The organism is Paenibacillus chartarius (assembly GCF_042432825.1).
GTDB lineage: Bacteria > Bacillota > Bacilli > Paenibacillales > NBRC-103111 > Gordoniibacillus > Gordoniibacillus chartarius.
In genome coordinates, this window is sequence record NZ_JBHLWN010000102.1 from 1 (window position 1) to 57,671 (window position 57,671).

Consider the following 57,671-nt stretch of genomic DNA (forward strand, 5'->3'; position numbering starts at 1 on the left):
ATATATCAAACAAATGTTCGCATGTGAAGGATTTGCTGAGGCAACTTGATATTCAAATAATTTTATTCCCGCCGCCATCCGCTTCGTAAACGTAAGATTGTTCCTCCGCTTCTTCCTCCGTGAACACGATCCGAATGTCCGGAACGGCTGCCAGCAGCGCTTTATCGTCCTGAACGGGCTGTTGGGTTAGCGCAATGATGAGGTCGGGAGCGTGCTCCTGCTTCAGCTTGTCTACCGCAGCTTTAGCAGCCTCAATAACGCCGGTCTGCTTCACCGCGCCGTCCTGTGTCGTCGTCTCCATCGCGCTGGTTAAGCCGATGACGCCAATGCGGATTCCCTGTTTGTCAAACACGCGGTAAGGCGCCACATGTCCGAAGGGCAAGCCGTCCTGACCGGTCAAATTGCTCGTAATCCAATTGAACCGAGCCGCTTGAATCAGCTCCAAGGTATTCGCCGTTCCGGCATCGAAATCATGCTGACCAAAGTTCGCAATGTCGATGGGCATTTTATTGAAGGCTTCAACCATCGGAAACCCTTTGAACACACCGCCGAACAGCGTGCCGCCGCCGAGGTCGCCGCCGAAAGCGACGATTTTATCGCCAGCGACGCTGTCGATCAACGTCTTGATCCGTGCGACGCCACCGCGAGTTCCCAGCTTGTCGACGACTGGAACGATTTCATGCCCGTCATTAAAATAAAGAATAGAAACGCTCCCATTTTCCTGAGTTTCCGCATGCACAAGAAGACTGCCGGGAGTTACGGAAACAATCATTGCGGTTGCAAGGACAAAGGGGACTGCTTTGTTGAACATCGCTCTGTACCATCCTGTTCTAGTGGAATAAGTAGACAAGCGCATCATAAACCACTTCTATTTTCCGTATATCAGTCTTATTTAAAGAATTTATTAAGATTAAAAAATGTCCATAACAAACAGAAAAATAACCATGTTCGATTCCGTCTTGTTATGGTATATGTTGGAGACAGCTGCGAAGATCGGATTGAAAGGGAGGGTGTTTGGAGTATGGCGGCGATTCTCCTCAAACGGACCTGTGTCCGCATATCCATGTGTATCATACTTTTGGCGACTGTGGGCTGCCGGGAAGGGGGAGCGGGACAGGATACACCGGTTCGCAGCGAGGCCGGTGAGCAAATCCGAATCACGCTTTGGACACCGCTCAGCGGCGGGGACGGTATTTTCATGCATGAGCTGGTAACTGCTTATAACAAGGAAAATAAAGACGGAGTGACCGTCGATGTCGTCAACAATAAATCGGAGGAATACTATACGAAGCTGCCAACGGCTATCGTAACGGAGGAAGCGCCGGATGTGGCGATCATTCACGCTTCCAGGTACGCGCAGTACATTCGTAACGGCTTTATCGATGCGATCGACGATTATGCGCCGGGAGGCGGCGTGCGCTGGGAGGATTTGAATCCGCACGTCCTGAGCGGCACGATGATGAAAGGGAAGCATTATTCGATCCCGCTTGATACGCATTTTACCGTGTTGTTTTACAATAAGAAGCTGCTGCGCGCGGCGGGCCTGCTCGATGAAGCGGACCGGCCGATTATCGAACCGGGACCGGATGGATTCATGCATTTTCTGGAGACAATTCGTAAGCGCTTACCCAACGATGTCGCGCCGCTTTCCGTTCCAAGTCTTCGGCTGGACCCGTACTGGCTGTGGTGGTCGTTTTACAATCAGATGGATGGCGGCGGCGCGATGTATGCGAACGACGGCCGATCTTCAGCGATCAACAATCCCGCCGCGCTCAAGGCTATGAATTATGTATATTCCTTATACAAGAGCGGGCTGATTCCACCGAATGTCTCCGATTCGCAGAAGCTGTTTGTCGAAGGACAGGCGGCTACGTTAATTCAGGGCGTGTGGGGAACAGGCGGTATCGAGCTTACACCCGGTCTTGAATTCGGCGCGATGGAGCTGCCGCAGCTATTCGACCGCCCGGCTTCTTGGGGCGACTCGCACACGTTCGCCTTTCCGCGGAAGGAGCAGATCGATGTGAGGAAAAGAATGGCTTCCGTGAAATTCGCCTATTGGGTCGCTCAGCACGGAGATTTATGGGCCAAAGCGGGACACGTTCCCGCTTCCTATACGGCATTGTCGTCAGACGCCTATCAATCGCTGCGGTTCCGCCCCGGCTATGCGGCGGCTGCCGAGCATGTCCGCTATTTCCCGAGCCAGCCGATGCAGGGAGAAATCAACGACTGGATGGTCAAGGAGTTCATGCGCATGCTGGCCGGCCAGCTGTCGCCGGAGGAGCTGCTGCGGCACGCGGAAACGATGATCAACGAGAAGGTACGCCCATGATGAAAGCAACCGAACGCTCCTTTCGTGCGCCGGGATGGTTTCGAAATCAGCCGCTTGTGTTCAAATTTACGCTGGTCAGCTTCATTCTGATTGCACTGCCGCTGGCGATAACCGGCTATCTCACCTATGCCGGGTATTCGTCGTCGCTTGAGCGCAACGTTGGCAAGTATCAGGCCGACTTCGTCCGCGAGCTGACTACGAATATCGATACGTATATGAATGAATTGAATTTACTATCGCTGCTTCCCTATCAGTCTCCGGATGTACTGCGTTTCCTTGGATCGGAGAAAAAGCCCGGCACCCTATTAACTTGGGAGGAAAGGATGGCTCTGGAGGATTTGTCCAAGCGCGTATTTACGAATGGGAGGGTCGATGTAATCGGCCTGTACCTCTACAGTATTTCCGGTGCATCGTACATCCATCGTCCCGACGGAGTCGCGGATGTTGGAAGCGGCGGGTACGCGAACGAGCCCTGGTATCCGAAGGCCGCCGCAACCGGGAAGGGCATATTTGTCGGCGCGCACGAAGTGAAGTCGAGCGGTGCGGCCGGGTATCAGGTGTTCTCCATCGTCAGGAAAATCAGAAGCATCGATACCGGCGAGGATATCGGATTTTTCCAGCTTGATGTTGAAGTGCGCGCCATTCGGAACAAAATCGACCAGCTATCGATGAGCCATAGCGAAAATGTAGCGATTGTCGACGGAGACAATCGGCTCGTATATCGAAATCGCGACACATTTGAGCTGGGAGATTTGCTGTACGGCAACCGCGGAACCGGAACCTTGACCGTGAACCGAAGCGGACAGAGGGAGCTGCTGGCGTATCATACATCGCCGCTGACCGGCTGGACGACGATCGAAACTGTGCCTCTATCGGTGCTTACGAGCGATGCGCAAGCCGTCCGCAATTATTTTATCGCAATCGGGGCCGCCAGCTTCGGTCTGGCCGTACTGCTCATGACGCTGCTGTCCGTTCGTATCACAAGGCCGATCGGCCAGCTGCGGAACATGATGAAGAAACTCGAGCGAGGCGATCTGGCCGTGTCGATTCCGATCACGAGCCGGGATGAAGTCGGGCAGCTAAGCCAGTCCTTTAACGTCATGGTGTCTAAACTGAGCGATCTGGGTTATCGCCTGTATGAAACGGAAATCCGCGAGAAGAACGCCCAAATCGCGGCCTTGCAAAGCCAGATCAATCCGCATTTTCTATACAACACGCTGGGCACGATCAGCATGCATGCCGAGCTTCAAGGGAACCGGGAAGTCGTGCGGATGACGAACAATCTCAGCCGGCTGCTGCGCTACAGCATTACGGGCAACCGCAGCGAAGTGACCTTGGAGCAGGAGCTGGAGCATGTCAAAGGCTATATGGTCATCCAGCAAATCCGGTTCGAGGACAGGATACGTTATCACATACGGGTACAGGAAGAGCTTCGGCAGTACGCGGTCATTCGTCTGATGCTGCAGCCGATTGTCGAAAACTGCATTATTCACGGGATTGAGAAAGGGCGGGGGAGCGGAAGCATCGAGCTCTACGCGGAGCGGGAGAACGATAAGCTTGTCATCACCGTGCAGGATGACGGGTGCGGATTAACGGAAACCTCGCTTCACGAGCTTCGCAGGAATCTCGACTTCGCCCCGCTCCAAACCGATATCGGCGGGCACGGCCTCGTCAATGTCCACCGCCGCATCGTGCTTCGGTACGGCCGCCCATACGGCATTCGGGTTGAGAGTAAGCCATACGAAGGCACGAAAGTCGTACTTACGCTTCCTTTAACGAATCATACAGAAGGAATTTGAACATACGGAGGTGCCGGGATGCCGAAGCTGCTTATTGTGGATGACGAAACCATCTTCCGCAAAGGTGTCAGACATCTGATTGCGGAAATGAATTCCGATTGGACAGTCGTGGATGAAGCAAGAGACGGACTGGAAGCGATCGAGAAGGTGGAGTTTCACCGGCCGGACTTTATCATTACCGACGTTCGTATGCCGCGCATGGACGGCATTCAGCTGCAGCACATGCTGAAGGAGCGATATCCGTTCATTCGCTGTATTGTGATGAGCGGCTTCAGCGATTTCGAATATGCCCGTCAGTCGCTGAAGCTGGGGGCGAAAGACTATTTGATGAAGCCGCTGGAGCGGGAGGAGCTGTACCGGACGCTATGGCGGCTTAAGGAGGAGTGGCTTGCGGATAAAGGCAAGCAGCTCGCCGCATCGCGCGGGCTGGAGGAGGACCGGCAGACGCGGGAGCAGCTCCGGCAGCACATTTTGACAGGGCTTGTGCAGGGAACGGTCAAGCAGGAGGAGCTTGAGCTGCTCGATCATGTCGGGCTTTCGTTCCCGCATCCATGCTTCGTATGCTGCGTGGCGCAATTAGACCGGGAATCGGTCGGGGAAGAGAGGTATGCACGCTCCGCCCCGTCTTTATTCGGCTTGTACTTGCGCCATTTCATGCAGGAGACGATCGAGGAGGAGATGCACAGCTTCGTGTTCGTGCTGTCGGATACGAAGGTCGTCGCACTCCTGAATTATGAGCCCGAACCCGACAGTATGCAGCGGATCGTCACGTTGGCCGTCAATACGCAGAACCGAATCCGCGCATTTTCCTCCATGACGGTCACCATCGGGGTTGGCAATGCGGCGAACGGACTGGATTCGATCGCCAGAAGCTGCAAGGAAGCGGAAACCGCCCTCTATACGCGCTTAATTACAGGCGGAGACCGGGTATATACGTACGAAAATCCCTCCTTGCACGTGCTTGCGAAGCAGGAGCACGACGCCGAGGATGGCAAGCTGATCGAACGGATCCTGCGCGAAGGACATACGGAGCACATCGGGCAGTACGCTGCCGGCTGGATCCATCGCCTCTGCGATTCCGCCAGCGGGCCTGACATGATCCGGCAGCAGATCTGCAAGCTGCTGCTGCACGTCTATGAGCTGGTTGTCAAACAGGGCGCCGCACAGGACTCGATACAGGGCAAGGAAGTCAAAGACATCCTTAGCGAAGCTTGCTCGATCTCCTCCAGAACCGAATTAATCTCGTACGTTCAGCAGCTGCTGATCGCGGCAAGCGAGACGCTGCAAGAGCAGCAGAAGCCGAGCGTGTCCGGCCCGATCGAAGCTGTCCTGCGCTATATCGACGAGCACTATGCCCAGCCGATCACGCTAGGCAAAGCAGCCGAACAAGTTTATTTATCGCCGCCTTATTTAAGCAGCCTGTTTAAAGCGCGAACCGGTAAATCGTTCATCGATTATGTGACCGAGAGGAGAATCGAGGAGGCCAAGAAGCGCCTAGCATACACCGATGAGAAAATCGTATCGATTGCGGATTCCACCGGGTTTGCGAATATTCGTCACTTCAACCGGGTATTCAAAACGTTCACCCAGCTAACCCCCAAACAATATCGCGAGCAAGCGCAGAGCTGCTGAACAGAAAGCGCTTAAAATAAGTCCATGCGATTCCAAAGATACGCCATGGCTGCATCGAGACGCCCTTAGTATAGTGAAGCTTGTAAGCACACACCAAACTGAAAAGGGAGTGTTTTGGTTGAAAAAGCTCGGTGTATCAATGGTAAGTGCTTCTCTGATTTTGTCCGTGCTAGCCGGCTGCTCCAGTACCGCGAGTACGGATGCCGGCGGGTCCGGGACAGGGGCGAACGCAGGGGACGCCCCCGGCACGGCGGCCAACAGCGGCGGCAAGAAGATCGAGCTGACGTACTGGACGTTGTTCAGCGGCGGCGACGGCGACAATATGGATGCCATTATCAACGCCTTCAACAAATCGCAAAGCGAGATTACGGTCAAGAACGTCAAGCTGGAGTGGGCCGAGTATTATACCAAGCTCGTGACGGGCGTATCGGCGGGCAAAGGTCCGGACATCGGCATTTCGCACGTGTCGAAGCTGCCGGAGCTGATCAAGCAGGGCGTCGTCAGCGATGTGGACGAAGTCGCGAAAGCGATTAACTTGAACTGGGGCGATTATAACCAGAACATTTTGAACTCGACAATCAGCGGAGGCAAGCATTACGCCGTTCCGCTCGATACGCACCCGTTCATTATGTACTACAACAAAAAGCTGCTGCAAGCGGCCGGAGCGCTTGGCGAGGGCGGGAAGCCGGCCATCGAGCCGGGGGCTGACGGATTCGTCAAGTTTCTGTCGGGCATGAAGGATAAGCTGCCGAAGGGCGTATTTCCGCTTGCGCTCGCCAATAGCGGCGACGACCCTTACCGGCTGTGGTGGGCCGCATACTCCCAGCTTGGCGGCAATGACATCATCACAGACGATGGCAAATCCACGGCGATCGACATGGAGAAAGCGGTTACAGCAGCAAACTTTATCAAAGGCCTGTATTACGACAGCAAAGTGATTAAGCCGAGCGACCCCGACTTCTACAAAACGTTCCAAAGCGGCCAGGCCGCCATCATGATGACCGGCGTATGGGCGACAGGCACCTGGGAGTCGACGAAAGACCTCGAATTCGGCGCGATGCCGATTCCGAACCTGTTCGGCAACACGAAAACTTGGGGCGACTCGCATACGATTATCCTGCCGGTGACGAAGGATAACGATGCAAAGAAGCGGCAGGCGGCGCTTGCGTTCGCCAAGTTCGCCACCGAGAACGGGCAAACCTGGGCGAAGGCGGGACATATTCCGGCCAACACGAAGGTCATGGATTCCGCCGAATTCAAAGGCATGAAATACCGGAGCGATTACGTAAGCGTAGCGAAAGATGTCGTATTCCCGAAGCCATCCGATAAAACATGGCCGAAAAACGATGTTCTCAAGAAGTATTTGGATGAAATCTGGATGAACAAAACTCCGGCCGACAGTGTGATGAAGAAAATCGATAACGACGTCAAAGCGCTGCTCGCCAAGTAACAGGCCGAAGCTCTTGGAAGATGAGGTGATGCAGAATGAAAGCGAAACAGCTGCGTCTGGAAATCAAGGCTTTCCTGTTCTTGCTCCCGTTCTTGCTTCTGTACGTCGTATTCACGATATTGCCGATGTTCAAAGGACTGGAGATGAGCTTATACGACTGGACACTGATCCGGAAAATGAAGTTCGTCGGATTTGACAACTACATGCGAATGTCGGCGGATCCGAACTTCTGGCGTTCGCTGTGGAATTCCACCTATTTTGTCATACTGACGACGCCGACCATGCTCATTCTGGCCCTCGCGCTTGCCGTCATTTGCAATCGGAAGTCCCGGCTGCAGCGCTTCTACCGGAGCGTCTTCTTCCTGCCGAGCGTGCTGTCCGTATCGGTTGTCGCTTATGTCGGCATGTACATGGTCCAGCCCTACACCGGCTTCACGAACAATTTTCTGAAGCTGCTCGGTCTCTTAAGTCCCGATCGGGAGCTGTTCTGGCTGACGGAGACACCGCTGGCGTGGATCGCCATCGCCGGAATTACGCTTTGGTGGACGGTCGGCGTCAATATGATCCTGTACTTGTCGGCCATGCAGGACATCCCGGAAGATATTTACGAGGCTGCACGGCTGGACGGAGCTACGGGCAATCAAATGTTTACCCGCATCACCTTGCCGCTCCTCGGTCCGATGACGAAGACGATCCTGCTGCTGCAAATTATCGCCTCTTATAAAGTGTTTCTGCAAATATATATTATTACGAGAGGCGGACCGGGAACGGATACGAGACCGATCATCCAATATATTTATGAAGAGGGCATCAAGAACAGCCATATGGGCTATGCGGCCGCGCTGTCTTACTCGCTATTCGTGATCCTGATGATCGTCTCCCTGCTGCAGCTGCGGGTCAATTCAAGAAAAGGGGCGGTGATGTAGGTGCGGATCGTTTGGACCGCTTTATCGCTGCTGCTCGCCGTTCTTTTCCTTGTTCCGCTGTCCTGGATGCTGGTCGTTTCCATCAAAGACGAGACGATGAAAATTCAAGGCGTGCTGGACTGGTATAAGCCGCCTTATACGCTCGAGACGTATTTCTACGTCTTCCATGAAACGTCTTTGCTCCGCTGGATGTTCAACAGCTTGATCGTGGCGGCGGCCGTCACGATATTAACCGTTCTGTTTACGTCGATGAGCGCGTTCGCTTTATCCAAGATCCGGTTTAAGCTGCGCGGCTTCGTATTCGTCTTTATTTTGGCCGGACTGATGATTCCTGGTGAGGCGATGATTATTCCGCTGTATCAGCTCGTTAAGGAGCTTGGCATGCTCGATTCGTACCAGGGCTTGATTTTGCCCGCCATTGCTTCGCCGTTCGCGGTAATCGTGCTGAAGAGCTTCTTCGACACGGTTCCGAACGAACTGATAGAGAGCGCGGAAATGGACGGGGGCGGTTTGTTCAAAATCTATTACAGCATCGTGCTGCCGCTGGCGAAGCCTGCGCTCGCCTCAATCGCGATCCTGACGTTCATCGGGCAATGGAACAACTTTCTATGGCCGTTCATTTCCATCACATCGGAAGAACTGTTTACGCTGCCGATGGGGATTCCGACGCTGTTATCGCAATATACGAAGGACTACGTCAGACCGATGGCCATCAATTCGATCTCGTCACTGCCTGTCATCATCGCCTTCTTGTTCTTCGAGAAGCAAATCGTACGCGGGCTCAGCTTTACCGGCATTAAGGGGTAGAGCGGCGATGGACATGACGAGAGGGCGGGACAGCAGCATCGATATATTCAAAGGGCTGCTGGTCATCGGGATGATCTTCTGCCATGTGCTGCAGTTTTTCAGCGATGACCGGCTTTACCCGGAAGTGCGATACGCAACTAGCTTGTTTAATCTCATCACCTTCCCGGGCTTCGTATTCAGCTTCGGCTTTGTCAGTCAGCTTGCTTACTACGGCAAACGGCTGCGGGATGTGTACACTCGTATGGGGATAAACGCGCTGAAGATGTTAGCGGCTTTCTACATATCGGGTACATGTTACCGCATCCTTGCGGAAGGTAGGGAGCTAAGCGGCGAGCTGCTGCTGCCGATCCTGCTGCTGGATGATATTCCGGGCTGGTCGGAATTTCTCGTCTCCTTCGCCTTGTTCACGGCTGCAGGCATTGTGCTGTTTCATCCGCTTCGCTGGCTGACGGCGCGCAAGCGGCTGTTCTGGGCCGTAACGGCAGCGCTGCTGCTTACCACGCTCATCGATTACGGCAGCATTAAGGCGAACCAGCTGGGGCTTCTGGCGGGCAGTCGCCAGTTTGCTTCCTTCCCGGTGCTGCAGTATATGCCGTTTTATTTGATCGGCGTTTACTTTGCCTGTCACAAGGTGAGCTGGAGCTGGCGCGTATTCGCCGGAGCGGTGGCGGCTACGGGAATGTTCGCTGCCATCTGGCTAACGAGCGGGGAGCTTCCCGAGCGATTTCCTCCGTCCGCGGCATGGATTGCAGGGCCATCGCTTCTGTTGTATGGTTATTTGCTGCTGGCCGCTGCGCTGTCCAAACGAGGATGGCCGACGGCATGGCTGCACACCTTGGGCCGCAATGTGCTGGTTTACTTGCTGCTGAGCAATATCATGATTTTCGCCATGAAGCGGACACAGCCGGATCTGCCGCTTACCATGCCGGAGAGCGCCGGTATGACCGTCGCCATCATGCTCATCATCACATTTTTACTAAAGCTTGTTACTCAACCGAAAACAAAAGGAGAGCGGCAATCTCATGAATACCAACATTCCAAGACCGGAACATCCGCGCCCTGATTTCGAACGTCAGAACTGGCTGAATTTAAACGGTCCATGGCAATTCGAGTTTGACGATATGAACGTTGGGGAACGTGAAAGCTGGCATCAAGACAGAGCGTTCACTGGAGTCATCCAAGTGCCATATTGCTTCCAAAGCAAATTAAGCGGGATTAAAGACACGGCCTTCCACGATGTCGTATGGTATCAAAGACAGTTCGCCGTTCCGGATTCGTTCCAAGGTAAGCGTGTGATGCTGCACTTCGGCGCCGTTGATTATTCCGCAAAGGTTTGGTTGAACGGTCAGCTCGCAGGCGAGCATACGGGAGGCTACACGCCGTTTCGGATCGACATTACGGACAGCTTGCGCGAAGGGGAGAATACCGTTACCGTCCGGGTCGAGGATTCCAGCACGAATACGTCGCAGCCAAGGGGCAAGCAAAGCTGGAAGCCGGACAATTTCGGCTGCTGGTATACCCAGGTGACCGGCATATGGCAAACCGTATGGCTGGAAGCCGTGTCTGCAACTCATCTGGATAAGGTGAAAATGACCCCGGACTTCGATAACGGCCGGCTTCGTCTCGATGTGTTCGTGCATGGTCCTGTCGATGGCTGTGAGCTGAAGGCGCGAGTGTCCTTCGAAGGCCATCCGATCGCAGAAGGAAGCGTTCGGCTGCTCCGCAGCATCCAAACGTTCGAGATCGACGTGAAGAGCGATCATTTCGAATGGAAGCTTGCCGCCTGGTCTCCGGAGCATCCGAATTTGTACGATATTCAGTTTGAGGTTACAAGGGCGGGCGAGCTGCTCGATTCCGTCTCCAGCTACTTCGGCATGCGCAAAATATCGACCCGGGGCGGCAAGGTGCTCTTGAACAACCAGCCTATTTATCAGAAGCTCATTCTGGATCAAGGCTACTTTGACGGGGGACTGCTGACGGCGGCGACCGACGAGGATTATATCCATGACATCCGTTTGATTAAGGAATTCGGCTTCAACGGCGTTCGCAAGCATCAGAAGGCGGAGGACCCGCGGTTCCTTTACTGGGCCGACAAAATGGGACTGCTCGTCTGGGGAGAAATGGGGAGTCCGTATGAATTCGACGACCGGATGATCGCCGCGAATACGGAGGAGTGGCGGAGGGTTGTAGAGCGCGATTACAACCACCCGTGCATTATCGTCTGGACGCTGATGAACGAATCGTGGGGCATTCCGCGCATTCAGACGGACCGGAAGCAGCAGCATCACACGATGTCGCTCTATTACATGGTCAAATCGTACGACGACACCCGGCTGGTCATCTCCAATGACGGCTGGGAGCACACGGTAAGCGATTTGATCACCTTCCACGATTACATGCAGGACGGCGAGCGGCTGGCTGCGCGGCTGGCTTCCAAGGAAGCCGTGCTGACGGAACCGGTCTGCTCCGTCGGCAATACGCTCGGCGCCAAATACATGTTCGCCGAAGGGTTCACATACAGCGGTCAGCCGATCCTGCTGAGCGAATGCTGCGGCGTTGCGTACGATACCGGTGTCGGCTGGGGCTATGGCAGCAGTGTGCGCACGGAGGAGCAGTTCCTCGAGCGTTACCGGAGCATTCTCCAAGCGATTCACGATCACAGCTATATTGCAGGCTTCTGTACAACCCAGCTGACGGATGTCCAGCAGGAAATCAACGGTCTCGTCACGATCGACCGCAAGCCTAAGGTGGATCCGGCCCGCTTCGCCGCCATTTTACATCAGCTGAACTAAGAGATAGGGCTGTTCCCGGGTCATGAGGAATGACGGGGAACAGCCCTTTTGGCGACCGGGTACTGAGCAAAACAAGAAATCTAAGCTTTCGATTTCTCCCATTGTCCAGGCTCCCGGCGCCGCCGGTTCATAATGACTAAGGACACTGATATGACCGTCAGAATGATCCCAAGCAACCGGAAACCCGCGAAATTGAACACATCTCCTATAACGATGCTTATCAGCAGTGAAGAGAGAATCGCTCCCACATTTCTAGATGTACTGAATAATCCGGATGCTACACCGATGATTTCTTTGGGAGAGCTTCTCAGCAAGGCCGCCTGCAGGCCGACACTGTTCACCCCGTTGCTAATTCCGAACGCCGCTAACGCCACGCACACGCTGATCACCGGTGAAGCCGGATTCAATGTCACGATCCACACAGAGCCGAACGTCATAAGGATAGCGGACACGAACAGTGCCGGCCCAGGTCCCGCTCGGTCGATCCAACGTCCCGCCAGCGGAGCGGCGGCAAGCGAACACAAGCCTAAGGCAAGCATGAGAATCCCCGTATGGAACTCGGCGATATGACGAACCTCTTGCAGGTAGGAAGGAAGCCCGAAGAATATAGCGTAAAATAGTACGTTAACGATCATAAATTCGATATTGACCCAAGTGATTTCAGGATATTTGGCAAATGTTCGCAAAGGAATGAACGGGGAAGCCGTTCTGAATTCGTGTCTTACGAAAACAGCCAGCAATGCAAGTCCGATCAGCCCGGCAAAGATATGAATGAATGATACATGCCCGGATGCTTTTGCCGACAATAATCCTAACAGCAATGCGATCAGCCCCGCTGTGAAGAGCAGAACCCCGGGAGCATCCATGACGTCCAACCAGCTTCGAAGCGATGTTTTGCGTGAAGAGGACCTTGGCGGTTCATCATCGGGAATCGTTCTCCAAGCGAATATAAAGCTGGCGACCGTAAACGGAATATTCACGAAGAAAATAGCGGGCCAATCCCACCAGTGAAGCAAAAGCCCGCCAACAAAAGGGCCCAAGGCGGCCGCCCCGGATTGAAAGCTGGACAAGACAGACAGCGCGGCCGCTTGCTTCTCCTCAATGTGAACTCGAACGATAGCCAGGCCAACCGCCACCATCATGCTTGTTCCGATGGATTGTACGATGCGGAAGACAATGAGCCAGCCGAAGCTCGGCGACAGCGGAGCTGCCAAGGATGCGACGAAAGCTATGACAAGCCCGGTGAGAAATATGTTCTTGCGGCCGAATACATCGCTAGCCTTGCCCATAATAGGTTGTGCCGCGGCACTTGCGAGGTAGAACGTTACAATCACCCAGGAAACAACGGTAAAATCCAGCTGGAACACATGCCGCAGTCTGGGAATAGCGACTGCAACCATCGAAGAATTCAATGGGTTCAATAGAACACCCAATCCAACGGAAATCAGCATCCACCTGCTCCGAACCCCCATATCAGCTGCCTCCCATTCGTTTTGAAGATATCGTAATGGAAAATGGACATTTACTCCAACGCATTTTATGTTATGATTTCATTGACTCAAAGGAATGAATGGGAGGGGACGGGCAACATTGGAGCTGCTTCAATTGCAATATTTTCTCGCGGTAGCTCGCTTGGAGCACATGACCGAGGCCGCACGAAGTCTGCATGTTACTCAATCTTCGCTAAGCAAAACGATCGGGCGTCTGGAGGAGGATCTGGGCGTGCCTCTATTCGACCGGACAGGAAGGAAGCTGCGGCTCAATGAGTACGGAACCCGTTTCCTCCGCCGCGCGGAAAGAGCGTTGTTTGAATTGGAGCAGGGGAAGCAGGAGATTCGCGATGTGTCCAACCCGGAACAAGGCACTATTGAATTGGCGGTGACCAACGCAAGCACACTGCCGACCATCCTTCGAGAGTTTCGGAAGCAGCATCCCCATACCCAATTTCATGTGCAAATGCTGACGACACAGGAAATGATTACGCTGCTTCAAAGAGGAGAGGCTGATTACGGCTTGTCCTCGCCTCCGATACATGGCGATGACATGGAATGTCAAATCGTATTCATCGACCCGATCCTTGTAGCTGTTCCAGAAGGGCACCGGCTTGCCAATCGGAGCAGCGCAGCCTTGACAGAGCTGAAGAATGAATCGTTCGTCGGAGTCAAGAAAGGCTACCTGACTCGCGATTTAGTGGACGACGTATGCCTTTCGGCAGGATTTGCACCTAACTATGTATACGAGGGGAATGAGCCCGCCAGGCTAACCGCACTTGTGGAAGCCGGCATTGGCATTGGCTTCATACCAAGCACAGCCGTCAATCCGCGGGAGCATATCCGCTATCTCCGTATAGAGGATCACGAATTGGTACGGGAAATCGCTTTATTGTGGCACAGAGACCGGTATATATCGCGCGCTGCACTGGCATTTCGCGAGGTCGTGGTTCAATATTTCGGGGCGCTGTCCAAACAAGCCAAATCGGAAGCCGGCGGCAGGTAAGGAAGAATTGATTATAGCCAAACTTTCCGCCCTTCCCGTGTTGAATTTACCGCTTACGGTATGATACGCTACACTTACCTTTACGATAGGAGTTGAAGAGGATAATGTGATTTTTCTTGCTGACCCTGCAATAATAAAACCGGCACCAGCGGTATGCCCGGAAGCGGCTATCGCTAACGTTTTTATTATGGATTAGCGAGAAAGTTGCTTATTCTTTTCCACTCAAACGATAAGGCGATTCCGGCCCTATGGGTCGGCTTGCCGTATATGCGGATTGAGCTACAAGAAAAGTAACTTTCTTGTAGCTTTTATTTTTTTGTAAAGGAGCGGACGCTTTATGTCGTTAATTCAAGTCAAACAGTTAACGTTCGCCTATGAGGGCAGCTATGACAATATATTTGATGACGTCAGCTTTAACATCGACACCGATTGGAAATTGGGGTTTACGGGCAGGAACGGCCGGGGGAAAACAACGTTTCTGAATTTGCTGATGGGAAGCTACGAGTACCGCGGATCGATCACTGCCCGAGTGCAGTTTGAGATTTTCCCGTTTCATATCGCAAATAAGGGCGCCAATGTACTGGATGTCATCGGGGACATATACCCGGACTATGTGCATTGGGAGCTGATGAGGGAGCTGTCGCTGCTCAAGGTGTCCGAAGACGTGCTGTACCGTCCGTTCGAGACGTTGTCGAACGGGGAGCAGACGAAGGTGATGCTGGCCGCGCTATTTTTGAAAGAGAACCGGTTTCTGTTAATCGACGAGCCGACCAATCATCTGGATATGGAAGGGCGGCAGCAGGTCGGCCAATATCTGAGTATGAAGAGCGGATTTATTCTGGTGTCGCACGACAGGGCTTTCTTGGACCAGTGTGTCGACCATATTTTGTCCATCAACAAGACGAACATTGAAATCACGAAAGGGAACTTCTCGGATTGGTGGGAACAGAAGCGCAGGCAGGACCAATACGAGCTAGCGGAGAACGATAAGCTGAAAAGAGATATCGGACGGCTGGCGCAAGCCGCGGAGCGAACGAGCAGGTGGTCCGATGCGGTGGAGAAGACCAAAAACGGCACCCTCAATTCCGGCCTCAAAGTCGATAAAGGGTATGTCGGACATAAAGCAGCCAAGATGATGAAACGGTCCAAAAATCTCGAGCATCGGCAGCAAGCCGCGATCGAGGAGAAGTCGGCGCTTCTGAAAAATATCGAAACGTCCGAAAGCCTGAAGCTGTCGCAGCTGTCTTACCACAAGAGCCGACTGGCCGAGCTTGACCATGTAACGATTCAATACGGGGACAAAGCGGTATGCACGGATGTGAGCTTCACAATTGAAAAGGGCGATCGGATCACGCTTTCCGGCCGGAACGGATCGGGCAAATCGAGCATTCTGAAGCTGATCTGCGGCGAGGAAATCCCCTATTCGGGAACGTTTCGGATCGGCAGCCGGCTGAAAATCTCCTATGTCTCCCAGGACACCTCACACTTGCAAGGGACATTAACCGATTACGCAAAAGCGCAGGGAATCGATGAAAGTTTGTTTAAAGCGATTCTCCGCAAGCTGGACTTCTCCCGAATCCAATTCGAGAAGGATATGTCTTCCTTCAGCGGAGGCCAGAAGAAGAAGGTGCTGATATCCAAAAGCTTATGCGAGCAAGCCCATTTGCATATTTGGGACGAACCGCTGAATTTTATCGACGTCATCTCCCGGATGCAGATCGAGCAGCTGCTGCAGGAGTATAACCCGACGATCCTGTTTGTCGAGCATGACCGAGAATTTTGCCGCCATATCGCCACGAAGACGGTGAGGCTGTGAGCCATTAGCGAAGGTCGTTTTGCCATCGTATGGCGGCAAAACGGCTTTTATTCGCTTCTCGGCTTGCAAAGTATGTTAATGTGATTATGGGAATACCGGAAAGGATGTGAAATCATTGACATTACAGCAACTCAAATACATCATCGAAGTCGTGAAACGAGGGTCGATTAACGAAGCCGCCAAGCGGCTGTTTATTTCCCAGCCCAGCCTGTCCAATGCGATCCGGGACTTGGAAATCGAGATCGGCATCGCCATTTTTGAAAGGTCGAATAAGGGCATCTCGCTTTCCAAGGAAGGCGTTGAGTTCCTGAGATATGCCAGGCAGGTGGTCGAGCAGGCGGAGCTCTTGGAGAGCCGGTATCTTAATGCCAAACCGTCGCCGCAGCATTTTTCCGTGTCCACCCAGCACTATGCCTTCGCCGTCAACGCATTTGTAAGCCTCGTTGAGGAATACGGACAGGATGAGTACGAGCTGGCACTGCGCGAAACGAAAACCTACGAGATCATTGATGATGTAAAAAGCTTACGCAGTGAAATCGGCATTCTCTATCTGAATGAATTCAATGAGAAGGTCATAAACAAAATGCTGAAGGACGCCAATCTGCAGTTCCACAGCCTGTTCGTCGCCAAACCGCATATCTTCATCAGCGTACGCAATCCGCTGGCGAAACAATCGATCGTCACGATCGAGCAGCTTCAGCAGTATCCGTACTTGAGCTTCGATCAGGGTGAATATAACTCTTTCCACTTCTCGGAAGAGATTCTAAGTACTTTAACCCATAAAAAAAGCATTCGTGTCAATGACCGGGCAACCCTATTCAACCTGCTCATCGGATTGAACGGCTATACGATTTCGACCGGAATTCTTAGCGCGGATTTGAATGGCAATGAAATCATCCCCGTACCGCTGGATTGCAAGGAATCGATTAATGTCGGGTGGATCGCCCACCGCAACGTCGCTCTGTCCAAGCTCGGCACGGCCTATGTGGAAGCGCTGCAGCGTGTGATAGCTGTATAGTTATGCCGATCGCATCGGCAAGCGGATCAGCGTCAAGACTTGGTTATAGCTTTAGGCTATATCAGGATATAGGATTTAGCAGTTACCTGTTAGCCAATCAGCCATGGTATCTTTGCTTTACGAAAAAACAAGCGAAGCAGAGGAGTTGTTGGTTCATGGCGAAGAGCGGAGTTTTGGGCTATCCGCGGATTGGGGCGCAGCGGGAATGGAAAAAAGCGATCGAGGCCTATTGGGCAGGCAAGCTGGAGGAGAAGGAGCTGGACCGGCAGCTGCAGGATATCCGTTTGGGGCATTTACAGAAGCTGAAGAACAAAGGAATTGATTTCATTCCGGTGGGCGACTTCAGCATGTACGACCATGTGCTGGATACGGCTGCGATGTTCGGCATCGTGCCGAAACGCTTCGCAGCGTATAACGGCGGCGCCGTCCCGAAGTCGGTCTACTTCGGCATCGCCCGCGGGACGAAAGAGGCGGCCGCGAGCGAAATGACGAAGTGGTTTAACACGAACTACCACTATATCGTGCCCGAGCTGGATGGCGTAATGCCGGAATTGACCGAGAATAAGCCGCTTCTGGCTTATCGGGAAGCCAAGCAGAAGCTGGGCATCGAAGGCAGGCCCGTGCTGCTCGGCCCGCTAACGTTCCTGAAGCTGTCCAAAGGCTATGCGGAACAGGGCATCGATGCCTGGCTCGACCGGCTGCTGCCGCTCTACGTGCGGGTTCTTCAAGAGCTGGAGCGCGAAGGGGTGCCATGGCTCCAAATCGATGAGCCGATTCTCGTTACGAAGCTTGATACCGGGGACGTGCGGCGGCTGCGGACGATTTATGAAACGTTCCATTCATCGGCGCCGCGCTTGAAGCTCATGCTTCAAACGTATTTCGAATCGGTCGAGGCTTACCGCGATGTGATCGCGCTTCCCGTTCATGGAATCGGCTTGGATCTGGTGCATGGCCTGGAAGATAACCTGTCGGCGATAAGGACGATCGGGTTTCCGGCCGACAAAGCACTGGGAGCGGGGGTTATCAACGGACGCGGAATTTGGAAGGAGACACTTCACATCAAAAAAGCGCTGCTCGATGAGCTATCCACGTTGGTGCCGCCCGAGCAGCTGATCGTTCAAACGTCGTGCAGTCTCCTTCATGTGCCGATTTCGGTGCAGGGAGAAACGAACCTTGCACCGGAGCTGAGAGATGCGCTCGCCTTCGCAGACGAGAAGCTCGACGAATTAGTGCTTCTCGCAAGGTCGGTTACGGGAGGCGGAAACGGGACTGACGAAGACATACAGGCTTACGATTCGTCAGCCCTGGCGCTTAGCCGCTCCGAAGCGCGCAACCGGCACGCTATCCGGCAAGCGGCGGCAGCCCTGGCCGTACAGGATCCGCAGCGGAATCGTCCTTACGCAGAGCGGAGCGTGATCCAGCAAGCGAAGTGGAGGCTGCCGAGCTTCCCCACGACGTCGATCGGAAGTTTTCCGCAAACCCCGGAGATCCGGAAGGCTCGCCAGCTGTGGCGAAAAGGCGAGTGGACCGGTGAGCAATACTCCGGCTTCATAAGGCAGCAAATCGAACACTGGGTTCGGATCCAAGAGGAGATAGGGCTTGATGTGTTTGTGCATGGAGAATTCGAACGTACCGACATGGTTGAATTTTTCGGAGAGAAGCTGGCGGGGTTTGCCTTTACCCAGAACGGCTGGGTGCAATCGTACGGATCGCGCTGCGTGAAGCCGCCGATCATTTATGGAGACGTAGCGTTTCAGGGGGCCATGACCGTTGGCGAAACACAGTACGCCCAATCCTTGACGAAGCATCCCGTTAAAGGGATGCTCACGGGTCCGATTACGATCATGAATTGGTCGTTCGTCCGTGAAGATATTCCGCGGGAGCAAATTGCTTATCAGCTGGCGTATGCGCTTAGACAGGAGGTAGAGGCGCTCGAAGAGGCCGGCATCGGCATGATTCAAGTTGACGAACCCGCCGTCCGCGAAGGCTTGCCGCTCAAGGAAGCGAAGCAGGCCGACTATTTGGCCTGGGCGGTTCGAGCCTTCCGGTTGACCACCTCCAGCGTGAAAGATGAGACGCAGATCCACACGCATATGTGCTACTGTGATTTTCATGACATGATGGATAGTATCGATGCGATGGATGCGGACGTGATCTCGATCGAAACATCAAGGAGTCATGGCGAACTCATCGGCAGCTTCGAAGCGAAGTCGAACACGTATCGCAAAGGAATCGGTCTAGGCGTGTACGACATCCATAGCCCGCGAGTCCCAACTGTAGAGGAAATGACGGATGTGATTGACCGTGCCCTGCGCGTGTTGAACCCGAATTTGTTCTGGATCAATCCGGATTGCGGCTTGAAAACCCGCGGCTTCGAGGAAACGGTTGCTTCTTTGCGCAACATGGTGAAGGCAGCCCGGGTTGCTCGCGATACCTACTCCCTTAAGCTTTAAACAGTGCTTGCCACAATTTGGGCCGCGCCGTTCGCAACTTCACATCCCCTTCCTGCGTCAGTATAGCAGCGCCACTTTGTGAAGGAGTGAATGATAATGAGCAGCAAAGCCCGGTATGCAGCCGCCGTTGTACTTGTCGCCGCCATGATATCCGGTTGTTCGACCGGTGCGCCGGCTGGAGACGCCCAGACGGGAAATAAGCCGCCCTCCATGGTGGATACAGCAAAGGTTGAACAAGGAACGGGGGCGCCGGAGCCGGTTGAGAAGGCGCCCAAGCCAAGCGATCCAAGCCCCGGAGCGGCCGCTCCTCCGGCATCGGATGCGCCGTCCAAGACGCCTGATAAACCGAAGCCCGACGCACAAGGCCCCGTTACTCCCGAGCAAGCAAAACTAACGATTGCGGCAAGGGCGACGGAAGTCGTTACGTTGCTGAAAAATAAAGACATGGGCAAGCTGAAGACGTACGTTCATCCGCAAAAAGGGGTCCGTTTTTCGCCCTACAGCTATGTTGACGTCAAGAAGGACTTGATTTTTTCCGCAGATCAAATCGGCAACTTGCTGAAGGATGCGAAAACGTACACATGGGGCAGCTATGATGGTTCAGGCGAGCTGATTACCTTGACATTCGTCGAATATTTCGGCAAGTTTGTGTACGATCACGATTACGCTAAGGCGGAGAAGACCGCCTACAACGAAACGCTCGGCAAAGGCAACATGACCAACAACATCAAAGACGTATATCCGAATGCAATTGTTGTCGAGTATCATTTTTCCGGTTTCGATAAGAAGCTGGAAGGGATGGACTGGGCGAGCTTGCGCCTGATATTCGAAAAAGCGGATTCGGAGTGGATGCTCGTCGGTCTGACACACGACCAATGGACGACGTAAGCAACGGCAGCTCCGAACTGCCTGGAGAAGCACCGATCCCAATGATCATTCCGCTGGCTCTGTCTGATTTAATAATGGCGAGCGGGGAGAAGGTCTCGAAAATTGAAGTCATGCCGAACTCGAGCTTGAGATAAAATGCTGTGCAGGAGTGCCCACACCTGGGGCATTCCTATTTTTTTTGTGCATAGGAGACGGGCGAAGCCTATTTCCGTGATGAATGGCGGCTTAGTTCGTGCTCGCTGGGGAATAAGAGGGGTGTCTGTGCGGTCTTTTATATATACATAATAAATATTATGTAAAATAAAATGCCGATTACCAACATCATGTCGGAATCAACTGCCCTCGGTCTCCATGCGCAATTGATTTGTCCCGGGGCTGTAGAACGGAACAGCCGATTCATAAAAGCGATCATGGACTCTACAATGCCAGTCCTCCTAATACAACGGGGTTAACCTGCAAATAACGAGTGACTATGAGATCAGAGATGTTCACCGCAATGAATACCGCAAACGGGTTGGGTTTATCCCCACCTGTCTGCGGTTATTTCTGTCTGATGACATCGTTTTGTGTAATATATCATGACACAGTGCATGGAATTTTCGGGCTTCAAACGTCTGTTGCGAAGATTTATGTTAACGATTCTCACAAAAAGTACTTGAAACGTTCGGGAAAACGGGGTAAAGTAAATCTCAAGAGGATATGTCATGAAACATAACAACAAGCCGAAAGTGTCGGAATTGACCGGTTAAATGTCATGATAATTCACACGATAGGGGCTGAGGAAATGGATAAAAAGCGATTGGTGATGGTTGGGAACGGGATGGCCGGCGTATCGTGCATCGAACAGCTGTTGAAGATTCATCCCCATGGTTATGACATTTCGATTTTCGGCAAAGAGCCTCATCCGAATTATAACCGTATTTTGTTGTCGAAGGTGTTGGCCGGAGACTCCGAAATGAAAGACATCGTGTTGAACGATTGGGAATGGTATAAGGAAAACAAGATCAACCTCTACACAGGCCATACCGTGACGAAGATTGATACGCAGAAGCGCACCGTAACGTCAGACGGCGGGATCACCGTGCCTTATGACGAATTGATCCTGGCAACCGGATCGACGCCATTCATGCTCCCGCTGCCGGGGGCGGACAAAGACGGCGTTATCGCATTCCGTGACATTAAAGATTGCGAAGCGATGATCGCCGCGTCGAAGCAATACAAGAAAGCCGTCGTCATCGGCGGCGGATTGCTGGGGCTGGAGGCGGCTAGAGGCCTTCTGAACTTGAACATGGAGGTGTCGGTCGTTCACATCAACCGTTACCTTATGAATATGCAGTTGGATCCTACCGCATCGCTCTTGCTGCAGCGGGAACTCGAATTGCAGGGGATGAAATTTTACCTGGAGAAACAATCGGAATCCATCTTGGGCAAACATCGGGTAGCGGGCCTGCGCTTCACGGACGGCACTTCGATCGAAGCGGATCTGATCGTGATGGCGGTCGGCATCCGCCCGAATGTGGCGCTCGCGAAGTCTTGCGGAATCGAAGTAAACCGGGGAATCGTCGTAAACGACTTTATGGAAACGAGTCTTCCGCACATTTATTCGGTCGGTGAGTGCGCGGAGCACAATGGGGTTGCATACGGTCTTGTCGCTCCGCTATACGAGCAAGGAGCTGTGCTGGCGAAGCGGCTCGCCGGAATCGAAACGGAAGGCTACAAAGGCTCCGTCGTTTCGACGAAGCTCAAAGTATCGGGCGTGGACGTATTCTCCGCCGGCCGGTTCGCCGACGAACCGGGTACACGATCCGTTCGGGTGCAGGACGATTTCGAAGGGGTTTATAAGAAGGTGGTCATCCGGGACGGCAAAGTCGTGGGCGCCGTATTGTTCGGCGATACGAGCGACGGCTCGCGCCTGTTCTCCCTTATTCGCAAAGGAGAAGACGTAACCGGCAAGGAGAAGCAAATCTTGCTCGGAGCGGTCGCCGGGGGCTCGGCGACATCCGGCGTCGACATCGTTGCGGCGATGGACGCGGATGAGATCGTCTGCGGCTGCAACGGCGTGTCGAAGGGGGACATTGTCGGTGCAATTCGGGAAAAGGGCTGCTCCAGCGTCAACGAGATCAAAGCGTGCACGAAAGCATCCGCCTCTTGCGGAGGCTGCAAGCCGCTTGTGGCAGATTTATTGACACATGTGTTAGGCGCCGAAGGCGTCAAAACCGTAAAAGAAGGCATCTGCGGGTGTACGCTCCATAGCCGCGATGAAATTGTGGAGGCCATTCGGCGCATGCGCCTTACGACTTCCAAGGAAGTCATGAACGTTCTGGACTGGAACAATCCGGAGGGCTGCTCGAAGTGCCGGCCTGCACTCAATTATTACCTGGGCATGGTTTGGCCCGAGCTGCACGAGGACGAGCGCGAGTCGCGCTTCGTGAACGAGCGGAATCACGCTAATATCCAGAAAGACGGCACTTACTCGGTCGTTCCCCGGATCTACGGCGGCGTAACGACTCCGCAAGACCTGCAGCGGATCGCGGAGGTTGCGCTGAAGTACAACGTGCCGATGGTGAAATTCACCGGCGGACAGCGGCTCGATTTGCTAGGCGTCGCCAAGGAGGATCTGCCTAACGTATGGGCGGACCTTGACATGCCGTCCGGCTACGCTTACGGGAAAGCGCTGCGCACCGTAAAGACTTGCGTCGGTTCCACGTTCTGCCGTTTCGGTACGCAGGATTCGATCCAGATGGGTATCGATCTGGAGAAAAAATTCGAGCGCCTTAATACACCGGCGAAGGTGAAGATGGCGGTGTCCGGCTGCCCTCGCAACTGCGCGGAATCGACAATCAAAGATTTGGGCGTTATTGCGATCGACGGCGGCTGGGAGCTCTACGTCGGCGGCAACGGTGGAACCAAATTAAGAGGAGCCGAGCTGCTTGGCAAGGTGAAGACGGAGGATGAGGTGCTCGAATGGACAGGAGCTTATTTGCAGTATTACCGGGAAACCGGCAATTACGGTGAGCGTACGTCGGAATGGGTAGAGAGGGTCGGACTCGAGTCGATCAAGACCGCACTCGCGAGTGCGGAAACGCGAAGCGCGCTCGTGGAACGGATCGAACATACGCTCTCTTTAACCAACGATCCATGGAAAGAAATCATCGAATCCCAAGCGTTACATTCGACGTTCAAGCCTCTAACCGCACAAGAAGTATGAAAGGACGGTTGATCTGATGAAACGCATCGTTGTCGGCAAGCATTCGGATATCACAGAGAAAAGATCGAGAGTCGTGAACGTCGACGGTATCGAAATCGCGTTGTTCAAGCTATCGGGCGGAGAGATTAAGGCGATCGAAAATAAGTGCCCGCACAAAGGCGGCAAGCTGTCGGAAGGCATCGTCTGCTCCCATCACGTCTTCTGCCCGCTCCACGATTGGAAGATCAGCTTGGAGAACGGCGTCGTCCAAGCACCGGACGAGGGCTGCGTAAACACATTCAGGGTCGAAATCGGTGCAGACGGGGACCTCATCCTGTATTATAATAATCGAGCGGAACATGCTTCATAATTCATGAACAAAAGTAGGGTTGCAAGATGAGAAGATTGGAAGGCAAGCGAATCGCTTTAACGGGTCCTCGCAGGTCCGAGGAATTGGGGACCTTAATCGCCAAGATGGGCGGGGTCCCGTTGTTTCGCCCAGCACAAGGCACTACAGTGTTAGACGATTCGAACATTGAGGCGGAAGTGAAGCGCGTAGCGGAAGGAGCCTTCGATTGGATGATCCTGACTACGGGCGTTGGTACGGAGCTGCTGTACGAAACCGCGAAACGGCTCGATATGGCCGAGCAATTCGTCTCGTCGCTCGGAGGCATGCAAATCGCCGCTCGCGGGTACAAGACGGTGAATATGCTGAAAAAGCTTGGCTTGAAACCGGTAGTCCGGGACGACGACGGGAGCACGGCGGGGCTTCTGCGGCAAATGGCCGCTTTCGACTTGAGCGGCGCGAAGGTCGCGCTGCAGCTTCACGGCGACCCCGCACCCAAGCTGGTGCAATGGCTGGAGGCGCAGGGGGCGCAGTACCGGGAAATTCTCCCTTATTCCCACACGCCGCCCGAGCCCGAGGTGATGGATCGGCTGCTCGAAGAGATCGTTCGAGGCGACGCCGATGCGGTTGCGTTCACCAGTACGCCGCAGTCCCGCTTCCTCATGTCCCATGCGAGGGCAAGGGGGATGGAGCAGGACGTCATCAAGGCGTTTACCGACCGCGTCGTAGCCGTTGCGGTAGGCAAAGTGACCGCGCAAGCGCTTCGGGAAGAAGGGATCTCTAGAGTCGTAGTGCCATCCGAAGAACGGATGGGAAGCGCGATTGTGGCTTTAAGCGATTATTATGCCGGATCATCAACAGTGGAATAAATCTTGACATTGCAATCTGTTCCCAATATAATCCTATTAGATATGTAATTTAATATGACACAAAGGTGTGTCGATGCAGGCAACGAAGCCATTTCTGTACGATGATGTACAGGGATTGGCTTCTTTTTGTTTATTTACTTAATTCGATGCGATGTGGAGGCTCTACGGATGAAAGAAAAGCTCGTTTTAATAGGAAATGGCATGGCTGGAGTCAACATGGTCGAACATCTGCTGAAGCTTGCTCCCCACAAGTATGAAATCACGATCTTCGGTACGGAGCCGCATCCGAACTATAACCGGATCCTGCTCTCCTACGTACTCGCAGGAGATTCGAAGGTGGACGATATAGTCATCAATTCCTTCGAATGGTACGTACAGAACGGCATTACCTTGCATGCGGGGCAAACGATCACAGCGGTCGATCCGGCAGCGAAGACGGTAACAAGCGATCAAGGGCTGACGGTTCCTTACGACAAGCTGGTTTTCGCTACAGGCTCCAATCCGTTCATGCTTCCTTTGCCGGGAGCGGACAAAGAAGGGGTTATGGCGTATCGGACGATTCGCGATTGTGAGCAGATGATCGAGGCGTCGAAGACGTACAAAAAAGCCGTCGTTATCGGCGGCGGCTTGCTTGGACTGGAAGCGGCGAGAGGCTTTCTGAACTTGGGGATGAAGGTCGATGTCGTACACATTATGGATACGATTATGGAACGGCAGCTCGATCGCACCGCTTCCAAAATGCTGCAAGCAGCCCTGGAAGAGCAAGGCATGAACTTCTTGCTGGAGAAGCAGTCCTTGGAAATAGTCGGCGATCAACGCGTCGCGGGGTTGAAATTTAAAGACGGAACCGAAACCGATGCAGATCTCATCGTTATGGCCGTTGGGATTAGACCGAATGTACAGCTTGCGAAAGAGACAGGGCTGGAAACGAACCCCGGCATTGTCGTTAACGACTATATGGAAACAAGCGTTCCCGGCATCTATGCGGTCGGCGAGTGCGCGATGCATCGCGGCGTCGTTTATGGCTTAGTGGCTCCGTTATACGAGCAAGGAGCGGTATTAGCTAAACATCTGGCCGGTCTCGATACAGCGCCGTATGAAGGCTCCGTCGTCTATACGAAGCTGAAGGTTTCGGGCGTAGACGTATTCTCCGGCGGACAATTCGTCGAGAGCGAAGGTACGAAAGCGATCCGCGTTCATGACGAGCTTTCCGGCATTTACAAGAAAGTGCTGATCAAGGATAACAAAATTATCGGTGCGGTTCTGTTCGGCGATACGACGGACGGAACGCGGCTGATGCAAATGATCCGTAACGAAACCGATGTGTCCGGGATGGAGAAGACGGCGATTCTGCAGGATTCCTCATCGGCCGCAGGAGCCGGAGCGGGTTCCGGCGCAGCTTCGATGAGCGACGATGCCATCGTTTGCGGCTGTAACGGCGTCAGCAAAGGTGACATCTGCAAAGCAATCAAAGAGCAGGGATTATCTACAATTGAAGAGGTAAAAAATTGCACGAACGCATCCCGCTCCTGCGGCGGCTGTAAGCCGCTGGTAGGCGAGCTGCTGTCGCTCACGCTTGGCGACGGATTCAAGCAGGATATGAAAGAGACGATTTGCGGCTGCACCGATGTGTCGCGCGACGAAGTCGTAGAAGCAATCAAAGAAAAAGGCCTTTCACATGTCCGCGAAGTGATGAATGTGCTCGGCTGGAAAACCGAAGAAGGCTGCTCCAAATGCCGCCCTGCATTGAATTATTACTTGGGCATGGTGAACCCCGAGAAGTACCAGGACGACCGAACTTCCCGATTCGTGAACGAGCGCATGCATGCCAATATCCAAAAGGACGGCACCTACTCGGTCGTACCGCGCATGTACGGCGGCGTCACGACGCCAAGCGAATTGAAACGGATCGCTGAGGTGGCTGAAAAATATAACGTTCCTACCGTCAAGCTCACCGGGGGACAACGCATCGATCTGCTTGGCGTTCATAAGGAGGACTTGACCGCGATGTGGGCCGATCTGGATATGCCGTCCGGCTACGCCTACGGTAAGGCTCTCCGCACCGTCAAAACATGTGTCGGCGAAGACTATTGCCGTTTCGGCACAGGCGATTCCATGGGAATGGGCATAGCGCTGGAGAAACGCTTCGAACGGCTGAACACACCGGCGAAAGTGAAAATGGCGGTATCCGGCTGTCCGCGCAATTGCGCCGAATCCGGTATCAAGGATCTTGGCGTCGTGTCCGTCGACGGCGGCTGGGAGCTGTATGCCGGCGGTAACGGCGGCGTCAAGGTCCGCGTAGGCGATCTGCTGACAACGGTAAAGACGGAAGAAGAAGTCATCGAATATACCGAAGCCTACCTGCAGTATTATCGCGAATCCGGGAAGTACGGTGAACGGACATCGGAGTGGGTGAGCCGCCTTGGCATTGAGCATATTCGCGAGGTCGTGCTGGATGCCGAGAAACGCAAGGAGCTGCGCGAACGAATGGATATTGCACTGTCGGTGACGAAAGACCCGTGGAAAGAAGCCGTGGAAAACGAAAGCATCCGCAAAGATTTGTATGAAGTCATCGAACTTAAATAATGTCAGCCGAGAGGAGCGCTAAAGGATGAGCAACGTAAAGCAAACCGTACATTGGGTCGATGTGACCGCTTATGACGAGCTGAAGCCGAACACGGGGAAAACGGTCCGGATTCAAGAAGAAGAGATCGCTTTGTTTCGATTAGCGAATGACAAAGTAGTCGCCGTCCAGAATCGTTGTCCGCATAAGGACGGAGTCTTGGCTGAAGGGATCGTTTGTGACGAACATGTGTTCTGCCCGCTGCACGATCGCAGAATCCACCTTCCTTCCGGGCTTGTTCAGAAGCCGGACACAGGCTGCGTGCGCACATACGAAACGAAGGTTCAAGACGGAAGAGTGCACATCGCCGTTTCGCAATCTACTACGGTTGCGGTATAAGGCTCGCGCAAGAACGTAGTCGGACGCTCCGACGCGCTCCTTTTGCTGGGTAACGTGCCTGAAGGACACTTCCCAACACTTGGAGCCTTTTTATTGGCGACTTTGCCATCTTAGTTTGAGGAGAATGCTTCTATGCGACAAAATCGGGCAGTCCTGACGTTAGGGCTATCGACTATGGCCATGACAGCTTCATTTGTAATTTGGAGCGTGTTTTCTCCGATCGCCGGACAGCTAAAGGAGCTGCTTCATCTCAGCTCGATTCAAATGAGCCTGTTGATCGCAGCGCCGGTTTTGCTCGGATCGATCATGCGAATTCCCATGGGAATTTATACCGACCGATTTGGCGGCAGGCGAGTGTTCACGGCGACGATGCTGTTCCTCATCGTGCCGCTGCTGGCGGCCGCTTCGACACAGTCTTACTGGGTCCTTCTGCTCTGTGCGTTGTTCATCGGTGTGGCGGGGACGACGTTCGCCATATCCATGACATATGTTTCCAGATGGTTCCCTCCGGAGCGGCAAGGACTGGTTCTGGGATTAGCTGGAATCGGCAATCTCGGAGGCGCCGTTGCGAGTTATACGCTGCCGTTTATTTTTAACAGCTATGGATTTCAGTGGGTGTTCTGGAGCCTGGCGATTCTGATGGCATGTGTGAGCGTAATCTTCTGGGCCGGAACGACCGATTTACCTGCACCGGCGAAAGCGAAAACGTTCAAGCAATCGATGGCTGTGATGCAGGATCAGGCGACATGGTACTTATCGCTGTTTTATTTTCTTACCTTCGGCGGGTTCGTCGCTTTCGGTGCTTATCTGCCGACTTTCCTTACAGACATGTTTCATTTGCCCGCGACGGATGCGGGCATCAAGACGGCTGGGTTCGTCCTGATCGCTACGCTCATTCGGCCGCTGGGAGGATATTGGGCGGACCGCTTCGGTTCGCGTAAGGTTTTAGTCGTCGTATTCACGGGTATCGTTGTCACCTCACTCGTTATGGCTGTATTCACAAGTCATTTTTCCGTATTTTTCACGAGTTGCTATGCGGCCGCAATATTGCTCGGATTGGGGAACGGCGCCGTGTTCAAGATGGTCCCCGAGGTATCCGCGAGCAACATTGGTGCGGTAACCGGCATCGTTGGAGCGGCCGGCGGAGTGGGAGGATTTTTTCCGCCGATCCTGCTCGGCATGATTAAAGACTTGACAGGTGCTTATTCGCTTGGATTCGTATTGCTGGCACTCTTTGCCTGCGTCTGTCTGCGAATGAATTACAGTACAAAGAGAATGGAGCTCCGGAACCAAGAGGCGGCGGCTTGAACCGGACATGATCGGAGAGGCGGAAACTTTCTAACGAAAGGGGAGTGGAGGACCGGTATGAATAAACATAAGCTTGTCGTCATCGGTAACGGCATGGCCGGAGTTCGCTGTGTGGAAGAAATAATCGCGCTTGCTCCGGATCGATTCGACATCACGATTTTTGGCGCCGAGCCGCATCCGAATTATAACCGGATCCTGCTGTCCAAAGTCCTGCAGGGCGATACGGCGCTGAAAGACATTACAATTAATGACTGGCAGTGGTATCAGGAGCATAACATTACCCTTCACGCCGGGGACCCGGTTGTCCTTATGGATACAGCGAAGCGGAAGGTTACCAGCCAGAGAGGGATTTCTGTCGATTATGACCAGCTGATCCTCGCAACAGGCTCGCTGCCGTTCATGCTTCCGCTGCCGGGCGCCGATTTGCCTGGGGTTACGGCATTCCGAGATATCAAGGATTGCAACACGATGCTCGAAGCTTCCAAATCGTATAAGAAAGCAGTCGTCATCGGCGGCGGACTTCTCGGCTTGGAAGCGGCGCGGGGACTTCTCAATCTGGGGATGGAAGTTCATGTGGTGCATATCTTCAATCATTTGATGGAGCGCCAGCTGGACCCTACGGCAGCAAGCATGCTGCGCAAAGATTTGGAGCGCCAGGGCATGCGCTTTCTCCTCGAGAAGCAGACCGAGAAAATTATCGGCAAGAAGCGGGCGCAAGGGCTCCAGTTCAAGGACGGCAGTAAAATAGAGGCCGATCTTATTGTGATCGCCGTCGGCGTCCGCCCGAATATCCAGCTTGCCAAGGATAGCGGCATCGAAACGAACCGCGCCATCGTCGTGAACGATTATATGGAGACGAATGTGCCCGGCGTGTATGCCGTCGGCGAATGCGCGGAGCACCGCGGTATGGTGTACGGACTCGTGGCTCCGTTATACGAACAAGGCAAAGTGCTGGCGAACAAAATTTGCGGCATCGAAACGGAAGGGTATCCGGGCTCGATATTGTATTCTCAACTGAAGGTGTCGGGTGTAGAAGTATTTTCGGCGGGGGAAATTCGCGATTCGGAGCTCACAACCTCACTACAAGTTTACGACGGGATCTCGAATACGTATAAGAAAGTCGGCGTTCGCGATAACAAAATCGTCGGTGCGGTCTTGTACGGCGACAGCAGCGAAGGCAATGAACTGCTCGGTCATATTAAGCGGCAGGATGACGTTTCCGTGCTGAAAAATAAAGCTGCCGCCGGAGGTACGGACGACGCCTATGCCGCCTCGCTTTCACCGAATGCGACCGTGTGCTCCTGCAACGGAGTGACGAAAAGCGCGATAATGGATGCGGTCATGACGGGCTCTTGCGAAACCGTCGAAGACGTTCGTGCTTGTACGCGCGCATCAAGCACGTGCGGCGGCTGCAAGCCGTTAGTCAAGGCGGTGCTGCAGCTGGCGCTGCAGAGCAAGGACTCGTTGTCGGCGCCGAAAGAAACGGTATGCGGCTGCACGCCGTTCAGCCACGAAGAGCTTCGCGACGCCGTTCGCACTGGCGAATACGCTGCTCCGGACGAAGCTATGCGCGCTTTGGGCTGGGCCAATGCGCAGGGCTGCGAGATATGCCGCCCGGCCTTGCACTATTATGCCGGCCAGGCGCGGAGCTTGAAGCTGCTTGCGGCAGACTCTGCGGAAGATGCTCCTCCGGCCGGATCGGCGCGTCTTCTTGCCGACGGCTCGTACGCCGTTGCTCCCCGCATGTATGGCGGAATGACGAGCGCCGGACAGCTGCGGCAAATTGCGGATCTGATCGATAAATACAGCATTCCGATGGCAAAGCTCTCTATCCATGGCCAGCTGGATTTGTTAGGCGTTAATCCGAAGCTTGCGGACGGACTGATCGCCGATCTCGGCCAGAAGAGGACAGCCGAAACGGCCAGGATTACGGACCGGGCATACGGCAAAACGATCGGTACTGTCGTCACTTGCGATGGCTTGGACTATGATCGGGGCGCAATACGGGACTCCGTGTCGTTTGGCGCGAAGCTCGAACGGAGACTGGAGTGTCTTCCCATGCCGGCCGATGTTAGCGTTGCAGTATCGGCAAGCCCGCTGCACCGGGCCGGAACGCTTGCCAAGGATGTCGGCATCGTTGGCGCGCCTGGCGGCTGGGAAATCTATGTTGGCGGCAGCGGCACGATGAAGCTTCGGCAAGGGGAGCTGCTGTGCACGGAGCCCTCGGACGATAAGGCGTTCGAAATGACAGCGGCCTTCCTGCAGTGGTACCGCGAAGTAGCCAGATACGGCGAGACGACGGGTCAATGGGTGGAACGCATCGGGATTACGCAGCTGCGGGAAGCGCTGTTCCATAGTCCGTTCCGTTCGGAGCTGACGCGGAGAATGCATCGGGAACAGCAGGTAAATAAGCAAATATTCGGGCAAAAGCAACCCATCTCGCAGCAAGAAGCTGCTTTGACAAGGTGAATGAGCTATGAGTCGATTAATGGAGCAACTGCGGTCGGAACCGGCTTCGGAGCTTGTCATGGACACACAGTGTCCGTTCTGCAGCGTGCAGTGCAAGATGCAAATCATCGAACATAAAGTAGATGGAGCGCAAAGCCCGACCTATTCCGTCATACCGAAGCCGAATCTCGCCTCGGAAGGGCGCCTCTGCATCAAAGGGATGAATGCCTATCAGCATGTGCTGACCGGCGAACGGATCCTGCACCCGATGCTGAAGAAGGACGGAACGTTTGTCCGCATTTCGTGGGAAGAAGCTTATGAGCTTATCATCCACAAATTCAATGACATTCGCAGCCAATACGGCAGCGATGCGATCGCTCTTTACGGCGGAGGCTCGCTGACGAATGAATCCGCCTATGTACTGGGCAAGTTTGCACGGGTTGCGCTGCGGACCAAGTATATCGATTACAACGGCAGATTTTGCATGTCTGCTGCGGCTTCAGCGGGGGTCAAGGCGCTCGGCATCGATCGCGGGCTGACGAACCAGCTGTCGGACATCGAGCAAGCACGCTGCATCGTACTGGCAGGTACGAATATCGCAGAGTGCCAGCCTACGCTGATGCCTTATTTTACAAGAGCGAAGGAAAACGGAGCCTATATCATTGCAATCGACCCTAGAGAAACCGGTACGACCCGGATCGCGGATTTGCATCTGCGTGTGAAGCCGGGCATGGATGCAACGCTCGTTAACGGGCTTCTTAAGGTGCTGCTGGAGGAGGACTTGGTCGATCGGGATTTCGTACAGCAGCGGACGAAAGGCTTCGCCGAATTGAAGTCGCATCTGGAAGGGCTCGACTTGACGGAGATTGCCGAACTGACCGGCGTATCCGCCGAGACGATCCGTCAAGCGGCTGCAGCCTACGGCAAAGCGCCGACGGGCATGGTGTTCACGGCACGCGGCGTGGAGCAGCAGACGGACGGCCACATGTCGGTCCGCAACTTCATCAATTTGGCGTTATTAACCGGCAAGATCGGCAGGCCGGGCTGCGGCTACGGGGCCGTTACCGGCCAAGGCAACGGACAGGGAGGCAGGGAGCACGGTCAGAAAGCCGATCAGCTTCCGGGCTACCGTCTGATCGAAAATCCCGAGGATCGGGCCTATGTCGCCGGTGTGTGGGGAATCGATCCGGATGAGCTTCCGGGCAAAGGGGTTTCCGCGTACGAAATGCTGGTGAAGGTTCACGAGCAGGAGATTCGATCCTTGTTCGTGATGGCTTCCAATCCGCTCATTTCCAACCCGAATGCAAACCTGGTGCAGGAAGCACTGGAGAAGCTCGAATTTCTCGTCGTTGCCGACTTCTTGATGTCGGAGACCGCTCAGCTGGCGGATCTGATTTTGCCGGCGTCGGCTTACCTCGAGAATACGGGAACGCTAACCAATCTCGAAGGCCGGGTGCTGCTAAGGGAAGCCGCCCGCCCCGCAGCCGGCGAAGCGAAGCCTGATTGGGAAATTTTATGCGAATTGGCGGATAGACTGGGCAGGGGAGCTTACTTTGCGTTTTCGAGTGCCGAAGACATCTTTAACGAGCTTCGCTTGGCAAGCCGGGGTGGAGTTGCCGATTACTACGGCATTACCTATGAGCGCTTGCGGAAGGAAGAAGGCGTCTATTGGCCGTGTCCGGAGCCCGATCATCCCGGGCAGAAGCGCCTGTTTGAAACATCGTTTCCGCTGCCTGAAGGCAAGGCGCTGCTGACTCCCGTGGACAATCATCTGCCGAAGGAGCAGGCAAGTCCGGAGTATCCGTTATATTTAACGACCGGCCGCATTTTGACCCACTACTTAACCGGCGTGCAGACGAGAAAAAGCCATTCGTTGGCGGCCCGCGACGTAGAATCGTTCGTAGAGGTGCACCCGAAAACAGCCAAGAAGTACCGTCTCGATGAGGAAGCCCTTGTGAAGCTGGAGTCGAGACGGGGCGTTGTGTACGTGCGCTGCAGGTACAACGCCGACATTCGCGAAGACACCGTCTTCGTACCGATGCACTGGGGCGACACCCAAAACGTGAATAAGCTGACTCTCGACGCTCTGGATCCGACCTGCAAAATGCCGGGCTTTAAAGTGTGCGCGGTGAACGTTAGTCCATTTGTATCCGAGTTTTATTGAGAGCATAAGACCCTCCGGAAGCAGCATAATTAAAGAATAGTTGCTTGGGGAACGTAATAAATTTCATTGATCGACGAATTTCAAAAGAGAGGGGCTGATTACCGTAGATGGCGTCTGCCTTTGGTACAGCCCCTTGACATGCTCTTTCCTTATCAAAAAACCTCAGTAAGCGGTTTCCAAACACTCCATACATCCCGAACACTTGTCTAATTCTATCACGGTCCGCGAATACTACGAAGCTTTGTGCTCGCCGTCCTGGCTTAAACGGTGCTGAGTCGGAGCATGATTACTGATAACGAGTGCCCACGAAATCATCTCTCTCTGCGCAGCCATTCTAAGTCCGACAGTTTGGAATATGTGTAACAGTAGGACTACTTCTTGTTGTTTCGATTCCTGTTCATCCTGAGATAAACCAGGAGCGCCGCAAGCACCATCGTAAATACGGCAATCTGGTCGGCGACTTCAATCGATGCCCCCAGCATCAGACTGATTGATTTCCCTAAGGAGTTACCAAGAAAAGCTGCTGCAAGAATGAGTAAAGGACGGGAAAAATTAAATTTGCGCAAATGGAAAGGCCTCCCCAAGTAAAATGCTGATATGGTGAGTCTACTACAGAACAGCGAATAATTCTATATGACTTGATGTCGTCGACTCCATTACCGCCGGAATAAAGACATAACCTTCTCCCCCGAACAGCTTAACCGATGCATTGAAAAATAAAATAGTTGATTTCCGGTCCAAATAGTATTATATACTTATTTATAGTAATTATTATTAAGTATTAAATTTAAATCGATGAGGAGAGGTACTCATGGAATCTATGTCTTCTACAAACGGCGGTAAATGTCCATTCATGCATGGAAGCGCTACAAGTCACAAACCAACAGTCACGACGAATAAAGACTGGTGGCCTAACCAGATGAACTTGAACATTTTGCATCAGCATGACCGCAAATCGAACCCAATGGGGGAAGATTTCAATTACGCCGAGGAGTTCAACAAGCTAGACTACGAAGCTCTGAAGCAAGACCTTCGCGAGCTTATGACAAACAGCCAAGATTGGTGGCCGGCTGACTATGGTCATTACGGCCCGTTTTTTATCCGGATGGCTTGGCACTCTGCTGGTACATATCGTACCGGAGACGGACGCGGAGGCGCCGGAACCGGCACACAGCGGTTTGCGCCCTTAAACAGCTGGCCCGACAACGGCAACCTCGATAAAGCCCGCCGGCTGCTTTGGCCGATTAAACAAAAGTATGGAAACAAGATCTCATGGGCCGATTTGTTCGTTCTAACCGGCAATGTCGCTATTGAATCCATGGGCGGCAAGACATTTGGATTTGGCGGCGGTCGCGCGGATGTGTGGCATCCGGAAGAAGACATTTACTGGGGTGCTGAGAAGGAATGGCTGGGGGATACCCGTTATACCGGCGATCGCGACCTGGAAAATCCGCTTGCCGCCGTTCAGATGGGTCTCATTTATGTGAACCCGGAAGGTCCGAACGGCAAGCCTGATCCGCTCGCCAGCGCCCGCGACATCCGCGAAACGTTCAAACGGATGGGCATGAACGACGAAGAAACCGTTGCACTCGTGGCCGGCGGACATACGTTTGGCAAAGCGCACGGGGCGGGCGATGCGTCGCTTGTCGGTCCGGAGCCGGAAGCCGCTCCCGTTGAAGCGCAAGGTTTAGGCTGGCTGAGCACGCATGGCTCCGGCAAAGGCCGCGACACCATCACCAGCGGTATTGAAGGCGCTTGGACGGCGAATCCGACGCAGTGGGATAACGGTTATTTTGAAATGCTGTTCGGATATGAATGGGAGCTGACGAAGAGTCCGGCAGGCGCGCATCAATGGGCCCCTGTCAACCCTGCGAAGGAGCATCTTGCGCCGGACGCGGAGGATTCGTCCGTACGCGTGCCGACAATGATGACCACCGCGGATATGGCATTGCGTGTCGACCCGGAGTACGAGAAGATCTCCCGCCGATTCTATGAGAATCCGGATCAGTTTGCAGATGCGTTCGCTCGCGCGTGGTTCAAACTCACACACCGCGACATGGGACCTCGCGCAAGATATCTGGGCCCGGAAGTTCCTGAAGAAGTGCTGATCTGGCAAGATCCTGTTCCAGCTGTCGATTATGAATTAACGGATACAGAAGTGGCAGAGCTGAAAGCAAAGCTTCTGGAGTCCGGTCTTACCGTCAGCGAGCTGGTCACAACGGCTTGGGCTTCCGCCAGCACCTTCCGCGGCTCCGACATGCGCGGCGGCGCGAACGGCGCCCGCATCCGTCTTGCTCCGCAGAAGGACTGGGAAGTGAACGAACCGCAGCAGCTTTCCAAAGTACTTGCGACACTCGAATCGATTCAAGCTGGCTTGGAGAAAAAAGTCAGCATGGCCGATTTGATTGTACTAGGCGGCAGCGCCGCAGTAGAGAAAGCTGCACGAGATGCAGGCTTTGATGTAACCGTTCCTTTCGCTCCCGGTCGCGGCGATGCAAGCCAAGAGCAAACCGATGTGGACAGCTTTGCCGTTCTGGAGCCGGTCGCCGACGGTTTCCGCAACTATCAGAAGAAGCAGTACAGCGTAAGTTCCGCAGAGCTCCTCGTAGACAAAGCACAGCTGCTCAACCTTACTGCACCTGAAATGACCGTACTTGTCGGCGGCATGCGTGTTCTGGGCACAAACTTCGGCGGTACATCACACGGCGTATTCACCGATCGTGCAGGCATGCTAACGAACGACTTCTTTGTGAACGTGCTGGATATGGGCATCCAGTGGAAGCCAGCAGAAGGAGGCGTATTCGAAGGACGCGACCGCAAGACAGGTGAAGTCGTGCGTACGGCGACTACGGTTGACCTCGTGTTCGGTTCAAACTCCGTTCTGCGCGCTATTGCTGAGGTTTATGCTCAGGACGATAACCAAGAGAAGTTTGTGCGTGACTTTATTGCTGCATGGGTCAAGGTCATGAATGCAGACCGGTTCGACCTTAGATAACCGCTGAACCAGCTCATCTGAATATGGCAAAGCAAAGAGCAGTGTTTGTTATTTCGATACTGCTCTTTGTTTTCGAATGATTCCGATCTGATATTCGACTGAAAGTGAGAGTCAGGAAAGCTAATGAACTCCCGATAAGACGACGAAACATCGCCTGCTTTGGTGATGTTTTTTTGTGCAGGAATGGGGAACACGTAACGTCATGTTTTATACTAAAGTTACCGGTAAACAGATGCGCAACTTATTAGGAGATGATTATGAAGCGGCTTTGGAAGGCGGGAGAACTTGCTAAGCTTACGGGACTCACGATACGGACATTGAGAGTTTACGATCAGATCGGCCTGTGGCTCGCCATCGACGCATTCCGATTCGGGGCACAGGCAGTATAACGAAGCCGACCAATCGAGATTGCAGCGAATTTTGTCGTTAAAGGAGCTGGGCTTATCGCTGGAGGAGATCAAATCGGACTCTCGCCGGCTTGCGGATCGGCTGCTGCTTGCTGTGCGATAGCCTTAACCCGTTCCGCGAAAGAGGCGGGCCCTCACTACCGAAATAAAAAAATGGTTACCCGTTAAAGGTAACCAATAATTAATCTTATTGAGCGGTATGGGTAGCATTCACAAGCCGCAGGAACTCCCGCATGAAGCCCGGCAAATCAGGCCACGCATGGCCGGATACGAGTTGTCCATCGACATGCAGCGTGCCTTCCGCGTATCGGGCGCCCAAGCGTTCGACGTCGAGGCGGCAAGCGTTGTAGGCAGCCATCGTTCGTCCCTCGAAGTAGGCCGTATCCTGCAGCGAGGCGAATACTTGCACTGCATGGCAGATGGCGCCGACTGGCTTATTTTCCTCAAGGAAATGACGAAGTATCCGCGGCAGATGCTCATTCGAGCGAATATATTCCGGCGCGCGCCCGCCAGGGATGACGACGCCGGCGTATTCCGATGGTTCCACATCCGCGAATGCAATATGCGCTTGAAGCAGATGGGCAGGCTTTTCGGTGTACGTCTCCCAGCCTTCCACGAAATCATGGACGACGGTGTGAAGCGTTTTCTTGGATGGAGCGGCGATAACCGCTTCGTACCCTTCCTCTTGAATCCGGAAGTAAGGGTAGTATACCTCCAATACCTCTGCTGCGTCGCCGGTCACCAAGAGAATTTTCTTCGACATGTAATCACTCTCCCAATAAAGTGTGTGCCGAATGCAAAAAATCCGTTCCGTTTCAAGATGTGAGCAGTAACTGCCAGGAAAATGTTACCATACAAAATGCTCTTTGAGAATCGTACTTTTGAACTGTCATTTCATGTATAAATTTTTCTGCTCTTCCGGCTCCAGGCTTTAGTCAAGGACAGGGCGGCGAAGTAGGCCAGCATCGAGAAGCCGATGGAACCGACGGTTTTCCACAGCATGGAAAGGCTCAAACCATCGAAGTACCGGATCGCCCCTTGCCCGCAAAAAACCATCACAATCATGGCGAAAAAAACAGTCACATAGGGGCGGATGTCCCAGTAAAACCCGATGCTGCCGGAGATCGAGTAGAAGTTGAGCAGCGCGATCAGCACAATACTGAGGCCCAGCGCAAAAGCGATTCCAACAATGCCGAAATGGCTGCCTAGTATGTAGATTGCTGCAACCTTGAACGCTGTGGCAATAACATAGTTCCAAAGGGTGGCATTCGCACGGCCGAGCCCTAGCAGTATGGCATGCAGCGGCGCATCGAAATAATGAAGGAAAAACATGGGCGCCAGGATCTTCAGCAGCAGGCCGGCTTCCGGCGCGTCATAGATAATGGTGGTGAGCGGTGCGGCCCAAACGTACAGGATGACGGTGGCCGGCGCCCCGATGATAAGGCCTAAGCGCAAAGCTTGCTCCATTCTTTCGTGCATTAACAGGCTGTTCTTATTCGCTGCTGCTTCACTGATGGCCGGAATGAGGGCGGTGGACAGGGACTGGGTGATGAAGCTGGGCATGAAGAGAAGCGGGAAGGCATATCCGGCGATCATGCCGAACTGTTTGGTAGCCATGTCCGTGCCTATGCCCGCAGCGGCAAGGCTGGTCGTAATAAGCAGCGGCTGAAAGGCGCCATAGAGGGAATGAACCACACCATTACCGGTAGTCGGCAAGCCTATCCGAAGCAGCTCGAAGAGGGTCGATCGGCCCTTCCGAAGATGGGCGGCCCAAGTCTCTCCCGGCAGTTTCACCTCCCCGTGCAGCTTGTAGCTGGCAAGCAGAAACAGCAGACTGAAGCTCTCGCTCACCACCGATGCGGCCATAGCGCCTGCAGCCGCATAGGCAACGCCGTAGGGCAGCAGTACGTGCACCAAGGCCAGCACACATGCGATCTGTACGGTGTTCTCCAAAACATCGGAGGCGGCGATGGCGTGCATCCGCTGCTTCCCGCGGAAGTATCCCTTCAGCACCGCCGATACGGCAACGATAGGCGCAATCGGCGTGATCGCAAGCATGGCGTAATACGCGCGCTCGTCGCTGAGCAGGACGGAGGCGATCCATTCCGAGCCGAGCAGGGAGAAGGTCGTCAGTGTGACACTCAGGAAGCCCGTAACGAACAGAGAGACGTGCAGGATTCTTCTTATCTTGACCCGGTCTCCCCGGGCATCGGCCTCAGCGACCAGCTTGGAGATCGCGACCGGCAGTCCCAGCTCCGTAATCGTGATGACTAACGGAACCAGGGGATGCGCCATCATCAACAAGCCGATTCCTTCCGCACCCAGCACCCTGGCTACGAACATTCCGCTGATGAAGCCTAGTATGCGGTTGATAAACGCGGCGACGGACAAGAAGACCGTTCCTCTAATGAACGCTTGCGAAGGTTGCGGCATTGGGCATCATGTCCTCCTGTAGATCAAATACTATCATTGTATTTCACCTTTCGGAAAAACATGAGAACAAGCCACACGTCTACCGGAAGTTATCCAATTTCGCCTCAACAACATGAGGGGTAAGCAGAAGAGGGTTGCCAACAAAAAATATTGAACTAGTCGTTCCGAAATATACTGGACTAATCATTCCTGAAATTATATACTGTAACTATCGAAACGGGGGAGGGAGCGCAATGGGACGGCATAAAGAGTTTGACAAAGAAGCGGTGCTTCATAAAGCGATGCTTGTTTTTTGGAAGAAAGGCTACGAAGCGGCAAGCATTCCCGAATTGTTGGAAGCCATGGAGTTAAGCAGATCCAGTCTGTACGAAACGTTCGGAGACAAACAAACGCTTTATATCGAGGCAATCAACCAGTACAAGAAATGGAGACAAGCCAAAAGGGACGTCCTCGTCCATGCGACTTCCGCCAAATCGGGAATCCGGCAGTACTTCGAGCTGCAAATCGATTCCGCTTTAGACAGCGAATCACCGGGGGGCTGTTTGATAACCAATGCTGCAGTTGGCATGGACTCGCCGGATGAGCAGCTGAATACGCTGATCAGGGAGCGGTTTGACGAGTTGGAGAAATCGTTCTACGAGCTGCTGCGCAAAGGGCAGGAGTCGGCGGAAATCTCCCCGGAGAAAGATATCAAGTCGTTGGCGCATTTGCTCTTAAACCTGAATCATAGCATCAACATCGTTGCAAAGGTGCAGGGTAACCGCAGCAAGATACAGCAGATGATAGATTTGGTGATGGAAATGCTATAATGCATTTTCACGCACATACCGGAACGATCGTTCCAATAAAACCTATTCACCGAGGAGTGTTTTGTATGCAATCCGCTTCAATTCCAAGCGCAGAGAAATCGGTTTCGGCATCGCTGATTTTTATCCTTGCAGCCGCATGCGGCATCATCGCGGCAAATCTTTATTATGCCCAGCCGCTTGTAGGTCCGATCGGTTCGAGCTTAGGGCTCTCCTCCGGGACAGCAGCGCTTATCGTTACGCTGGCCCAAGTCGGTTACGGGATCGGCTTGTTATTTATCGTACCTCTAGGAGACATCTTTGAAAATCGCAAGCTGATCGTTTCGTTATTGCTCATCACTGCCGTCGTTTTGACTATTGCCGCAATGGTCAAAAGCGCCGCTCTGTTCCTTAGCGCCTCGCTTGTTATCGGGGTAGGTTCCGTTGCAGCACAAAGCCTTGTGCCATATGCGGCTCATCTTTCGCCTGAAGCCGTGCGCGGCCGCAATGTGGGCAGCGTAATGAGCGGGCTGCTGCTGGGGATTATGCTCGCTCGTCCCATTTCAAGCCTGGTGGCGGAATATTTGGGCTGGCACGCCGTATATTTTATCTCCGCGGCATTGATTTTTATACTGGCTGTTGTATTGGCAAAGGCGCTGCCCGCAAGGCGGCCATCGACAGCAACAGCTTACCCGGCGCTGCTGCATTCCATGCTGCATCTGCTGAAGACGACGCCGTCTTTGCGGCGAAGGGCGATTTATCATGCATGTGTTTTCGGTACATTCAGTTTGTTCTGGACAACGGTTCCGTTGGTACTCACAGGTCCGGCGTTTCATTTTACCCAGAAGGAGGTCGCTCTCTTTGCCTTAATCGGGGTAGTGGGGGCAATTGCGGCGCCGGTGGCGGGCCGAATGGCGGATCGTGGTTGGGTTCGCTCGGCGACAGGCTGGGCACTCGCCATCGTCATCATATCCGGACTGCTTCCCTTGCTGGTTCCGTTAGGCTCCGCATTCTCGTTATCCCTCCTCGTTGCTGCGGCCATTTTACTCGATATGGGCGTGTCCGCCAATCTGGTGCTCGGGCAGCGGGTAATCTTCTCATTGGGGGCGGAAATACGCAGCCGGCTTAACGGCTTGTATATGGCCATCTTCTTTGTCGGGGGAGCTGTCGGCTCGGCGGCAGGGGGCTGGGCTTACGGGGCTGCGGGCTGGGAAGCGGCGTTGCTGATCGGGATCGTCTTACCGGCCATCGCTTTGGTATATTATGCGACAGAGTATAGAAGGTAACCTTCCGGGTTGTTTATTTCAATGCCTATTCCGTTGACGATATATTATTCTAAGAGGCTGTCCCCGAAACAAATATGTGTCTGTTCGGGGGACAGCTCTTTCATGTTTAATGGCGCACTCGCTGAAGATTCACATTGAATTCACCCATAGTTCAAAGAATGTAAGTAATATACGATGCCCCAAAAGCCATGCATCCTTGCCGTGTGACCCGCCGCCGGAAGCATGGCTTTTTTGTATAACGAGGCTCAGGAATGCGAAGCCGAACGCTTGTCCTCCGTCCGGCGGAATCGGCCCAAAGAGACTGCCAAGGCCAGCAAGCAGACGAACAGTGCTACCCAGAATACAAAATGGAGAGCACCAAGCATTTGCAGCGGATCGGACGCCGCGGCATCCCCGCCGAGCATATGCAGATGCGTAGTATACAAGGAGACGGATACCGAGATGCCTAACACCATGCCGATATTGCGCACCAAAGCATTCAGGCCTCCGGCTGTCCCAAGCTTCGGTTTCGGGGCGGCTCCCATCACGCTGGCGTTGTTCGGCGATTGGAACAAGCCGCTGCCCAGACCGAAGATGGCGAGGTGCAAGCCAACCACCCAAGCGCTTTCGTGAACGGTCAACGTACTTAGAAGGCCGAAGCCGATGGCGTTCAATACGAGCCCGGCCGTCGTCAGAGCATTCGGTCCGATCTTATCCGACAGCCAGCCGGAGAAGGGAGCGACGACCGCCATCGTGAGCGGGTACATCATCATCGTATAGCCGGTGTGCTCCGGTGTGAAATGCAGTACATTTTCCATATAGAAAGGCATCATGACGTTGACGAAGAACATGGCGACGAAGCTCAATAGAGCAGTCATATTGCCGATGCGAAACGCACGGATGCGATAAAGACTGAAATCCAGCATCGGCTGCTTCAGCCTCACCTCCCAGCGATAGAAGCACAGCAGAATCACGAAGGAAACCAGAAGCACTCCGATTGTTAGCGGCGAGGTCCAGCCCCATTCGTTGCCATTGGATATGGTGTACAGGAACGATACCATTCCGACGATGAACAAAGCGGAGCCGGCAAAATCAAACCCTTTGCTCCTTTCCTGCACTTGATCCTTCGGCAGCAGGAACGATCCGGCGATACAGGCGATAATGCCGATCGGGATGTTGATCCAGAAGATGGTGGGCCAGCCGAAGCGATCGACCAATATCCCGCCGATACCGGGGCCTGTCAGCGAGCCCAAAGAGACGACCGTACCGACGATGCCCATGGCCCGTCCGCGCTCCTTCGCCGGAAACACATCGGCAACGATGGCCTGGCTGTTGGACATAAGGCACGAGGCGCCGATCGCCTGCACGATTCTGGAAACAATCAGGACGCCCAGCGTCTGGGATAAGCCGCAGAAGGCCGAGCCCAGCGCAAACACAATGAATCCGTAATTATAAACGCGGCTTCTTCCGATCAAATCGGAAATCTTCCCCATAATCGGCAGCGTAGCGCAGATTGTGAGCAGGTACGCTGTCAGCACCCATTGAACCGTATGGATCGGCGCTTGCAGCTCGCTGGACATGGTAGGCAGTGCAACATTCGCTATGCTGCCGTCGAGCGTGGCCATGAAGGTCCCCAGCGAGACATTGGCCAGAACGACCCATCTGTTGGAAGGGACAGGTTCAGCAGAGGAAACGTGCGGGTTACGGCTCAAGACGATAAACTCCTTTGCGGCCCGGTCAGACGAATAAACCTTGGCATGATATGGGTTGGACATGTTTTGTCTATTTTAGGCCATACGATGTTCGTAATTCAAATTTATTCATCGACATTAGGTTCCCCAAATGAGGATTCTTATTATGTCAAACCCATACAAGATTTGAGGAGAATTACGGTTACCGAATCGGGTTGAGAAGGACTTCCTCTAAAAATATGATTGACATGACACCAATAGGTGTCCTATAATCAAAAACGACACCAAACGGTGGCCGTTCTAAGTTTGTGATTTTGCAGCGTGAGTAGGGTTCACTTGGTACACACAGGGATTTTCTATACTATGACGGACACAGCCGCATCACATGCTGTCGCGGAAGATTACGGCGTATTTGCACCATTTTTGGATCGATCTTCGAATCCTGCCTCTCTCCTCGTGGGCGTTACGTCCGAAGAACCGTATACTTTAAGAGGTGGTGAAATTAGCAGCAGTCCCTTGGTAATAATAAGTATGAGAAATATGGATTCCAGTAGTTACGAAATAAAGAGATACATGGAGGGAAGGACATGTCCTATATCGTTGATTTTAACAATGTGTCTACGGTCGGTTTAGAGTCTTCACCTGTCGTAGATGCGCTTGCCGGTTTACGTGCCAATGAAGCCCGTTACTTCATGAACAAATACAAGCATGAATTTACTGTTGTGCCTGCTAGCGAAAGCCAGGATACCATTGATTATGTGTATCGGATTTTGAAAGAAGAACGTGGTATCGAATTCGCTGCAAAACCTTTAGAAACATCTCGTTTTCAAGTGGAAAATATCAAATGGGCCTTCGTCTTCTTTGAGGATGGTCTAGCGGTCAACGTCATGTATACGATTGATGACCCAAAGAAGCGGGCTGTTGGCTTTAAGCTTTCCGAGGGGATGGAGGTACCTAAGGAATTGGAAGAGAAGAAGTTTAAGTTTGCAAGACAGAAGTCTAAGCTGGCCGGCACCATTCGAGGCTCGTTTTTTGTGATAAAGGGCGAATATTAAAGCAAGCGAAGGCATTACAGCGGTGGAGCGGATCCGTCGCTTTTACTTGTTTGCAATGCCGCTTGCGCCCGAATGTCGGGAAGATCTATGGATATTATCCGTTCCGACGGACCTCGTTAGGGGTAACCCCGTACTCCTTCTTAAACGCCCGGTAAAAGGAACGCAAGCTGTTAAAGCCGCAATCGAAGGCAATATCGGTGACCGGATAGGTCGTGGATTGCAGCATCGCTTGAGCGAGTGCGGCCCGGCGGCCATTTACGTAGTCGCGAAAAGAGGTGCGGAGCTGCTCGGAAAATATACGTGAGATCATAAATTTGCTGATCCCCAGCTCCTTGGACAATGTGTCCAGTGAAATAGGCTCCAGAAAGTGAGTTTCCAAATAAACCAGGAGCTTCTGAATCATGGACAGATCCGGGTTGGACTCTCTGCGCTTAAGAGATAACAGCGGCAATAGGCTCCCCATCACCACGGAAGTATAGGCCTTAATTAGACGGTTGTCTCCATGAGCCACATACAGGTTATGTAATATGTGAAAAATTTCTGTGATGTGAGGGGGGACCTGGCTCTGTGGGACAACGGGATGGTCCGGCACATAGTTAACCAGATCGGCAGCATATTCTCCGATAAAGGCGGGATCAACCAAGGCCAGCATCATCCGGCTATGCTCCTCTGTCCGGTATCCGTGCGGTTGGTTAGGAAAAATGACAGCCACGTCGCCATCCGTCAGCACAAAATCCTGCTGGTTAGCGGTGATCCGGATTTGGCCGGAGAGAATCATGGCAAGCTCCACATTTTTGTGCAGATGAAGGGGATAGGTATTGTCGGTTGAGAGGAAGGAATGAAACGGCTGGTTCCGGTGCTGGTAACGGATTGTCACGACAGAGTCCCTCTTTTCGTCCGAATGAATCTGCAATAGTTGGCACAAAATTTAATCTTTACTGGCAGGTACTAAGCATGCAAGTCCTGTAACATAATAGTTGCAAGCGGCTTCCATCACCAAATTGAAGGGAGGAAGTGTAACAGGATTGCATGCGGCTGAAGTTGGTTGGTCAGCTATAGGTCAAGCAGGGTCTTGTTATACGATGCAACCAATGAAACGTAAGAGTCCCCGTAAGAAAAGAGGAATTGCTGTCATCTCAAGTATTTCGATAGCGCTTTCAGTTAACTTGATTTTACCTGTTTTCACGGCGGCAGCACAAGCAGAGGAAGGCCGCATTACAGCGGCGTCTATCCCGGCTTTTCCCGGCGCAGAAGGAGGCGGAGCTTATACCAGCGGCGGCCGGGGCGGTGGTGTATACATCGTAACCAACCTATTGGATTATGGACCAGGTGAGAAGCCCATCGAAGGCTCTCTCCGATACGGGGTCTCATCCACTCCGAAGGAAGGACGTACCATTGTGTTCCACGTCTCGGGCACCATCGAGCTGAAGGACTCCCTGCGACTGAGCAGCATCAAGAATCTGACTATTGCTGGACAAACCGCACCGGGTAACGGAATTACTCTAGCCGGGTGGGATACCAATATCAGCAACTCCGAGAATATCATCATCCGCTATATGTCTTTCCGACCGGGGGCCACAAACGTATTCAACGGCAGCGATTCTATGGACGCCCTGTGGGGAAGGGATAACAAACAGTTTATTATCGATCACTCCTCCTTCAGCTGGAACACAGACGAGACCCTATCAACCTACCGGGGCGAGAACGGCACCATTCAATGGTCCATCGTGTCGGAGAGCTTGACCTTATCGGGGCACTCGAAAGGCCGTCATGGCTATGGCGGGATTGCAGGAGGGGACAAAACTACCTTTCACCATAATCTGTATGTGAGCCATACCTCCCGTAACCCTAGACTTGGCGGCGGTTATGCCGGTAAAGCCGATGCGCAGCATGTCGCAGTACTGCAATTTTCGAATAACGTGATCTACAATTGGGGCTTTAACACGGTTTATGGCGGCGGCTTCAACTTTACCAACTACATGAACAACATGGGGATCGCAGGGCCGGGCACAAGGGATCATGTAGCCGGCAGGGTCATAGATGCAGGTGAGGCCGGTAAGCTCGGGGGGTTCTATATCACCGGGAACCGGATTAACAATACCGCAACAGGCTTGTTAGACGGCTCCTCCCCATACGTTAAGAATTCCGGCGATACCGGCGGAAATAACCAAACCTTTTATAGAACGGAGCCCTATCTCTCTGCAGATAGTACGGGAATGAATCATGGAATAACCAATCAAGGATTTGACGAGTATGTGCGCAGCGGGGTGAAGGCTGCAGATCATAAGCTGTTGACCGATATCCTCGCACGGGCCGGAGCCACCTATCCCCGACGGGATGCTATCGATGCCAGAATCGTTGCGGAAGTTGAGCAGGGGCTGGGACGGTACATCAACACTGAGCATGAGGTTGGAGGATATGTATCGGACTTTGGGGTGATCGAGGAGCAGCGGCCTGCCGATTTCGATACGAACCTGAACGGAATGGCCGACAAATGGGAGAAGGCGCAAGGGATCTGGGAAAACCCCGACGCCTACAAGACGATTACGGAAAGCGGCTACACCTGGCTGGAGCTCTATTTAAACGGATTGGTCGACATGGAGCATATCGCCGAAAATCCCGAGGCCAAGCTCACTTCCCCTGCGAATAACGCTCAATATGATTTGGGCAAAGCCGTACCGGTAGAGATTAGAGCTTCCTCCAGGTTTGGGCACAACATCAGTAAAGTAGAGGTTTACAACGGTTCGGAGTATGTGGGTGACGCCGAACTTCGCGGCGGGCGATATGTGTATACCATCCAAGGTCTTCAAGACGCTACCCATTATATCTCTGCAAGGGTCATCGATACGGAGGGCAATGCTACCCAAACCACTGCCGCCACGATCCATGTCAACACTGAACCTAAATCATTAGCAAAAGAAGGCTGGAAATCGGCGGACATCGGCAATCCGGAACTTAAAGGCTCCGCAAGCTTAACGGACGGTGTGATTACGGTCAAAGGCAGCGGCAAGCTTGGAGAACGAGAAGGCGCCATTGAAGGTTCTAAAGAGGCGGACGCCACCAAGGACGACTTCCATTTTGTCTATCGGGAGATGTCCGGGGATCTGGAGTTTACCGTGCGGCTGAATGAAATCGGTTTCGCTGATAACCATGCCTTCACAGGTCTGATGGTTCGTGATGAATTAACGGACAAAAGTGCTGCAGCAGCCTTGGGTCTATCCTGGGTGAAAATATCCAAAGAGTACCCTTGGTCCGCTTATCTTGCAGGAAGGGATGCCAAGGGCGGCAGCTTTGACGAAATGACGGAAACTTTGGACAGTGCGGCCAGTGCATCCAAGGCGGGCATTCAGCTCGTGGCGGACATACCGTTTAAGCTGAACGGAGTGGCACAGGGCTATTGGCTTAAGCTGGGGCGTAAGGGCGACACCTTCTATGCCTACGGTTCCTTGGACGGTCAAACGTGGACCGCCATCGGCGAGCGGACCATCCCGATGAAGAAGAAGATCTACGCAGGCTTCGCCGTCGACAGCAATGATGTTGCCAACGACCTCAAGCAGCTGAACTATGCCAAGTTTTCCAATGTAAGCTTAACGAATGGATTCGAACCGATGCACAACTAAAGCTGAAGCCCTCGCTGATCCAATATGGAGCGGCCGGGGCTTTTCATTTGTTTTGTTTGAGGACATATGTCCTTCCCATCATCCTGTAAATCCCTTTTAATATAGAATATCAATAAGGGCTTGGGGGAGAAGAAGGGTGAAAGGACTGTTGTTGGCGTTGATGACCGGCTTTTTTATTACCCTGCAAGGGGTGGCGAATTCCCGGATCAGTGAAGGGATCGGCACCTGGCAAGCGGCGACGATGACGCAGTTTACCGGTTTTGTGACGGCGTTACTGATACTATTGTTTGTGAAAAAGAAAAGCTGGCAAGCGTTCAAAGAGGTCAGCCCCGTATATTTAACAAGCGGAGCTTTAGCAGCAATCATTATATCGAGCAACATATCCGCTATTCATCGCGTGGGGGTGACGCTGACCGTCGCAGCCGTATTGATCGCCCAACTTAGCTTGACTTTCCTTGTTGACATCAATGGTTGGTTCGGTGTAAAGAAGCAGCATATGCGCCTGCCGCAGTTTATTGGGATTGCCCTCATGGTGATCGGTATCATCTTGTTAAATTTTTAAGCGGAACCGCGGGAGTGGTGAACAATGAAAGAAATCAAGGATAAGACATTATTGGAATCCTACCTTCGGGATCACGAGCTGGAATCCATTTTTCATGAAAAAATCAGGCCGCATCTGTCATTGTACACGTATAAACGCGGAGAACTGATCTGTTCCCAAGGCGAAAGTCCGGAATGTTTATATATTCTCGTCAAAGGCAAGCTCAAGGTATTCATGACCAATCCCGAAGGAAAAATGCTGGTGATCTCCTTTAAAACTGCGCTTGAGCTTGTCGGGGATATTGAATACGTACAGGAGACGGACATCTTGAATACGGTGGAGGCGGTTAGCAGTGTCCATATGATCGCCGCGCCCTTCCGGATCCTCAGAGAGTACGGGAGGGAACACGCGCCATTGTTACAATTTTTGCTGAAAGTAATCACGAAGAAATTTTACATGAAATCCAGCTCCTTGAGTCTTAATATGATGTATCCCGTAGAAGTTCGTCTGGCCAGCTATCTTCTGGCGGTGTCCTCCGACGAGTCCGAAAACCCGGTATCGGGGCTGCTTAGTACGGCGGAGCTTAAGGATGTAGCGAATTTGATCGGGGTCAGCTACAGGCATTTCAATCGAATCGTACTGCAATTCTGTTCCAACGGTCTACTCGAACGCGTAAAGGGTGGGGTAGTCGTGAAAAACCCGGATGGTTTAAGCAAACTGGCGATCCGGAATATCTACGAATACTAGTAAAGGGGCATCCTCCGATGATGATAGGATTATGGTTAGCGCTTCTGGCCGGCTCCCTGGTCGGACTGCAAAACATATTTAACAGCAGGGTTCACGAACGGGCAGGTTCTTGGCCTACGACCGCTCTGGTGCTCGGCCTCGGATTCCTCGCCTCCTTCCTGATCGGACTGGCGGTTGAGGGAAAGCGGCTGTTCCACCTGGAGCATATGGAGCTTTGGTTCTGGTTTAGCGGTATTGTAGGGGTTGGCGTTGTGGCTTGCATGGTGAACGCTATGAAACAGCTCGGGCCGACCTATACCATATCGATTGTGATGTGCTCCCAGCTGTTTTTCGCTCTTATTTGGGATTCCTTCGGCTGGATGGGACTGGAAGTCGTTCCTTTTACGCTGAAGCAGCTGGGCGGCGTGCTTGTGATCGTAAGCGGGATATTGCTGTTTAAGTTCGGCGGTTTGCGAAAAAATCGTTCGGACCTGATGCGGAGGGAACGTGCTTAAACAGGAATAACAAAATGTCGGCTTAAAGATGGGACAGCAAATTGGGTTGAGCTGAAAGCTGGAGCTGCTCCTGACAGCCATTATCGTTTCGAGGCGAATTCTGAGGCGGACGCTGCCAAATGTCGCTGAGGAAAGAATCTCCTGATCGGGGAACTCTATATGCATAAGCAGACGTTTATTGGAGAGATAAATACGATTGCAGCAAAGACTCCTTTCGCCAAGCGGAAGGGGCCTTTGCTGTTAAAGAGTCAATCATGCAGAACACTGAACAGAGCAAAAAAGTCGAGGGAATCATTTCAGCAAGATAAGTTAATAAAGCGACAATTATGGCTAATTTAGGAAAGGGAAATCATGCTATGCTTGGTTTGAGAACGCTATCAATTCAATTCAAATTATTTAGGAAAGGAGATCAAAAGTATTTGATGACATGATGAGGAATAGCGTCAAATCGTGCCGTTCTGCATTTACTGATGACCTGAAAATATTGGTAAAACGGGAAAGGGGTACTTTATGAAAAAAACGCTGGCGATTTTGATCACAAGCTCCATTCTTATGCTTTCCAGTGCAACCGTATATGCCGATGGACAGTCTTCGCAGGTAACCCAATCCATCTATAAGCCAGGTGTGACTGTGACGGCGGATGAGAATTCACCGACCGGGTATACCGCCACATTTGTGTATAAAAGCAGCGACCCAGACGTTCAAAAGATCGTGCTTTACAGCGACACCTTCATGCTGTGGGATGAAAAAGCACCCCAGTATACCGGCAGCGGGAGCAACGGAATGAATTTAAATAACGTATCCGGTGCGTACAAAGACGCCTACGGACATCTCCCCGGTGACTACAAGGACACCTATTGGCCGGGCGGCGGTTCCGCGAGTTCCAAGCTCTCCCTGGAGCTCGCAAAGGTACCGAATACAGACGTGTGGTACACGCAGGTCCCCTTGATGAGCGGTGCGTTCGTCTACAACTACGAGGTCACCAAGAACGGCGTCACCACCGCCAGGCTTGACGACCCCGCGAACCCGGCGTTGGTAAACACCGCGACAGGCGTCAGAAGCCTTTCAAGTATCGTTTATGTGCCGTACAATGCGGAGAAGCAGGGCGTGGGCGAATACAGAGACCGTAGCCTTGAGCTTCCGAGGACGGACGGGCGGAAGGGCACCATCCAGACCATAACGTACCCTGCCTCCGATGGGACCAACCGCGGCATGACCGTTTACCTGCCTTACGGCTACGATAAGAACAGCCAAAAACCATACAATGTCCTATACATCAACATGGGCAACTCGGGCGACCAGTTCGGTAACGAGCTGCGCTGGATGAACGAGGGCGCCCTGCCGAATATCGCGGATAATTTGGTGGCGCAGGGCATGGAGCCGTTCGTCGCCGTTTCCATGAACTATCAGGATTGGGGCCACAGCTGGGCCAAAATCGAGCCGGACGTGCTCAATTATGTCATGCCCTTCGTGGAGTCAAACTACAATGTGTCGAAGGACCGCTTGGGCCGCGGATACGCGGGCTTAAGCGCCGGCGCCGGCACAACCGCCCGGTTCTATCTGAACCACCCCGATGTATTTTCGCAATTCGGCATTTGGAGCAACGGTGTCGTCCCGACCGCTGAGCAACTGGCCAAAATCAAGGAATACAACGATTCCACAAAGGTACATATTGCCCTTGGCAAATGGGATTATGTGACCGCCGGCATACCTATGCACGAAGCTCTTGCGGAGAACGGCATCAAACATGAGTTTAACGTGATTCCCGGCGGCCACGATTGGGAGTTCTGGCAGCTCATGTTCGCCGAGTTTGCCAAGGATCACCTGTGGAAGGACACCGGAGACGTATGGCCTAATGAGAACGCCATGCCAGGCAAGGTCAATGCGGCATCTTCCGCAGGAACTACAGCAAACAATACCCCTGTCGACGTGACAACTACGCAAGCAAACGTTGCGGTGGACGCAGGTGTCAAAGCCGCAAAAGAAGCTGGTCTGACAAGCGCGACTGTGAGCTTAACCAGACCGGGTAACGTCACACTTGATACTCTCCGGGCCATGATGGCACGAACAGGTATGCCGCTTAACATCCATGCCGACACCTTATCTTCCAATGGCAAAACCGTCGATGCTTATATCACTTTTGATCCTGCCCGCTCAGTGAAAGACTTGAATCTGTTTGTGTCGCCTTCATCATCCGTTGCGAACTCTCTTCGTGCTCAGTTTGGCAGGCTGTTTACTAATAACCTAATGGTTGTCAGCTTCGGGCAGGAGGGCGAATTCGGGCAGCTCATGGAAGTCGCTGTAAAGACGGATAAGAAGATGAATGCTGGTAATGCAATCGTCTACTCCTACAACAGAGAGAATAACACGTACGCCAAAATGAATACGACAGTCCGGATCGATGACAGCGGATACATTCACTTCAAGACAAGGGTGGGCGGAGACATCATCATAAGCGACGGAGATCTGACCAATCAATAGTTCTGAGCTTCGCCGTGAAGGAGAAGCAATTCATGTCCGCGAATCTTCCTCAATCGGAGATTCAGCGATTCATCAAGCCTTGCGAGATCGGCCGATTAGCTGCGTTCGTATGCAGCCCGATGGCCTCCGCCTTTAAAGGATCTCCGATCCGAATGGGCGGAGGAACGGTACCGACAATTTACTAATTGTTTGTATGGATTGAACGCTAAGAATGAGATCGTCCCGGTTCAGGCGATAATTAAGATTAGCAATCCATAAGAAACAACCCCATCTGAAGTGTTCTATAATGCAGGTAATGTAGATATTCCTCATGAGCAAAGGAGAACCGAAAATTGAGAAAACTCGTTCTATTTCTGCACGCATCGCTTGACGGTTTTGTAGAAGGGCCGAAGGGTGATATGGACATTGGCTGGGTTTCCTACGATGCCGATTTGGAGAAACACGCGAAAGAGATTCTGAGTACAGCCGACACTGTCATTTGGGGACGCGGGACTTATCAGATGATGCACAATTACTGGCCATCCGTGTCTTCGGACCCATCAGCTTCGCAGCATGAACGGAATCATGCCGAGTGGATCGAAAAGACAGCCAAAATCGTTTTTTCCACGACGTTGGAGAAAGCCGAATGGAACAATTCCAGACTGGTGAAAGAAAATGCCGAGGAAGAGATCAAGAACCTCAAACAGCAGCCAGGCAAGGATATGGTTATCCTCGGCAGTCCCAGGTTCGCGCACTACCTTATGCAGTTTGATTTAATAGATGAGTATAAGATTACGGTTTCTCCCGTCCTGATCGGCAGCGGGTTGCCGCTATTCCAAGGTTTCAAGGATAAGATCAATCTTAAACTTATCGAAAACAAGACCTTTGATTCTGGAGCCATAGGTCTCGTTTACCAGAGGGTTAGATGATATTCTCTCCTTAATACAGTAACAGTTCTCTAAGTTTATATTATACTGACGATGATTGCGGCCGGTCATTCCGACCGGCTGTTTTTGTTCCAATAACGGGGCGCCAGGAGAACGGAGCGAACTTATGACTTTGATTTCCGTCGGGTGACAGGAACAATGATCTCATTAATTACCAATTACCGCGTATATCGCTTTTTATTTTATGGGATCAGGTTCTTGTCAAAGCTAATTGATATTGATAGCTCCAAAGCTTTTTAGTCATCTTGAACGCTTTCGAGAAGCGGGTCGGGGTACGGAGCCACGCAGGAATGCGGGCTCCGTTAATTAGTTTGCACTTGCGCAAGCCCGCTAAGCTGGAGTAACTCGGCTGCTGATTATTACGATTACAAGTGCATAGATGATGAACAATATCAAGAAGATTGAGGAATAGCCGAAGGGATAGAAATATGCGCCAAGCACCGGACCGATTGTCATGCCCTGGTAACGGAAAAAATTATAGACCCCGGTTGCAGTCGCACGCATGCGTGAGAGCTCCGATGACAGCAATGCCGTCTGCAGAGGCAGAGATAAGCCAAGTGAGAAGCCGAAAAATGAGATGCACACGACAAGCCATGTTAATGAAACGGGCGACAACATTGCCAAGAGAAGTACACTCACTCCATTAAGGACGGCAGTCGCAATCAACATTCTGCGTATCTCAATGTACACCTGCACGGGACCGCAGACGATACTCCCAATAATGAGACAGATAGAGACCGGCAAGTAGAGGACGCCTGTCTCGGTCGGACTGAGGCGATAAGCATCAGTGGCAATCGAAGGAAGCAGGATAATTAAAATATAGAACACAGTATATTGCATAATGCCGAGCAGAATAAGCGATTGTCCGCTTCTGTGCGCCAATACGTCCGAGAACTGGCGGATCGCGAACCGCTCCCCAGCGACCTTATTCATCCCCGTCTCCGGCAGGCTAATATAGATGACCAGCCAGTATAAAGTGCTGATTGCGAGCATTACCCACAAGAGCGGGTGGAAGCCGAATCGTTCCCCGACATACCCGCCGAAGACTGGCCCGAGCCCCGGACCCAACGCAACGAGCATCTGATAGATCCCCATCGCACGAACCCTTCGGTTCCCTTCGAATAAATCGCCGATCACCGTTAATGCGGCAACAGAGCCAACTGATCCGCCGACGGCCTGCAGGATGCGGAATACGATCAGCATTTCAATATGATCAGAAAGCGAGACACCTAACGTAGCCAGCAAATAGAACAGGAAGCCGAGCAGTAAAATTTTGCGCCGCCCGTACTTATCGATTAGCGGACCGTAGATGAGCTGCATGAACGCGAATATTATCGGATACACCGATATGGTCAAGCTGACGGCCGTCGAAGATGTACGGAATAATTCGGCAACCTCCGGCAGGAGCGGGGTATAGAACGTCTGCACAAACGGCCCGAAAAAAGCCGCAATGGAAACGAGATACACGAGATAGTGTTTTCGCATTCAGATCACCTCCAGTTCGATGATGGTTTACTTTTTCAAGAATACATAATAAAGTGGAAACGAGGAAGAATGCACTTTTTCGTTCCATACGAACCAAAAGGGAAGTGATGGTCATCGCAATCGATAGAGGGGCAGATTATGTATACAACGGGAAGTCGTATCAATGTCCGATTGATCTCTCCGTATCCTTATTGTCCGGACGATGGAAGACGTCGATCCTGTGTAAATTGCTGACCGGGAAGAAACGTTACGGCGAACTCAAGAAACTTATTCCTGAGGTCAATCATAAAATGCTGACCGAGCAACTGCGTGAACTGGAGGATGCCGGAATTGTTAGCAGGGAAGTGTATCCTGTCGTCCCACCGAAGGTCGAGTACGAATTGACAGAGCTTGGGGAGGCGCTTCGACCGGCTATTAGCTCCTTGGAGAAATGGGGCAAGCGATTCCAGACAGAGAATCCGTCCGATTCGACTCGCGTATCGAACCGTTAATTCTCGTCAAAAGAGTAAGGCATACAGGCGCCCGCGTATGAAACGCGAGGCGCTTCTTTTATATCTAAGCAGTATCCTAGCTAACGAATCCGAAAGTAATCCACGGAAAAGTGCGTACTTACTTAAAGTGAGCGAATTGAGTATGATACTCGTGTAAGCGAAGCTGGCAGTGAAGGAACGCAGCAAACAAAAAATGAGGAGTGATATTAGAATGAAGACGTTAGTTATCGCAGCACATCCAAACATCTCGCAGTCCCGAATTAATAAAGCATGGCTGGAAGCCTTGAGTGAACAACGAGATGTAACAGTCCATGAGTTATACCGAGTCTACCCCGACGAATCGATCGATGTTGAGAAGGAACAAGCACGCTTAGAAGCGCATGAGCGCATAATTTTTCAGTACCCGTTCTATTGGTACAGCACGCCACCGCTGCTGAAGCGATGGTTCGATGACGTCTTGCAGTACGGTTGGGCTTACGGTCCAGGCGGGGATAAGATGAAGGGCAAAGAGATCGGGGTGGCGGTCTCCACGTACGGCTCCGCGGAGTCCTATCAACCTACCGGCTTTAACCGTTTCACAATTGACGAACTGTTAAGGCCTGTCCAAGCATTGGCTAACTTTATCGATGCCCGATACATCCCTCATTTTGCAATTAATGATACATCTAACGTGACGGACGACCAGCTTCGGATCAGTCAAGAAGCTTATATACGTTACGTTAATGCTGATTCCCGGATATTCCGATATTGATTTAATATGTTTATTTCATGCCGTTACAACGAGGACTATAATACCTACACAGACACATCAAGAGAGGAGGACTTGTGTGGAACTGGCATGCGGTGACTATCGAATCGAATTCATGGATGGCAGACTTGAGGTGCGTAAGCAGGAACGGCTTCTCTATTTCAATAAACGGCCTCTATGCGAGACGGTCAAAACGGCATTTGCGCTTAGTGAGTTTTATGATACCGCCTACAGCGAGGTTGTTGTAACGACCCATTCAGTTGTTGCAACAGGGACGCTCACTGTACCTTCAGGCTCGGAATTTTACTTCTCAGACGTGTATGAGTCATCTGACTGCGATTCAAAGTGAGTTGCAGCGTCAAGGTACTCAAGGCGGGGGATGATCTCGGTTTCTCCACGAATATCTCCTTAGTCATGGCCGAATCAGACAACACGCGGGATTACAATGGTTTCGCGCCAGGCGTCTGGTACAAACAGAACGAGTACGCGCCTGATCACTCATTCGGCAAAGACTTGGATTGCGAATATTATTGGCGCATGGAGACCAACTATGCTTTGCCATTATTCGCTATGCAGAATATTGCATCGGGTGAAATGGCAGCGAGCATAGATTAGCTTGAACCGATTAGCCAAGGGATTATAGAGCAGGTGAAGAAGCGTCCTTTCTAGGGCGCTTTTTCAAGCAGTCACCATAGGCTGCGACATACCTGCGCAACCGTTTTATATAATGATGGTGAGGGAGCTGATTTGTTGGCAATCGCTGATCTATTGGGTCACTCAAACCCCAAGACAGCTACGATTTATACTAAAGTGAATATAGAGAAAATGCGAAAAATCGTGACTTCAAACCCATTAGAATTAACCTAAGCAAAATATTGTATTATTAGATTAGTTAGAAACGTTATCAACAAGAAAATGTTTAGGGCATGTTTGTGTCAATGGACATGAGAAGCCAATGGCAGTAAGGGACTAAATTGATATACAGACATATGTACAAAATACGGGTTTTGTGAAAAAGATAACCAGGTTTATTATGCAGGCTCCATTTCATCAAGTTACAGTATCGATAACGAACTTCAATTCCATTGGCTTTCAAACTAATTTACATAGTCTAAATTTAAATGTTATATATCCTCAAATTAGTTCGGAGTTAATGATATCATTTCAGTTAATAACACAAAAGCAGTCTGATACTTACGAGTACCAGGCTGCATTTCATCTTAGCCAAATCGAGTAACGATTGATATCATGCCGCTGTTTCCGCTGCCCGCTTTCAGGAGCCCATCGGTTTGATTCAATTGGCGGGCCTCATTTCTTTCTCCAGCAGCCAATCCGGATTATCCATCTAACTTCCGTAAGTGCGAATAGTTCACCCTTTATTGGGCCTTGCTTGATTCGGCGTTCTCTTCAGTTCGGGTTTTCGCCCGAATTTTCACCTTGGGCCCTCCATCATTCGTATGATCGCGAGCCTCCTTATTCTCGGTTTGTTTTGCGGATGATTTATGGTCATCTTGAGCTTGTCTCATTGCCGAGCGCATCTCCGTTAACACCTGAAGCCCCTCTTCCTCCATGGGCGTATCGCCTTCCGACATCGAATAATTGGCTCCGATGTTCAGCTTTCCGCTGAGCTCTTTGATGCCGAGCGCACCGAAGTTGTTATGATACTCCACTTTATCGACTACGACCTTATCGATATGAATGTGCTCCACTACGATCGGAGCAGGCATCTCATGACCCGGTGAGGACAAACGTTGGACTTTCAATTCCAGCTCTTGCAGCTTGGACTGCAGCAGCTTGATCTCGTCGGCGTTTCGTTT

Annotated in this window: 44 protein-coding genes and 2 pseudogenes (1 of these 46 running past the window's edge); 37 read left to right on the plus strand and 9 right to left on the minus strand. The window is 52.6% G+C overall.

The window, feature by feature from the left end; all coding sequences use genetic code 11:
• Positions 1–52 precede the first annotated feature (52 nt).
• Entirely contained in the window at positions 53–811 is a 759-nt protein-coding gene (locus ACFFK0_RS25235; protein ID WP_377473164.1) for a bifunctional UDP-sugar hydrolase/5'-nucleotidase, read from the minus strand.
• A 210-nt stretch (positions 812–1,021) separates the two neighbouring features.
• Between ACFFK0_RS25235 and ACFFK0_RS25240 the strand changes: the two genes are divergently transcribed.
• From ACFFK0_RS25240 to ACFFK0_RS25275, 8 genes are all read left to right on the plus strand, one after another.
• Complete coding sequence (locus ACFFK0_RS25240) at positions 1,022–2,329, plus strand: extracellular solute-binding protein (RefSeq protein WP_377473165.1); 1,308 nt, start codon at positions 1,022–1,024, stop codon at positions 2,327–2,329.
• Entirely contained in the window at positions 2,326–4,128 is a 1,803-nt protein-coding gene (locus tag ACFFK0_RS25245; RefSeq protein ID WP_377473166.1) for a cache domain-containing sensor histidine kinase, read from the plus strand. Before ACFFK0_RS25240 ends, ACFFK0_RS25245 begins: the two co-directional genes overlap by 4 nt.
• Before the next feature lie 18 nt (positions 4,129–4,146).
• A complete protein-coding gene (locus ACFFK0_RS25250) occupies positions 4,147–5,760 on the plus strand; it encodes a response regulator (protein ID WP_377473168.1) in 1,614 nt (537 codons plus the stop codon).
• A gap of 118 nt (positions 5,761–5,878) precedes the next feature.
• On the plus strand, positions 5,879–7,210 hold the full coding sequence (locus tag ACFFK0_RS25255; RefSeq protein ID WP_377473169.1) for an ABC transporter substrate-binding protein: 1,332 nt from the start codon (positions 5,879–5,881) through the stop codon (positions 7,208–7,210).
• Positions 7,211–7,245: 35 nt separating this feature from the next.
• Positions 7,246–8,136 carry a carbohydrate ABC transporter permease gene (locus tag ACFFK0_RS25260; RefSeq protein ID WP_377473170.1) on the plus strand — a complete coding sequence of 297 codons (891 nt, stop codon included), beginning with the start codon at positions 7,246–7,248 and terminating at the stop codon, positions 8,134–8,136.
• Positions 8,137–8,943 (plus strand): carbohydrate ABC transporter permease, encoded by an 807-nt coding sequence (locus ACFFK0_RS25265; protein WP_377473171.1) that lies wholly within the window; start codon positions 8,137–8,139, stop codon positions 8,941–8,943. It abuts the gene before it with no gap.
• Between the two features lie 7 nt (positions 8,944–8,950).
• On the plus strand, positions 8,951–10,006 hold the full coding sequence (locus ACFFK0_RS25270) for an acyltransferase family protein (protein ID WP_377473172.1): 1,056 nt from the start codon (positions 8,951–8,953) through the stop codon (positions 10,004–10,006).
• A complete protein-coding gene (locus ACFFK0_RS25275) occupies positions 9,966–11,735 on the plus strand; it encodes a glycoside hydrolase family 2 protein (protein WP_377473173.1) in 1,770 nt (589 codons plus the stop codon). The genes ACFFK0_RS25270 and ACFFK0_RS25275 overlap by 41 nt, the downstream gene beginning before the upstream one ends.
• An 80-nt stretch (positions 11,736–11,815) precedes the next feature.
• Here the strand turns inward: ACFFK0_RS25275 and ACFFK0_RS25280 are convergent, their stop codons facing one another.
• The gene (locus ACFFK0_RS25280; protein WP_377473174.1) at positions 11,816–13,207 is read right to left on the minus strand and encodes an MFS transporter; all 1,392 of its coding nucleotides are present in this window, start codon (positions 13,205–13,207) and stop codon (positions 11,816–11,818) included.
• Between the two features lie 118 nt (positions 13,208–13,325).
• Here ACFFK0_RS25280 and ACFFK0_RS25285 point away from each other — a divergent pair, with 118 nt between their 5' ends.
• The 13 genes from ACFFK0_RS25285 (at position 13,326) to nasC (ending at position 33,690) form a co-directional block, all read left to right on the plus strand.
• Positions 13,326–14,231 carry a LysR family transcriptional regulator gene (locus ACFFK0_RS25285; protein WP_377473175.1) on the plus strand — a complete coding sequence of 302 codons (906 nt, stop codon included), beginning with the start codon at positions 13,326–13,328 and terminating at the stop codon, positions 14,229–14,231.
• Between the two features lie 337 nt (positions 14,232–14,568).
• Positions 14,569–16,047 carry a ribosomal protection-like ABC-F family protein gene (gene abc-f, locus ACFFK0_RS25290; RefSeq protein ID WP_377473176.1) on the plus strand — a complete coding sequence of 493 codons (1,479 nt, stop codon included), beginning with the start codon at positions 14,569–14,571 and terminating at the stop codon, positions 16,045–16,047.
• A gap of 115 nt (positions 16,048–16,162) precedes the next feature.
• Positions 16,163–17,065, plus strand: coding sequence for a LysR family transcriptional regulator (locus tag ACFFK0_RS25295; RefSeq protein ID WP_377473178.1), 903 nt, complete (start codon positions 16,163–16,165; stop codon positions 17,063–17,065).
• A gap of 155 nt (positions 17,066–17,220) precedes the next feature.
• Positions 17,221–19,518 (plus strand): 5-methyltetrahydropteroyltriglutamate--homocysteine S-methyltransferase, encoded by a 2,298-nt coding sequence (gene metE / locus ACFFK0_RS25300; protein WP_377473180.1) that lies wholly within the window; start codon positions 17,221–17,223, stop codon positions 19,516–19,518.
• A 96-nt stretch (positions 19,519–19,614) separates the two neighbouring features.
• Entirely contained in the window at positions 19,615–20,406 is a 792-nt protein-coding gene (locus ACFFK0_RS25305) for a hypothetical protein (protein ID WP_377473182.1), read from the plus strand.
• A 784-nt stretch (positions 20,407–21,190) separates the two neighbouring features.
• Positions 21,191–23,614 carry a nitrite reductase large subunit NirB gene (gene nirB / locus ACFFK0_RS25310; RefSeq protein WP_377473184.1) on the plus strand — a complete coding sequence of 808 codons (2,424 nt, stop codon included), beginning with the start codon at positions 21,191–21,193 and terminating at the stop codon, positions 23,612–23,614.
• A 16-nt stretch (positions 23,615–23,630) separates the two neighbouring features.
• Entirely contained in the window at positions 23,631–23,963 is a 333-nt protein-coding gene (nirD, locus tag ACFFK0_RS25315; protein WP_377473186.1) for a nitrite reductase small subunit NirD, read from the plus strand.
• 26 nt (positions 23,964–23,989) lie between these two features.
• The gene (locus ACFFK0_RS25320; protein WP_377473188.1) at positions 23,990–24,808 is read left to right on the plus strand and encodes a uroporphyrinogen-III synthase; all 819 of its coding nucleotides are present in this window, start codon (positions 23,990–23,992) and stop codon (positions 24,806–24,808) included.
• 168 nt (positions 24,809–24,976) lie between these two features.
• Positions 24,977–27,394, plus strand: coding sequence for a nitrite reductase large subunit NirB (gene nirB, locus ACFFK0_RS25325; protein WP_377473189.1), 2,418 nt, complete (start codon positions 24,977–24,979; stop codon positions 27,392–27,394).
• Between the two features lie 25 nt (positions 27,395–27,419).
• A complete protein-coding gene (gene nirD, locus ACFFK0_RS25330; RefSeq protein WP_377473191.1) occupies positions 27,420–27,770 on the plus strand; it encodes a nitrite reductase small subunit NirD in 351 nt (116 codons plus the stop codon).
• A 132-nt stretch (positions 27,771–27,902) separates the two neighbouring features.
• Complete coding sequence (locus ACFFK0_RS25335) at positions 27,903–29,078, plus strand: MFS transporter (protein WP_377473193.1); 1,176 nt, start codon at positions 27,903–27,905, stop codon at positions 29,076–29,078.
• Between the two features lie 57 nt (positions 29,079–29,135).
• Positions 29,136–31,547, plus strand: a complete 2,412-nt coding sequence (nirB, locus tag ACFFK0_RS25340) for a nitrite reductase large subunit NirB (RefSeq protein WP_377473195.1) — start codon at positions 29,136–29,138, stop codon at positions 31,545–31,547.
• 7 nt (positions 31,548–31,554) lie between these two features.
• Positions 31,555–33,690, plus strand: coding sequence for an assimilatory nitrate reductase catalytic subunit NasC (nasC, locus tag ACFFK0_RS25345; RefSeq protein WP_377473197.1), 2,136 nt, complete (start codon positions 31,555–31,557; stop codon positions 33,688–33,690).
• Between the two features lie 371 nt (positions 33,691–34,061).
• Here the strand turns inward: nasC and ACFFK0_RS25350 are convergent, their stop codons facing one another.
• Positions 34,062–34,256, minus strand: coding sequence for a hypothetical protein (locus ACFFK0_RS25350; RefSeq protein WP_377473199.1), 195 nt, complete (start codon positions 34,254–34,256; stop codon positions 34,062–34,064).
• A gap of 245 nt (positions 34,257–34,501) precedes the next feature.
• Here ACFFK0_RS25350 and katG point away from each other — a divergent pair, with 245 nt between their 5' ends.
• Both katG and ACFFK0_RS25360 read left to right on the plus strand, forming a co-directional pair.
• The gene (katG, locus tag ACFFK0_RS25355) at positions 34,502–36,685 is read left to right on the plus strand and encodes a catalase/peroxidase HPI (RefSeq protein ID WP_377473201.1); all 2,184 of its coding nucleotides are present in this window, start codon (positions 34,502–34,504) and stop codon (positions 36,683–36,685) included.
• A 257-nt stretch (positions 36,686–36,942) separates the two neighbouring features.
• Positions 36,943–37,150: pseudogene (locus ACFFK0_RS25360) on the plus strand (MerR family transcriptional regulator); the annotation flags it as partial.
• A 129-nt stretch (positions 37,151–37,279) separates the two neighbouring features.
• Here ACFFK0_RS25360 and ACFFK0_RS25365 read toward each other — a convergent pair.
• Both ACFFK0_RS25365 and spoVB read right to left on the minus strand, forming a co-directional pair.
• Entirely contained in the window at positions 37,280–37,855 is a 576-nt protein-coding gene (locus ACFFK0_RS25365) for a DJ-1/PfpI family protein (protein WP_377473203.1), read from the minus strand.
• Positions 37,856–37,986: 131 nt separating this feature from the next.
• Complete coding sequence (gene spoVB, locus ACFFK0_RS25370) at positions 37,987–39,525, minus strand: stage V sporulation protein B (protein ID WP_377473205.1); 1,539 nt, start codon at positions 39,523–39,525, stop codon at positions 37,987–37,989.
• Between the two features lie 233 nt (positions 39,526–39,758).
• Here spoVB and ACFFK0_RS25375 point away from each other — a divergent pair, with 233 nt between their 5' ends.
• Positions 39,759–40,334 carry a TetR/AcrR family transcriptional regulator gene (locus tag ACFFK0_RS25375; RefSeq protein WP_377473206.1) on the plus strand — a complete coding sequence of 192 codons (576 nt, stop codon included), beginning with the start codon at positions 39,759–39,761 and terminating at the stop codon, positions 40,332–40,334.
• A 65-nt stretch (positions 40,335–40,399) separates the two neighbouring features.
• Positions 40,400–41,596 (plus strand): MFS transporter, encoded by a 1,197-nt coding sequence (locus ACFFK0_RS25380; protein ID WP_377473208.1) that lies wholly within the window; start codon positions 40,400–40,402, stop codon positions 41,594–41,596.
• Positions 41,597–41,841: 245 nt separating this feature from the next.
• Here the strand turns inward: ACFFK0_RS25380 and ACFFK0_RS25385 are convergent, their stop codons facing one another.
• A complete protein-coding gene (locus ACFFK0_RS25385; protein ID WP_377473210.1) occupies positions 41,842–43,287 on the minus strand; it encodes an MFS transporter in 1,446 nt (481 codons plus the stop codon).
• Between the two features lie 566 nt (positions 43,288–43,853).
• Between ACFFK0_RS25385 and ACFFK0_RS25390 the strand changes: the two genes are divergently transcribed.
• Positions 43,854–44,321, plus strand: coding sequence for a DUF8821 family protein (locus ACFFK0_RS25390; RefSeq protein WP_377473212.1), 468 nt, complete (start codon positions 43,854–43,856; stop codon positions 44,319–44,321).
• 94 nt (positions 44,322–44,415) lie between these two features.
• On the opposite strand, the gene ACFFK0_RS25395 is transcribed toward ACFFK0_RS25390, so the two are convergent.
• On the minus strand, positions 44,416–45,198 hold the full coding sequence (locus ACFFK0_RS25395) for a helix-turn-helix domain-containing protein (protein ID WP_377473214.1): 783 nt from the start codon (positions 45,196–45,198) through the stop codon (positions 44,416–44,418).
• A 148-nt stretch (positions 45,199–45,346) separates the two neighbouring features.
• Between ACFFK0_RS25395 and ACFFK0_RS25400 the strand changes: the two genes are divergently transcribed.
• The 7 genes and pseudogenes from ACFFK0_RS25400 to ACFFK0_RS25430 all read left to right on the plus strand — a co-directional run bounded on the left by ACFFK0_RS25400 (position 45,347) and on the right by ACFFK0_RS25430 (position 53,112).
• The gene (locus tag ACFFK0_RS25400) at positions 45,347–47,941 is read left to right on the plus strand and encodes an Ig-like domain-containing protein (RefSeq protein ID WP_377473216.1); all 2,595 of its coding nucleotides are present in this window, start codon (positions 45,347–45,349) and stop codon (positions 47,939–47,941) included.
• Positions 47,942–48,077: 136 nt separating this feature from the next.
• Entirely contained in the window at positions 48,078–48,503 is a 426-nt protein-coding gene (locus ACFFK0_RS25405) for a DMT family transporter (RefSeq protein WP_377473218.1), read from the plus strand.
• 24 nt (positions 48,504–48,527) lie between these two features.
• Complete coding sequence (locus ACFFK0_RS25410) at positions 48,528–49,229, plus strand: Crp/Fnr family transcriptional regulator (protein WP_377473220.1); 702 nt, start codon at positions 48,528–48,530, stop codon at positions 49,227–49,229.
• 17 nt (positions 49,230–49,246) lie between these two features.
• Positions 49,247–49,723 carry a DMT family transporter gene (locus ACFFK0_RS25415; RefSeq protein WP_377473222.1) on the plus strand — a complete coding sequence of 159 codons (477 nt, stop codon included), beginning with the start codon at positions 49,247–49,249 and terminating at the stop codon, positions 49,721–49,723.
• Between the two features lie 510 nt (positions 49,724–50,233).
• The gene (locus tag ACFFK0_RS25420) at positions 50,234–52,204 is read left to right on the plus strand and encodes an alpha/beta hydrolase (protein ID WP_377473224.1); all 1,971 of its coding nucleotides are present in this window, start codon (positions 50,234–50,236) and stop codon (positions 52,202–52,204) included.
• A 2-nt stretch (positions 52,205–52,206) separates the two neighbouring features.
• Positions 52,207–52,389, plus strand: a pseudogene (locus ACFFK0_RS25425) (SDR family NAD(P)-dependent oxidoreductase); the annotation flags it as partial.
• Positions 52,390–52,536: 147 nt separating this feature from the next.
• Complete coding sequence (locus ACFFK0_RS25430; protein WP_377473226.1) at positions 52,537–53,112, plus strand: dihydrofolate reductase family protein; 576 nt, start codon at positions 52,537–52,539, stop codon at positions 53,110–53,112.
• 348 nt (positions 53,113–53,460) lie between these two features.
• Here ACFFK0_RS25430 and ACFFK0_RS25435 read toward each other — a convergent pair whose 3' ends face one another.
• Entirely contained in the window at positions 53,461–54,615 is a 1,155-nt protein-coding gene (locus ACFFK0_RS25435) for an MFS transporter (RefSeq protein WP_377473227.1), read from the minus strand.
• A 107-nt stretch (positions 54,616–54,722) separates the two neighbouring features.
• On the opposite strand from ACFFK0_RS25435, the gene ACFFK0_RS25440 reads away from it, so the two are divergent.
• From ACFFK0_RS25440 to ACFFK0_RS25455, 4 genes are all read left to right on the plus strand, one after another.
• Complete coding sequence (locus ACFFK0_RS25440) at positions 54,723–55,106, plus strand: winged helix-turn-helix transcriptional regulator (protein ID WP_014651242.1); 384 nt, start codon at positions 54,723–54,725, stop codon at positions 55,104–55,106.
• Positions 55,107–55,317: 211 nt separating this feature from the next.
• On the plus strand, positions 55,318–55,857 hold the full coding sequence (locus ACFFK0_RS25445) for an NAD(P)H-dependent oxidoreductase (RefSeq protein WP_377473229.1): 540 nt from the start codon (positions 55,318–55,320) through the stop codon (positions 55,855–55,857).
• A gap of 76 nt (positions 55,858–55,933) precedes the next feature.
• Positions 55,934–56,203: a hypothetical protein gene (locus tag ACFFK0_RS25450; RefSeq protein WP_377473231.1), complete on the plus strand. Its 270-nt coding sequence runs from the start codon at positions 55,934–55,936 to the stop codon at positions 56,201–56,203.
• A 347-nt stretch (positions 56,204–56,550) separates the two neighbouring features.
• Positions 56,551–56,721 carry a tyrosine-type recombinase/integrase gene (locus ACFFK0_RS25455; RefSeq protein ID WP_377473307.1) on the plus strand — a complete coding sequence of 57 codons (171 nt, stop codon included), beginning with the start codon at positions 56,551–56,553 and terminating at the stop codon, positions 56,719–56,721.
• 509 nt (positions 56,722–57,230) lie between these two features.
• Here ACFFK0_RS25455 and ACFFK0_RS25460 read toward each other — a convergent pair.
• A protein-coding gene (locus ACFFK0_RS25460) for a hypothetical protein (protein WP_377473233.1) crosses the window boundary here: on the minus strand, positions 57,231–57,671 show its 3' portion. 48 nt of this gene lie beyond the right edge of the window; 441 of the gene's 489 nt are visible here — the last part of the coding sequence; its start codon lies off the right edge, out of view; it ends in the stop codon at positions 57,231–57,233.

Bases quoted from the DNA above. Each gene is read 5' to 3' on its own strand.
- ACFFK0_RS25235 (WP_377473164.1), bottom strand. From the start codon at position 811: ATGTTCAACAAAGCAGTCCCCTTTGTCCTTGCAACCGCAATGATTGTT.
- ACFFK0_RS25240 (WP_377473165.1), top strand. From the start codon at position 1,022: ATGGCGGCGATTCTCCTCAAACGGACCTGTGTCCGCATATCCATGTGT.
- ACFFK0_RS25245 (WP_377473166.1), top strand. From the start codon at position 2,326: ATGATGAAAGCAACCGAACGCTCCTTTCGTGCGCCGGGATGGTTTCGA.
- ACFFK0_RS25250 (WP_377473168.1), top strand. From the start codon at position 4,147: ATGCCGAAGCTGCTTATTGTGGATGACGAAACCATCTTCCGCAAAGGT.
- ACFFK0_RS25260 (WP_377473170.1), top strand. From the start codon at position 7,246: ATGAAAGCGAAACAGCTGCGTCTGGAAATCAAGGCTTTCCTGTTCTTG.
- ACFFK0_RS25270 (WP_377473172.1), top strand. From the start codon at position 8,951: ATGGACATGACGAGAGGGCGGGACAGCAGCATCGATATATTCAAAGGG.
- ACFFK0_RS25275 (WP_377473173.1), top strand. From the start codon at position 9,966: ATGAATACCAACATTCCAAGACCGGAACATCCGCGCCCTGATTTCGAA.
- ACFFK0_RS25280 (WP_377473174.1), bottom strand. From the start codon at position 13,207: ATGGGGGTTCGGAGCAGGTGGATGCTGATTTCCGTTGGATTGGGTGTT.
- abc-f (WP_377473176.1), top strand. From the start codon at position 14,569: ATGTCGTTAATTCAAGTCAAACAGTTAACGTTCGCCTATGAGGGCAGC.
- metE (WP_377473180.1), top strand. From the start codon at position 17,221: ATGGCGAAGAGCGGAGTTTTGGGCTATCCGCGGATTGGGGCGCAGCGG.
- ACFFK0_RS25305 (WP_377473182.1), top strand. From the start codon at position 19,615: ATGAGCAGCAAAGCCCGGTATGCAGCCGCCGTTGTACTTGTCGCCGCC.
- nirB (WP_377473184.1), top strand. From the start codon at position 21,191: ATGGATAAAAAGCGATTGGTGATGGTTGGGAACGGGATGGCCGGCGTA.
- nirD (WP_377473186.1), top strand. From the start codon at position 23,631: ATGAAACGCATCGTTGTCGGCAAGCATTCGGATATCACAGAGAAAAGA.
- ACFFK0_RS25320 (WP_377473188.1), top strand. From the start codon at position 23,990: ATGAGAAGATTGGAAGGCAAGCGAATCGCTTTAACGGGTCCTCGCAGG.
- nirB (WP_377473189.1), top strand. From the start codon at position 24,977: ATGAAAGAAAAGCTCGTTTTAATAGGAAATGGCATGGCTGGAGTCAAC.
- nirD (WP_377473191.1), top strand. From the start codon at position 27,420: ATGAGCAACGTAAAGCAAACCGTACATTGGGTCGATGTGACCGCTTAT.
- ACFFK0_RS25335 (WP_377473193.1), top strand. From the start codon at position 27,903: ATGCGACAAAATCGGGCAGTCCTGACGTTAGGGCTATCGACTATGGCC.
- nirB (WP_377473195.1), top strand. From the start codon at position 29,136: ATGAATAAACATAAGCTTGTCGTCATCGGTAACGGCATGGCCGGAGTT.
- nasC (WP_377473197.1), top strand. From the start codon at position 31,555: ATGAGTCGATTAATGGAGCAACTGCGGTCGGAACCGGCTTCGGAGCTT.
- katG (WP_377473201.1), top strand. From the start codon at position 34,502: ATGGAATCTATGTCTTCTACAAACGGCGGTAAATGTCCATTCATGCAT.
- ACFFK0_RS25365 (WP_377473203.1), bottom strand. From the start codon at position 37,855: ATGTCGAAGAAAATTCTCTTGGTGACCGGCGACGCAGCAGAGGTATTG.
- spoVB (WP_377473205.1), bottom strand. From the start codon at position 39,525: ATGCCGCAACCTTCGCAAGCGTTCATTAGAGGAACGGTCTTCTTGTCC.
- ACFFK0_RS25375 (WP_377473206.1), top strand. From the start codon at position 39,759: ATGGGACGGCATAAAGAGTTTGACAAAGAAGCGGTGCTTCATAAAGCG.
- ACFFK0_RS25380 (WP_377473208.1), top strand. From the start codon at position 40,400: ATGCAATCCGCTTCAATTCCAAGCGCAGAGAAATCGGTTTCGGCATCG.
- ACFFK0_RS25390 (WP_377473212.1), top strand. From the start codon at position 43,854: ATGTCCTATATCGTTGATTTTAACAATGTGTCTACGGTCGGTTTAGAG.
- ACFFK0_RS25410 (WP_377473220.1), top strand. From the start codon at position 48,528: ATGAAAGAAATCAAGGATAAGACATTATTGGAATCCTACCTTCGGGAT.
- ACFFK0_RS25415 (WP_377473222.1), top strand. From the start codon at position 49,247: ATGATGATAGGATTATGGTTAGCGCTTCTGGCCGGCTCCCTGGTCGGA.
- ACFFK0_RS25420 (WP_377473224.1), top strand. From the start codon at position 50,234: ATGAAAAAAACGCTGGCGATTTTGATCACAAGCTCCATTCTTATGCTT.
- ACFFK0_RS25435 (WP_377473227.1), bottom strand. From the start codon at position 54,615: ATGCGAAAACACTATCTCGTGTATCTCGTTTCCATTGCGGCTTTTTTC.
- ACFFK0_RS25440 (WP_014651242.1), top strand. From the start codon at position 54,723: ATGGTCATCGCAATCGATAGAGGGGCAGATTATGTATACAACGGGAAG.
- ACFFK0_RS25445 (WP_377473229.1), top strand. From the start codon at position 55,318: ATGAAGACGTTAGTTATCGCAGCACATCCAAACATCTCGCAGTCCCGA.